The organism is Peteryoungia algae, from assembly GCF_030369675.1.
Classification (GTDB): Bacteria; Pseudomonadota; Alphaproteobacteria; order Rhizobiales; family Rhizobiaceae; genus Allorhizobium; species Allorhizobium algae.
On the sequence record NZ_CP128477.1, the window covers coordinates 3,810,178 to 3,867,848 of the forward strand.

The following is a 57,671-nucleotide window of genomic DNA, read 5'->3' on the forward strand; positions in this document are numbered from 1 at the left end:
GTCCGCGCGAAATCCTGGACGGCAGCTCGCTTTCGACCCTTGTCCAGATGGTTGGCGCCGGCATCGGTGTCACGCTGATCCCCGAGATTGCCATGAAGGTGGAGACGCGTTCCGCCGATGTCTCCATCGCCCGCTTCGAGCACCCGCAACCGTCGCGCAGGATCGGCATGATCTGGCGCAAGACGAGCCCGATCGCAAAACAGTTGATCGAAGTGGCGGAGGTGGTGCGGGGAACGGCGGAGGCCCTGCAACTGCAACTGCGCATCATGGAGACATCTTCATGATTCATGCGAAACTTTCGCTCTCCGGCAACGTTCGCCCCAGATAGGGAGCGGATCATGTGGACCTGGCTGGAAGAAAATCACGGCGTTTTATCGGCTCTTTCGAGCCTGGCCATGCTGGGTGTGTGGGTTCTTTATCTGCAGCTCTTTTATTCGAGCTACAGGCACCAGATCAGGCCAAAGATCCTGATCACCAGGGGAGGCGGCCATACGGCGGCCGCCCGTTGCATCCTGACGAATATGAGCCCCGAGATTATCTTCGTTCAGGCGGTTCTTTCGCGATTGTCCTTCCCGGACGGAGAGGAAACCTATTCCTTGAGCGAGCTTGATCGCACGGGCTTTGCTCCGTCGGACAGGCGCAGCGAACTCGTCCAGGGGCCGTTGCGCAGCGGCGACTTTCTCGACCTCGGCTCCTTCGATGAACTGCTCTCGGCGCTGCTCGGAAAAGACGATGCCCGGCACAAACTCGCCGCAGCCAGCTCTCTCACCATCCTGGTGGTCGGAAGCTACACCTGGCACGACCGGCTTGCGGCCGCCGAAAGAACGTTCAACCTGGACCGCAACGAAGCCGATGAAATCGTCCTTCTGCCTGCCCGAATGACTTCCCGGCAGATCCGGACCAGGGCCGAGAGGCGGGCGGTTGCCCGTATGGTCGAGAAACAGGCGGGACTCGACTGACCGTACTGCACAGACGATCCGGTCGGTCCGAGGCTAAGGGCGACAGCCGTACAAATAAGTCGACTGGAGATAAGCGGGATGGAATGGTGCTGCTAGAGAGATTTGAACTCTCGGCCTCTCCCTTACCAAGGGAGTGCTCTACCCCTGAGCTATAGCAGCATCTGGCGGGCGACGCGTTTGGTCGGCCCGGAACGAGGCGCCTATTGCCATAGAGTTTCGGGCAGCGCAAGCCGTAAAGCGCTCGGGGTGCCAAGTTTTGTGACAGGGTTGGAAGGGACTTTGCGATTTTGCTCCGATCGTTTATCACCCGCTCATGACGAATGAGCCGGAAAACAAGGGTGAATCGGATGATGGCCCGATCGAGGGCGCGCCGCTCGCTGATCGGGGAAAACCTGCGCGCTCCGATGCTGAAACACGGCGGCGCGAGCGGGCGGCGGCGAAGCTGCGTGAGAATCTTGCCCGTCGCAAGCAGCAATCGCGAGCGCGACGCGCCGGCGAAGCCGAGGACGGGGTGGGGCTTCCGGCCGCGCGTCCGGCGTCGGTGAATGTGATTGCGGAAGGTCAGGGCGGTGAAGGGTTGCCCGACAATTCCACGCCTGCCGCAAATTCGTCCAAACCCGGTGATTAACCGAGCGTTGCAGCTTTAATTGAACCGCTCATGGTTTTCGTCTAAAGAGCCAGCCTCGCCGGATTGGCTACCTCTCACACGTTCTCAAGGAAAGGCGGGCACCTCTCGCCCGTATCGCAGGCTCTTATGGATCGCATCAGGATTGTTGGTGGCAATGCGTTGAACGGGATCATCCCGATCTCGGGCGCCAAGAACGCAGCGCTGCCCCTGATGATCGCCTCGCTTTTGACGTCCGACACGCTGACGCTGGAAAACGTGCCGCATCTCGCCGATGTCGAAGGCCTGATCCGGATACTCGGCAATCACGGCGTCGATATCGCCGTGAATGGTCGCCGCGAACACCAGGACGGTTCCTATTCGCGCACCGTGCATTTCACCTGCCGCACCGTGGCTGACACCACGGCACCTTACGAACTGGTCTCCAAGATGCGCGCCAGCTTCTGGGTCATCGGTCCGTTGCTTGCCCGCGAAGGCCAGGCTCGCGTCTCGCTGCCGGGCGGTTGCGCCATCGGCACGCGCCCGGTCGATCTCTTCATCGAAGGCCTGACCGCGCTCGGCGCCGAAATGGAAATCGACGGCGGCTACATCAATGCCAAGGCGCCGAAGGGTGGCCTGATCGGCGCCCGCTATACCTTCCCCAAGGTTTCGGTCGGCGCGACCCATGTCATGCTGATGGCGGCCTCACTTGCCCGTGGCACGACCGTGATCGGCAATGCCGCGCGCGAGCCCGAGGTCGTCGATCTGGCCAATTGCTTGAACGCGATGGGCGCGAAGATTTCAGGCGCCGGCACGTCCACCATCACCATCGAAGGTGTGACGAGCCTCTCCGGCGCGCGTCATCGGGTCCTGCCCGATCGCATCGAGACCGGCACCTATGCCATGGCGGTTGCCATGACCGGCGGTGACGTGACGTTGTCGGGCACCGACATCTCGCTCCTCGATACCGCGATCGAGGCAATCCGTCGCGCCGGTGCCGAAGTGTCGGCCGTTGAAGGCGGCATCCGCGTCATTGGTCATGGCGATGCAATTCGCCCGGTCGATATCGTCACGGAACCCTTCCCCGGTTTCCCCACAGACCTCCAGGCCCAGTTCATGGGGCTCATGACCCGTGCAAACGGCATCTCGCATGTCACCGAAACGATCTTCGAGAACCGCTTCATGCATGTGCAGGAGCTGGCCCGCCTCGGCGCCAAGATCACGCTCTCGGGTCAGACGGCCCGAATCGAAGGCGTGACCCGGCTGCGCGGCGCTCCGGTCATGGCGACCGATCTGCGCGCCTCGGTTTCTCTCGTCATCGGTGGTCTGGCTGCCGAAGGCGAGACTATGGTCAGCCGTGTCTACCATCTCGACCGCGGCTTCGAGCGCCTGGAAGAAAAGCTCACCCGCTGCGGCGCCATCGTCGAGCGGATCAGCGACTGACCGGCTTCACGCGACCTCTCTTTCGTAGCGATACGGGGTGAAAAGTCTTTTTGCCCCGTTGCCACTGGACAAGCCGCAACCTATGTCGAAAGCATGAAATTCGACGGGCACCGCCGAAGGGCGATACTGTGAGGTGACATGACGGACTTGAAGCTCCTGGCGCTCGATGCCGATGATCTAGCGATCATCTCGGCCCATATGCAGGACGCCGTGTTCAAGGTCGGCGACCTGAACTTCTCGGCCCGCTCGGGCCTGTTCTCGCTCGCGGCCAATCGCTTTGTCTGGGAAAAGGCGGCGCGTGCCACGAAGAGCTTCGAGCGTCGCCGCGCGGGTCTCAGTTTCAAGCGTGTCGAGGCCGTGCGCTCGATCGGCTTTGATCGGAGCAAGTCCGACGAGGTCATGAGCCTCCTCGCGATCCGATATGCGCCGAAGGGCGAGGGGCCTGATGGCGTGGTTGAACTCCTGCTTGCCGGGGGCGGCACGATCGCGCTTGAAGTGGAATGCATCGAGGCCCAGCTCGCAGATACCGGTGGCGCGTGGGAAACGACGGCGCGTCCGGAGCACGAGGCGGGCTGAAGAGGCTTGCGACGCGTGGACGTCACGGCGTCGTCGAAATGGAAATGCTGAGAGGGAATTACGGGGCGTGGCAATCTGGCTGGATCAGGCATCGGGGGATTTCGAGGCGCGCTTTGCGGCCTTCCTGACGACCAAGCGCGAAGTCTCCGACGACGTCAATGACGCCGTGCGCAAGATCATCGCCGACGTGCGCGTGCGCGGAGACGCGGCGCTGGCCGAATACTCGAAGCGGTTCGACGGCGTGGATTTCGGAACGGTCCCGATGCAGGTGACCGCGGACGAGATTGCGGAGGCCCTGGCCGCCACCGCGCCCGAACTGATAGACGCCTTGAAGCTTGCAGCCGAGCGTATCGAGCGCCACCACGCCCGACAGATGCCAAAGGACGATCTCTACGAGGATTCAATTGGCGTCGGCCTCGGCTCGCGCTGGACAGCGATCGATGCCGTCGGCCTTTACGTGCCGGGCGGCACGGCGAGCTATCCGAGCTCGGTGCTGATGAATGCGCTGCCGGCAAAGGTCGCAGGCGTCCCGCGTGTCGTCATGGTCGTGCCCGCAACCGGCGGCGCCATCAATCCGACGGTGCTGGCGGCAGCCAGCATTGCCGGCGTCACCGAGATTTACCGCATCGGCGGCGCCCAGGCGATCGCAGCCCTTGCCTATGGCACGGAAACGATCGCCCCTGTCGGCAAGATTGTCGGCCCGGGCAATGCCTATGTCGCGGCTGCCAAGCGTCAGGTCTTCGGCACCGTCGGTATCGACATGATCGCCGGTCCGTCGGAGGTCCTCATCATTGCCGACAAGGACAATGACCCGGACTGGCTGGCGGCCGACCTTCTCGCCCAAGCCGAACACGATCCGGGCGCGCAGTCCATCGTGATCACCGATGACCGCGCGCTTGGCGAGGCTGTCGAGGCCGCAGTCGAGCGGCAGCTGAAATCGCTGCCCCGGGCCGAAACGGCCTCGGCCAGCTGGCGCGATTTCGGCGCGATCATCAAGGTGGCGAAGCTGGACGACTCCATCCCGCTCGCCAATCGCATTGCAGCAGAACATCTCGAACTCGCAGTCGATGATCCCGAACCCCTGATTTCGGGCATCCGCAATGCCGGCGCCATCTTCGTCGGCCGCCATACGCCCGAAGTGATCGGCGATTATGTCGGCGGTTCGAACCACGTTCTGCCCACTGCGCGCTCGGCCCGCTTTTCCTCGGGCCTGTCGGTGCTGGATTATGTCAAGCGCACGTCGATCCTGCGCCTCGGCCCGGATCAGCTGCGACAGCTGGCACCGGCAGCGATTGCGCTGGCGAAGTCAGAAGGGCTCGAAGCCCATGCCCGCTCTGTCGCCATCCGACTCAATCTCGGGGACTAGAAAAATGGCGGCGGGCGACTTCCGGCTCTCAGATGTCGTGCTGGACGAGACCATCGGGCGCTCGACCCCCGATGTCGAGCACGAACGGGCCGTCGCCATCTTCGACCTGATCGAGGAGAACACCTTCGAGCCGGTCGGCCATGCCGGCGGGCCCTACAGGCTTTTCCTCTCTTTGGTCGACCGAAAGCTCGTCTTCTCGATCAAGACGGAAGCCGGTGAAGATGTCGCCGTCCACATCCTGTCGCTGACCCCCCTGCAGCGGATCATCAAGGACTACTTCATGATCTGCGAGAGCTATTATGAGGCGATCCGCTCCTCGACGCCTTCGCAAATCGAGGCGATCGACATGGGGCGCCGCGGCATTCACAACGACGGCTCGCAGACGCTGATGGACAGGCTCTCGGGCAAGATCAAGATCGACTTCGACACCGCCCGCCGTCTCTTTACCCTGGTCTGCGTGCTCTATTGGCGGGGATAGGCGGAATGGATGAGGATATGTTTCGGGGCCGCCGTCCGTCGCGGCCGGGGGCGATCCTCTTCATGTGCGGCCAGAATGTCATCCGGAGTCCCATGGCCGAGGCCATCGCCAGACATCTGCTGCCGTCCGGAACATGGGTGGCGTCTGCCGGGGTGAAAAAGGGCGAACGGGATCCCTTCGTCGATGTCGTTCTCGAAGAGATTGGCCTCTCGCTCGGTCGTCGCCAGCCCCAGACACTGGAAGACATGGCGGACGATTACTTCGATCTCGTCGTTACACTGACGCCGGAAGCGCATCACGCGGCGCTCGAACTCACGCGCTCTTCCGCCGTTGAGGTGGAGTACTGGCCGATGCCGGATCCAACGGTCGAGACCGGCACTCGCGAGCAGCGTCTGACCGCCTACCGCGACGTGCGCGATCGCCTGACGAAGCTGATCCGCGACAGGCTGGTTCTGGTCCCGGATTAGCGGCGGTTTCGGCCCCCTTGAAACAAATTCCAAAAGCCGAATCTACAAGGTTCACAAATGCCGGGCGATTGTGTAGTTTCCGCCCACATTTTCGGGACCCATCGTGCGTCCCGCTTTAACACCCCAGGAAAGACAACCACTCTATGGCTAAAGAAGAAGTCCTCGAATTCCCCGGCGTCGTCACGGAACTGCTGCCGAACGCCACCTTTCGCGTGAAGCTCGAAAATGAACATGAAATCATCGCCCATACCGCTGGGCGCATGCGCAAGAACCGTATCCGCGTTCTCGCAGGCGACAAGGTCCTGGTGGAGATGACGCCTTACGACCTGACCAAGGGCCGTATCACCTACCGCTTCAAATAAGCCCTGGCCTTTGACGTGAGGCTTTAGGAGCGCGTTCGGATGGAATTGACACAGAAGCTGATTTTGGCCTCCGGGTCGCCGCGCCGCGTTGACCTGCTCAAACAGGCAGGAATCGAGCCCGCGCGCCTGATGCCGATGGATCTCGACGAGGCGCCGAAGAAGTCGGAGCATCCGCGCTCGCTCGCCCGGCGCCTGTCGGCGGACAAGGCAAGGGCAGCCCATCAGCAGGTGCGCAAGGACCTGACCTGGGGCGACAGCTACATTCTCGCCGCCGACACAGTGGTGGCGGTGGGGCGCCGTATCCTGCCGAAGGCGGAATTGATGCAGGAAGCCTCTTCGGCGCTGCATCTTCTCTCCGGCCGCAGCCATTGGGTCTTTACCGGCGTCTGCCTGATCGCCCCCGATGGCAAGCTGCGCCAGAAGATCGTCGAGACCAAGGTGCGCTTCAAGCGCCTTTCGGGCTACGACATCGAATGTTACCTCGCCTCGGGCGAATGGCGTGGCAAGGCCGGCGCCTATGCCATCCAGGGGATCGCTGGCAGTTTCGTTCAGAAGATTGTCGGCTCCTACACCAATGTTGTCGGCCTGCCGCTCTTCGAGACGCTGCAGATGCTCTCGGGCGAGGGCTATGACGTGCATACGGGCTGGACGGAGGGCTGACGATGGCGCGAGGAGACCAGCAGCAGACCGCCAAGGTCGAGCCGCTGCGCAAGGCGCTGCCTTGCCCCGAATGCCGCCGTCCGTCCACACGGGAAAACTATCCCTTCTGCTCGGACCGCTGCCGCAATCTCGACCTCTCTCGCTGGCTGAAAGGCTCCTATGCCATTCCGGTGGCAGACGACGAGTCCAAAGCCGAGGAAGACGGCCACTTCTGACCGCGACGAGAGCCTTCGGGCTTCTCGCGATCCTCTTGTTCTCGTTCGCTTTTCAGCCATTTTCACATCTTCTTCAAAAAAGTGCCGCAAGGCGCTGGACATGGCCGAACAAGATGTTATAACCCCGCTCGCTCCCGGGGATATACCCCGGCGGTCTTCGAGAAAGACCGGCAGGCTTTGCAAACAAGCCGAGATGCCCGGATAGCTCAGTTGGTAGAGCAGCGGATTGAAAATCCGCGTGTCGGTGGTTCAAATCCGCCTCCGGGCACCATTTTCTCCAGAAAATCGATCGTCTGAATTGCCTTCTTGGCATGCTGCCAGAGGTCTTCCATCGGACCTCATCCGTTTTGGCCGGCAGCCCGTGGCGGCTCGGTAGGCTGTTCAATTGTCTGCTTGGTTGCGTGAATTGTCCGCGACAACTTGAGCCCAGCAGTCGTGCCTTCTCGGGTGCGAGCCAGTTGCCAGACTTCCCCAAATCGGAGCCTGCCCGCTTTCCCGCACATTGACTGATGGCGATTTGCGAGTTACGAATGACGAAAGTTGAAAAACGTCAGTCGTAAATCATGATGAACCAAAACGCTCCGCAATCGACCGATACTGCCGATACGGCCACGCGCATTCTTGAAGCCGCGGAGGCGCAGTTTCGCCATTACGGCTACAGCAAGACGACCGTCGCCGATGTGGCGAAGGACCTTGGCATGTCGCCGGCAAATATCTACCGGTTCTTTGCCTCCAAGAGCGAGTTGCTCGAGGGCGTGTGCGCACGTCTGCTCGCACAGAGTCTGAAGATCGCGGAAGATTTTGCCGCCATGCCCCTGAGCGCCGAAGAGCGTCTGCGGCGCTATGCGATGGCACAGTTCCAGTTCACGGTCACGACGATGATGGACGAAAAGAAGGTCCATGAAATGGCGGTCGTGGCCATCGAGCAGAGCTGGGGCGTCATCGACAAGCATATCGACGAAATCCAGGCTATTCTCGCCCGGATCATCGAAGACGGCATGGAAAAGGGCGAATTCGCGAAAGGCGATGCTGTCCATATCGCACGCTGTTTTGGAGCGGCGATTTCGCCGCTTCACCATCCCCAGTTGGTCGCGCAATGTATCGGCAAGGACAATCGCGCCAAGCCGGAAGAACTGACCGAATTCGCCATCCGCGCCCTAAAGGCCTGACACCCCGTCGGGGGAGGAACCACAATGTCCGCCAATTTCCGCGTATCCATGCTTTCGTTGCCCCTCCTGCTCACCCTCGGCCTTGCAGGCTGCTCGGAAGGGGGCGCAGAGGTTGCCAAGGAACCGACGCTGCGTCCTGTCAAGGTGATCGAGGTCTCCGCCCCATCCTCGAACCGCGAGCTGAAATACTCGGGAACGGTCAAGGCCCGCAGCGAAGCCGCTGCCGGCTTCCGCGTCGCCGGCAAGATCATCGAGCGTCTCGTCGACATCGGTGATCGCGTCGTGCCCGGCGACGTGCTGGCGCGCCTCGACGTCACCGACTACCAGCTCCAGATGCGCAGCGCCGAAGCGAGCCTCGCGGCCGCCGAACGCCAGCTGGAAACGGCGGAATTCGCCCTGAAGCGTGCCGATGCCCTCTACCGTCAGCAGGTGACGACCAAGGCGCAGCTCGAACAGGCTCAACTGACCTACAATCAGGCACTGGCCACGAGGGATAGCCAGCGCTCCTCGCTGGAGCAGGCCCGAAACCAGGTTGGTTATGGCGAGCTGAAGGCCGACAAGACAGGCATCGTCACCGCGATCAGCGCGGATGCGGGTCAGGTTGTTGCCGCCGGCAGTCCCGTGGTGACGGTGGCTGCAGATGGCGAAAAGGAAGTCCTCATGGCTGTGCCAGAGAACGAGATTTTCGCCTTTGCGCCCGGCAAGGAGGTTGATGTCGGCTTCTGGTCGAAGGATGGTCTTGCCTCGAAGGGGGTCGTCCGGGAAGTGGCTGGGAGTGCCGATGCCACCTCGCGCACCTTTGCGGTCCGGATTTCGCTGCCGGACAATCCGCAGATCCTGCTGGGCATGACGGCGCGGGTCACGGCGCTGGCTCCGTCCGGCAAGGACTTCTTCGAACTGCCGCTTTCCGCGCTGACCCAGGACGCGGCCAAGCAGCCCACGGTCTGGACCGTTGACCGGACTGACGCCACCGTCCACGCGCGGCCTGTCACGGTCGATACTTTCTCCGATACCGGTGTTCAGGTGTCGGCAGGTCTGAGGTCTGGCGATCTCGTTGTGGTCGCCGGCACGCAGTTCATGGCGGAAGACATGAAGGTGCGGCTTGCCGACAAGGACCTGTCTCGTGCGGCCGCAGCGGAGCCTGGCAGGGTGACGCCCGACTCCGCGACCCGTTGAGCCCAGCGACCTTTACCCTCGGGATCCAGATATCATGAACCATTCTCCTGTCGAACCGGGCTCGTTCAACCTGTCCCGTTGGGCGATAAGCCATCCCAGCATTGCCCGCTTCCTCTTCGGTCTGATCATTCTGACCGGCCTCTTCGGCCTCATGCGCATGGGCCAGAAGGAAGACCCCGACTTCACCTTCCGCGTCATGGTTGTCCAGGCCTTCTGGCCCGGCGCGTCCCTGACCGACATGCAGGATCAGGTCGTCAACAAGATCGAGCGCAAGCTGCAGGAAACGCCATATCTCGATTGGGTGAAGTCCTATACCCGACCGGGCTCGGCCATCATCACCCTGCAGGTCAAGGGCAATACCGATGCCAATGACGTGGCCGATGCTTTCTATCAGGTTCGCAAGAAGGTCGGCGACATCGAAAACGAGCTGCCCGAGGGCTTGCTCGGCCCCTATTTCAATGACGAGTTCGGCGACACCTATGTCACGCTTTATGCACTGACCGGCGATGGCTACAGCTATCCGGAGCTCAAGCAGCATGCGATCCAGGCCCGCGACGTCCTGCTCTCGACCGAGGGTGTCGAAAAGGCGGTGATCCTGGGAGATCAACCGCAGAAGATCTTCATCGAGGTCTCTTCCAAGGCGCTCGCCGAACGAGGCCTAACCTTCACCGATCTGCAGAACGCGCTTGCCGGACAAAACGCGATCGATGCGACCGGGTCGATCGATACCGGGTCCCGTTCGGTACGCATATCGGTGGATGGCGGCTTTTCGGCCGCGGAAGACATTCGCGAACTTCGATTGAAATCCGGCAACCAGGTGACACGGCTTGGTGATATCGCGACCGTCACCGAGGGGCTCGAAGATCCCTATCAGCGCAAGTTCCGCTTCAACGGTCAGGATTCTGTCCAGGTTGGCGTGGTCATGGCCAAGGGCTTCAAGGTGACCGATGTCGGCGATGCGGTGGAGGAAACGCTGCAGCGGTTCGAGAGCACCCTGCCGATCGGCCTCGAAGTCTCGCAGATCTCCAACCAGCCCGAAGTCGTACGTGAAGCGGTAGCCGAGTTCATGAAGGCGCTCGGCGAAGCTCTGTTGATCGTTCTCGTCGTCTCCTTCGTGTCGATCGGCTGGCGATCGGGCCTTGTGATAGCGATTGCCATTCCGCTCGTTCTCGCCGCCACCTTTGCCGTGATGTACGAGTTCGGCCTTGACCTGCAGCGCATCTCCCTCGGCGCACTCATCATCTCGCTCGGACTGCTGGTCGACGATGCCATGATCGTCGTCGAGATGATGGAGCGAAAGCTGGAAGAGGGGCTCGACAAGCTGGACGCGGCAAGTTTCGCCTATTCGTCGACCGCGTTCCCGATGCTGACCGGTACCCTGATCACCACGGCCGGCTTCATCCCCGTCGGTTTTGCGGAATCAACAGCCGGCGAATATGTCCGCTCGCTCTTTTATGTGGTCGGCATATCTCTGATCATCTCCTGGTTTGTCGCCGTCTATTTCACGCCCTGGCTCGGCTACATGATCCTCAAGCAGAGGAAACATGTCGGCGACCATCACGATGCCTTCGACACGCCCTTCTATCGTCGACTGCGCGCGGTCGTCGCCTGGGCCGTCCAGCATCGGATCATCGTCGTGGGTTCGACGTTGGCCGTCTTTGCGGTCAGCCTCTGGTCCTTCCAGTTCATCCCGAAGAACTTCTTCCCGCAGTCTTCGCGTCCGGAGATCCTTGTTGACATGTGGCTGCCCGAGGGCACCTCGATCAAGGAAGTCGAGGCTGAAGCCAGGCGCCTGGAGACCGCCATCCTGGACGACGAAGATCAGCGCTTTGTCGCGACCTATGTCGGAGAAGGCGCGCCGCGCTTCTTTCTGCCGCTCGACCAGCAGCTTCGCAACCCGAACTATGCCCAGCTTCTGGTCATGGCGAGAGACGAAGAGGCGCGGGAGCGCCTGATCACGAAGCTTCGCCTGACGCTGGCCGAGGAATTTCCCGCAGTGCGTGGCAAGGTCGATCGCCTCTTCCTCGGTCCGCCGACCGGCTGGGCCGTCCAGATGCGCGTCAGTGGTCCTGAGCGCGACGAGGTTCGCCGCATCGCCGATCTGGTTAAGGCGCGCTTCCGTGAGAACCCGTTGCTTCAGGCCGTGCATGACGACTGGCTGGAGCCGGTCCCCGCTATGACGCTGGTCGTCGATCAGGACCGTGCCCGTGCCCTGGGCGTTTCATCGCAGCGTCTGAGGCAGATGCTCCAGGCCACGATGAGCGGCGCCCCGCTTGCCGATGTCAGAGCCGGCGAGGAGACAATCTCGATCGTCGCCCGCGAACCGGAAGAAAGCCGTCGCCTGCTCAGCGCCGTCAATTCGATCTATGTGCCGACGGATCTCGGGGCCTTCATCCCCTTGTCGCAGATCGCCAAGGTCGTGCCGAAGCTGGAGCAGGGCATCGAATGGCGCCGCAATCGCCTGCCGACCGTCACCGTCCGTGCAACCGTGCCGGATGGTGTCCAGTCGAACGACGAGGCTCTGCGCATGTTCAACGACATGCAATCGCTCCGCGACGGCTTGCCCCCCGGTTATTCCGTCGAGATCCAGGGTGGTGCGGAAGACAGCGCCGAGAGCCAGAGCTCGATTGCCGCGAAAGCGCCCATCATGCTCCTCGTCATCGTGGTGCTGCTGATGGTTCAGCTGCAGCATTTCGGCAAGGCGATGCTGGTGCTCGCCACGGGCCCGCTCGGGATCATCGGAGCTGCCGCCGCACTTCTCATCTCCGGCGCACCCTTCGGTTTCGTCGCGATCCTGGGCGTCATCGCCTTGCTTGGCATCATCATCCGCAACTCGATCATCCTGATTGACCAGATCGACCAGGACATTGCGGCAGGCATGGAGCGACGGGAAGCGATTATCGGCTCTGCCGTTCGGCGTTTCCGGCCGATCATGCTGACGGCGATGACGGCAGTGCTCGCGCTCATCCCCATTTCGCGCGGTATCTTCTGGGGGCCGCTCGCCTACGCGATGATGGGCGGCATCCTCGTTGCAACCGTGCTGACCATCCTGGTCCTGCCGGCTGCCTATGCCTTCTTCTTCGGTCGCTCTCCCCACAAAGCGTGACCGAAAAGGAGGGGGAGGGGTTCCCCAAGCCCCTCCTCCTTTCGCTCCATCAGGCAGACCGCTAAGGCGGCACGGGCTGCGATGACGCCAGGCTCTGGATCGTACTAATTTTTTGACTGGTTGATAAATTTCCAACGGCTTGTTAGACAGCGCCCGCCCCTATGATCGGCCTTGCCATTTTGCGACGCAGCATCTTGTGATGCATTGATTCTCCTGCATTCTCTAGAATCGCTAATGTTCGATGATTGATCAGTCTGTTTCCTTGTTTTGGAAAATATGAACTGACGGTAGCCGATTGCGGCGAAAAGCAGACCAATTCGATGTCAGAATTGAGCCGAATCTCTCTTTACAACGCATACCAAGCCGATATGACACTGCAGCAGTGATCCGACGGACGATCCTTGCCGCTAGTCAGAATACGACGTGAGGCATGGCGGCCGTCGATTGCGGGAGGGTTGGGTTGATAACGCGACCTTCACAGAAAACGGGCGCGATCCACGCGCCGCGGGACCAAAAGAACCGGCGAGGACGCTCGTCCTTAGCCTTTGGGAGACTGCTCATGAAAACCAAGTTCGCTCTTGCCGCTGCAGCGCTTGCTGCCGCCACATTCCTGTCGGGTGCCGCCAGCGCCAAGACCTTCGTATACTGCTCGGAAGGATCGCCGGAAGGCTTCGATCCCGGCATGTACACCGCTGGCACGACCTTCGACGCGTCCGCGCATCCGATCTACAGCCGTCTGATGGAATTCAAGCCTGGCACGACCGAGGCTGAAGCCGGCCTGGCTGAAAGCTATGAAGTCAACGCGGAAGGCACCGAATACACCTTCAAGCTGCGTTCGGGCGTCAAGTTCCACACGACCGAATTCTTCACGCCGTCGCGCGAATTCAACGCCGACGACGTCATCTTCTCGCTGGATCGCCAGCTGAAGGCCGATCATCCGTGGAACCAGTATGTTGCCGGCACGTCCTGGGAATATGCCGCGGGCATGGGCTTCCCGGAACTGATCAAGTCGATCGAGAAGGTCGATGACATGACCGTCAAGATCACGCTGAACAAGCCGGAAGCGCCGTTCCTTGCCAACCTCGCAATGCCTTTCGCTTCGATCGTTTCGAAGGAATATGCCGACAAGCTCGAAGCTGAAGGCAAGAAGGAGCAGCTGAACCAGATGCCGGTCGGCACCGGTCCGTTCTCCTTCGTCGGCTATCAGCAGGATGCCGTCATCCGCTACAAGAAGAACGCCGACTACTGGGGTGGCGCACCGAAGATCGACGATCTGGTCTTCGCAATCACCACCGATGCCGCCGTTCGCTACCAGAAGCTCAAGGCTGGCGAATGCCACCTGATGCCGTTCCCGAATGCAGCCGACGTCGAGACCATGAAGTCCGATCCGGCCCTGACCGTGATGGAGCAGGAAGGCCTGAACGTGGCTTACCTCGCCTACAACACGACGCAGGCTCCGTTCGACAAGCCGGAAGTCCGCAAGGCGCTGAACAAGGCGATCAACAAGGAAGCCATCGTTGACGCCGTCTTCCAGGGCATGGCAACACCGGCCAAGAACCCGATCCCGCCGACCATGTGGTCCTACAACGAGGCCACCCAGGACGACGCTTACGATCTGGACGCCGCCAAGAAGGAACTCGAAGCCGCTGGCGTCTCCGGCCTTTCGATGAAGGTCTGGGCAATGCCGGTTTCGCGCCCCTACATGCTGAACGCACGTCGCGCCGCTGAAATCATCCAGGATGACTTCTCCAAGATCGGTGTCACCGTCGAGATCGTCTCCTACGAGTGGGCCGAGTATCTCGATCGCTCGAAGGCCAAGGATCGTGACGGTGCCGTCATGCTCGGCTGGACCGGCGACAACGGCGATCCGGACAACTTCCTCGACACGTTGCTCGGCTGCTCTGCCGTCGGCGGCAACAACCGCGCTCAGTGGTGCAACGAGGAGTTTGACGCACTGGTGAAGAAGGCAAAGGTCACGTCTGACCAGGCCGAGCGCACCAAGCTCTACGAAGAGGCACAGCTCGTCTTCAAGCGCGAAGCACCCTGGGCCACGATCGACCATTCGCTCTCGGTCGTTCCGATGCGCAAGGAAGTCTCCGGCTTCGTCCAGAGCCCGCTTGGCGACTTCACCTTCGAAGACGTCGACATCGCCGAGTAATCGAAACGCGCAATTCTTTCGCCGCGGGCCTTGGCCCGCGGCGTTTGTCGTTGATGCGAGAGCAATCTCGCGTCATGCTCGAAAGCCCGGATGGGGCGTATCGGGCAAACCGCAGACGGCCTTGTGGCCGTGGTGGTTCGACCTCCCTTAAAACAACAGGTCTCGCACATGTTTGGCTTTCTCCTGCGACGGCTCGCCGTCTTGATCCCGACCTTCATCGGCGTCTCGATCATTGCCTTCGCCTTCATCCGGCTTCTGCCGGGCGATCCGGTTGCGCTTCTCTCCGGCGAACGTGTCATGTCGCCCGAGCGCCACGCCCAGATCAGCGCGCAACTCGGTCTCGATCGCCCCATGGTGGTCCAGTATTTTGATTATCTCGGCGGCGTCGTGACAGGTGACTTCGGCACCTCGATCGTCTCGAAGAGCCCGATCATCGACCAGTTCCTGGCGCTCTTCCCGGCAACCGTCGAATTGTCGCTCTGCGCGATCCTGCTGGCCGTCGCAATCGGCGTTCCCGCCGGCATCATCGCGGCGATCAAGCGCGGCTCCTTCTTCGACCAGACGATGATGGGCATCGCGCTTGTCGGCTATTCCATGCCAATCTTCTGGTGGGGCCTTTTGCTGATGATCCTGTTCTCCGGCATCCTTCAATGGACACCGGTGTCTGGGCGCATCTCGCTGATGTTCTACTTCCCGCCGGTCACTGGCTTCATGCTGATCGACTCGCTGATCTCCGGCCAGAAAGGCGCCTTCACCTCGGCCGTCAGCCATCTGATCCTGCCGACGATCGTGCTCGCCACCATTCCGCTCGCCGTCATTGCGCGGCAGACGCGCTCGGCCATGCTCGAAGTCCTGTCGGAAGATTATATCCGGACCGCCCGCGCCAAGGGCCTCTCGCCCTTCCGCGTCGTCAGCCTGCATGCGCTGCGCAATGCCATGATTCCGGTCATCACCACGATCGGCTTGCAGATCGGTGTTCTCTTGGCCGGTGCGATCCTGACCGAGACGATCTTCTCCTGGCCCGGCATCGGCAAGTGGATGGTCGACAGTGTGTTCCGCCGTGACTACCCGGTAATCCAGGGAGGCCTCCTCCTGATCGCCGGCATCATCATGGTCGTGAATCTCATCGTCGATCTGCTCTACGGCCTGATCAACCCGCGCATCCGCCACTAGAAGGATAAACTCCCATGGCAGAGACATCAATCAGCCAGCCGGTTTCGAGCGCTCAGATGCGCCGCCAGATGCTGGCCGAATTCTGGTTCTACTTTTCCGAAAACCGCGGCGCCGTCATTGGCCTCGTCGTCTTCGTCGCGCTCGTTCTGGTCGCCGTCTTCGCCGGCGTCATCGCACCCCATTCGCCTTTCGAGCAGTATCGGGAAGCCGTGCTTATGCCGCCCGCCTGGCTCGAAGGCGGCAGCTGGAGCTTTCCACTCGGCACCGATCCGGTCGGCCGCGACATTCTCTCGCGCCTGATCTACGGCTCGCAATATTCATTGTTCATCGGCGTGTTCGTCACCACGCTCTCGCTGACGACCGGCATCGCAATCGGCGTCATCGCCGGTTATTACGGTGGCTGGCTCGATACCGCGATCATGCGCCTGATGGATATCATTCTGGCCTTTCCTTCACTCCTGCTGGCGTTGGTGCTGGTCGCAATTCTCGGTCCGGGCCTTACCAATGGCATGATTGCGATTGCGCTCGTGCTGCAGCCGCATTTCGTACGTCTGACCCGCGCAGCGGTCATGTCGGAAAAAACGCGCGACTATGTGACGGCCGCACGGCTCGCCGGGGCAAGCCCTTTCCGTCTGATGTTCAAGACAATCCTGCCGAACTGCATGGCGCCCCTGATCGTTCAGGCAACGCTCTCGTTTTCGAACGCCATCCTCGATGCAGCTGCTCTCGGCTTCCTCGGCATGGGCGCCCAGCCGCCGGCTCCCGAATGGGGCACGATGCTCGCCGAAGCGCGTGAATTCATTCTGCGCGCCTGGTGGGTGGTCACCTTCCCGGGTCTTGCCATCCTGATCACCGTTCTCGCCATCAACCTCATGGGTGATGGCCTGCGCGATGCGCTCGATCCCAAGCTGAAGAGGTCCTGATCATGGCACTTCTCGATATCCAGAACCTCACCGTCCAGTTCGAGACGGCCAGCGGCTGGTTCAAGGCGGTCGACGGCGTCTCGCTGTCGGTCGAGCCGGGCGAAGTCTTGGCCATCGTCGGCGAAAGCGGCTCCGGCAAATCGGTCGCCATGCTCGCCGTCATGGGGCTTCTGCCATGGACAGCGAAAATCACCGCCGACAAGATGGAATTCCAGGGTCGCGACATCCAGAAGATCTCGGCCGCCGAACGGCGCAAGCTGATTGGCAAGGACGTGGCCATGATCTTTCAGGAGCCGGTCGCGAGCCTCAATCCATGTTTCACCGTCGGTTTCCAGATCGAGGAAGTCCTGCGTCTGCACATGGGCCTCGGCAAGAAGGAGCGCCACGAGCGCGCCGTCGAACTCTTCGAGCTGGTCGGCCTGCCTGATCCGGCCGAGCGGCTCAACCACTTCCCGCATCAGATGTCGGGTGGCCAGTGCCAGCGCGTGATGATCGCGATTGCGATTGCCTGCAATCCGAAGCTCCTGATCGCAGACGAGCCGACGACCGCGCTCGATGTGACAATCCAGAAGCAGATCCTCGACCTCCTGATGCAGATCCAGGCCGAGACTGGCATGGGGCTCATCATGATCACCCATGACATGGCCGTGGTGGCGGAGACCGCAGACCGCGTCATCGTCCAGTACAAGGGCAAGAAGATGGAAGAGGCCGACGTGCTCTCACTCTTCGAAAGTCCGAAGAACCCCTATACCCGTGCGCTGCTTTCGGCCCTGCCGGAAAATGCCACGGGCGACCGCCTGACCACGGTCTCCGACTTCCTGGCCGCCGCTGAAACAGGAGGTGCCGCATGACCATGGAAACACAAACCCCGATGCTCGAAATCCGTGACGTCAAGCGCGACTACCGCGTGCCGCAGGGTCTCTTCAAGGAAGACAAGATCGTCCACGCGGTGAAGGGCGTCTCCTTCAAGCTCGACAAGGGCAAGACGCTTGCCATCGTTGGCGAGAGCGGTTGCGGCAAGTCGACGCTTGCCCGCATCCTGACCTTCATCGATGAGCCGACGGCCGGTGAACTGCTGATCGACGGCCAGAAGGTCGACCTGCGTCCGGGGCATCTGACCGCCGAGATGCGCCAGAAGGTGCAGATCGTCTTCCAGAACCCCTATGGCTCGCTCAATCCGCGCCAGAAGATTGGCGACGTGCTCGGCGAACCCTTGCTGATCAACACCAGGATGAGCTCGGCCGAGCGGCGCGAGCGCGCAACCGAAATGCTGGTCAAGGTCGGCCTGGGGCCGGAACACTACAACCGCTACCCGCACATGTTCTCCGGTGGCCAGCGCCAGCGTATCGCGATCGCTCGTGCTCTGATGCTCAATCCGAAACTGCTGGTCCTCGACGAGCCGGTTTCGGCGCTTGACCTTTCGGTCCAGGCACAGGTGCTGAACCTGCTCGCTGACCTGCAGGAAGAGTTCGGCCTGACCTATGTCTTCATCAGCCACGACCTCTCCGTCGTGCGTTACATCGCCGACGAGGTGATGGTGATGTATTACGGTGAGGCGGTCGAATACGGCACGCGTGACGCGGTCTTCTCGGATCCGCAGCATGAATACACCCGCACACTTTTCGCCGCGACGCCCCGCGCCGACGTCGAATCGATCCGCGCCCGCATGGCGAAGCGCAAGCTGGTCGCAGGTGGCTGACTGTTTGACAACGCGGGAGGGGGCGTTCTGGCACTCCCTCTCGCGATCACCCCCGTTTGGTGGATTGCTCGGCTGCCTCGGCCAGGATTCCGATGACATGCTCCCGGACAGAGGGCGGGCTGAGGGTATGATCGGCGTTTTCCAGCAGGATATGCCTCAGGCCCGGAAATGCGCGTTGTCCGGATAATCTCTTGCCGAAATAGAGCTTCTGCTGGTCGAGGCTGCCATCGGTGCGGCAGGAAATGAAAGTGACCGGCACCTTCCGCTCTTCCAGTCGTCGCAAAAGGCCGAACAATTCGCCACGCATCCGGCCGAGTTTGGTAAACCTGCCAAGATAGGGCGAGATGCGGCCCAGGATTCTGTGTCGCGCATGGCTGGCAATGTTCGCCGCCGCCTTTGGAATGTTGACCTCGCCACTGACGACACGCTTGTAGGTGCTCAGGCTGAAGGCGCGGCGCTTGTAATCGCTGAGGGGGCGAGCCCCCGCCAGCAGAAGCGTATCGACATCCTCGTCCGGGTCGAGCACAAGTCTCAGTTGGTTGATCGAAACGATGCCAGCCACATCGGGATTAAGAGCCCCTGCGTAAAGGGCCGAGTGTGCGCCGCTGCAGATACCGGCCAGCAGGATTGGCGCTTCCGTGACGCTGCGCGCGTGGCGGACGACGGCATGCACGTCTGCGAGCTGGTTTGGGGAATAGACGACTTGCTCCGCCCCTTGCGGATCCGCAGGGCTTTCGCCGATATTGGAAAGATCGACACGCAGCGTCGCGATGCCCCGTTGCGCGAGCGTGCGTGCGGTATCGACCCAGATGCGACCCCAGCCCGTATGCGGCGCATAGGCCATGTTGAGCAGAACGATCACGGCCGTCTCTCTGCCCGACAGGGGCGCGCAGGAGACGCCGAACAGACGGGACTCGACAATCTCTGGCCGTTCGCGAAATCTGTCAGTTTGAAGGACGGGCGGCGCGTTGTCGGTGGCTTGCCCTGCATGTGAACCGGTGCCTCGGGGGAAACTGCGGCTGACCCAGTCGCCGATCGCATCAATGAGCGCCATTGGCATAGGCGACGTCACCACCCCGTCGAGCATCGCACCGTAACCCTTGAAGTCGATGGACTCGACTGCAGCGCCAGAGCCGGTCAGCTTTTCGGCGAGTTCAAGATCGGCTGTGTTTTCGGGGCGTGCCAGAACGAGGGCCGGCAATCCGGCGGGCAGGCCGTCGATACCCACGGTGAGAGCCTTCAGATCTGTTGCAAGCCGCGGGTCCATGATGAAGGAGGCGAGCGCGGTCGAGCCCTCCGGATAGCCGAAATCGATGGCGAGCCCGTCCTCGATGACCTTCTCGCGCAATGCCGTTTCGCGCAGATAGCGCCGGCCGCTCAGGGCAGATGCCGCGAGCACACAGCCGGCCAGTGTATCATCCTGCTGTCCGGCACGAAGTGCGACCGCCGCACCGATACCCATGCCGTAGTAGAGTATCCGGTGACAGCCTGTCCGGGCACGCAATTCCTGAGCCGCGCGCAACGCGCCGGCGACCCAGGTTTCGAAGGTTGCGCCCTTGTCGACCGGCAAGGAATCGCCCTCGCCGGGATAGTCGAAGCGGATCGCGGGAAATCCCCGTCGTGCAAGGTCAGCGGCAATGAGACGGTGAAATTTGGCCGTGCAGAGGGCGTCGAAACCCCAGGGCGCGCAGAACACGACGCCAGTCTGCCCGGATGCCGGATGCAGATGACCGAGCATACCATCCATCGCCACCGGAACGGCAACGGATGCCGGAGCATCGTTGGCTATGCCTGAATTTGCGCGCGCGCGCTCGGATTGCGTCACTGAAGTTACCATGGCTGAACCGTCTGTGGACGAGTGGGATCGTCCCCAATTCTCACCATTGGACAAAATCTCTTAACACACCGGCAAAACGGGACGGAAAATGCCACCCGCCGCCCTGTGTCGCTCGGCAGCTTCGGACCTAGTCAGGGAAGATAACCATAGGAGGTCTTTGGACTGTCGAACACCATGGTCGACCGGATGGTCTTGATCTCGGCAAGGCGATCGAATTCCTGCCAGATCAGCCGCTTGTAGTCCGCCATGTCGCGCACGGAAATCTTCAGGAGAAAGTCGAAATCACCTGCCACAGCGTGGATCTCCACGACCTGGGCGAGCTTGCCCACATGCTCGATGAAGCGTTCGCCAACCTGCGGCGTCGTGCGATCCAGCGTTATCTCGACAAAGGCCTGCAGACCAAGCCCGACTTTCGGCGGGTCAATGACGATTGTCTGGCGGATGATGCCGCTCGCATAGAGCCGCGCCAGCCGCCGGGACAGGGGCGCCGCCGTCAGACCGACTTTCTCGGACAGCTCCGCATTGTTCAGGCTCGCATCTTCGATCAGACAGGCGATGATCCGGCGATCGATCTTGTCGAGAGGGACTGGGCTGGCTTCCATTAAACCGCTCGTTTTCACGCTGTTGCGCAATATTCTATCGTATTCTTTCCATGGTCGGCAATGGATCATTCTTTGTGGACGGCTGATCATCGAAATCCGCTGAGACTTTGCGTCCGAAACTTGGTATCTCTTCTGCAACTCAACCGCTCATCGACGAAGGTCCCTGATGTTCGACAAGCTTGCCTCCCAGCCCAACGACCCTCTGCTTGCCTTGATCGGGCTCTACAACGCCGATCAGCGAGCGGACAAGATCGACCTCGGAGTCGGGGTCTATCGTGACGATATGGGCCGAACGCCGATCCTCCGCTCGGTCAAGGCGGCGGAAAGGGAGCTGCTGGAGAAGCAGGAGAGCAAGTCCTATGTTGCGCCGGAAGGCGACCGCGTGTTTCTGGAGCTGCTTTGGGATCTCGTCGGTGGCAAGGGTCATGGCAGGTTCGCAGCCGGCGTCCAGACGCCCGGCGGTTCGGGAGCGCTTCGCCTCGCATCGGAACTCATTGCCCGCGCTGGCAGCGGCCGTATCCATCTCGGTCTTCCGAGCTGGCCCAACCATGCCGGAATCTTCGGCGCGACCGGCCTGAACGTGGAAACCTATCCCTATTTCGACGTGCCGACCCAGGATGTACGCTTTGCCAGCATGATGAAGGCTCTGAGCAGCGCGCCGCGCGGTGATGCCGTCCTCATCCATGCCAGCTGCCACAACCCGACCGGCGCGGGACTCACGCCTGCGCAGTGGGAAGAACTGGCCGCCGTGATTGCAGAGCGACGTCTCGTGCCCCTGATCGATTCCGCCTATCAGGGATTTGGCGCGGGCATCGAGGAAGACGTGGCCGGACTGCGCACCATCATCGCGGCGGCGCCGGAAGCGCTGGTTGCCGTCTCCTGCTCGAAGTCCTTCGGCATCTACCGCGAGCGCACCGGCGCCATATTTGCAGTCTCCGAGACACAGGAGTCTGCGGACATCGCCCGCTCGAACCTGGTCACCATGGCCCGCACCAGCTATTCGATGCCGCCCGATCACGGCGCTGCGGTCGTCCGCACGATTCTCGCGACCGAGAGCCTCCGACAGGACTGGATGGCCGAACTCAACGCGATGCGAGACCGTCTGAACGGCCTGCGCCGTGAGCTCGCGGCGGCACTTGGTGACGGTTGGCAACTGGCGCCGCAGATCGCCGAACAACAGGGTATGTTCTCGCTCCTGCCGCTCAAGGAAGCCGACGTCATGTCGCTGCGAAAGCATCATGGAATCTACATGCCGACATCCGGTCGCATCAATATCGCGGGCCTGAAGAGTGCCGACATCCCGCGCGTTGCAACCGTGCTGAAACCACTTCTGGGCTGAAATCATGACCACGACAACCGGAATCCAGGCGGGCGCCGAGCGCCATCGCCTCTATGAAGACGTGCTCGCAATGATCTCGGGCACCATGTTCGTCTCGCTGGGAACTCTGATCTATACCGAAACCATGCTGACGGTCGGCTCGAGTGCGGGCCTAGCCCTGTTGCTGTCCTATGTCAGCGGCTGGGGCTTCGGCCTCATCTTCTTCGTCGTCAACCTGCCCTTCTACATCCTCGCTGTGAAACGCATGGGCTGGGCCTTCACGCTCCGCACCTTCACGGCCGTGGCACTGGTCTCCATCCTGTCGAAGCTGAACAGTCAGTGGATTGATTTCTCCCATCTCGATCCCCTCTATGCGACCGTGATTGGTGGCGGCTTGATCGGAACGGGCTTGCTGATGCTGTTCCGGCATCGAACCGGCCTTGGCGGCATCAACATCCTGGCCATGTATCTCCAGGAGAGGACAGGCCTGCGCGCCGGATATTTCCAGCTCGGCGTGGATCTGACGATCCTCGCCGCAGCCTTCTTCGTTCTGCCGGCGGACCGGCTCGCCTTGTCCGTTCTGGGCGCTGCCATTGCCAATCTGATCCTGGCGATCAACCACAAGCCCGGTCGCTACGCGGGGCTGAGCTGAGGTGGAGACCTCTGGTCTATGCCAGAGCCGCGTCCACGATGACGAGAGGTCGGCCTTGCGTGCAGGCCTCGATGCGCGCATCGACCCGATACACATCCCGAAGCAGGGAAGGGGTGATCACATCTGAAGTCGCACCGCTCGCGATCAATCGCCCATCTGCGACCACGAGCGCGTGTTCGCAGTAGCGCATGGCATGATTGAGATCATGCAGGGCGATCAGGACCGCGATCCCGCTCCGGCGTGCCAGATCGCGCGTAAACTGCAAGACTTCGACCTGCCGGAAAAGGTCGAGCGCCGACGTCGGTTCGTCCATCAGCAGAACCTCCGGCTTGCGCACGAGCGCCTGGGCGATGGCAACCAGCTGTCGCTGGCCACCGGAGAGCTCGCCGAGGTCGCGGAAGGCGAGGTCTGAAATCCTGAGCGAAGCCAGGATGCGGTCGATCTCCTCAAGCTCGCCATCGGCGACCTTCCAGCCAGATCCCTGCTTGGAGGCGAGCAGCACGCTTTCATAGACGGTAAGCACCGCATTGGCGCCGGTATCCTGCGGCATGTAACAGATCGGCCGAAGGCTTTCCTCGCCGGAGAGATGGACCACGCCGTCTCCGTTGAGCAGGCCCGCAATCCGCTTGAACAGCGTCGACTTGCCCGCAGCATTGGGGCCGATGACGGCTGTCAGCACGCCGCCTGCAATGTCTCCGGTGGTAATGTCGCTGAAGACGCGGTGGCGGCCATACTGTGCACCCACCGCTTCGAGCCTGAGGGCTACCATGCGCGTCTCCTGTTGGTGAAAATCAGGGAGAAGAAGAAGGGCACCCCGACGAGTGCTGTGATCACGCCGATCGGCATGATCGCCCCGGGGATCAGCACCTTCGAGACCACGGACGTCACGGAAAGCAGCAGCGCGCCACAGAGAATGGAGCCGGGCAGGAAAAACCGCTGGTCTTCGCCGAGCAGCATGCGCGCGATATGCGGACCGACAAGTCCGATGAAGCCGATCGTGCCGACGAAGGAGACCGGGATGGCCGCCAGCAGGCTGACGAGCAGCATCGTCTGGAGCCTGAGCGAGCGGACGTTGACACCGAAGGAGGCGGCCTTGTCGTCACCAAGCCTCAGCGCCGTCAGGGCCCAGGCGCGGCGCGCAAACAGCGGAACGCTGAAGACGAGGACTGCGAATGTCACGGCCACCTTGCCCCAGGTCGCCTTGGTCAGTGAGCCCATGGTCCAGAAAACCACGGCCGCAAGGGCCTGTTCCGAGGCGAGATATTCGAGCAGTGACAGCAGCGCGTTGAAGGTGAAGACGAGCGCTATGCCGAGCAGCACGATGGTTTCCACGGTGACGCCCCGCATGGTCGACACACCATAGATGAAGAGAGAAGCGAGCATCGCCATCAGGAAGGCGTTGATCGGCACCATGTATTGCACGGCCGCCGGAAAGACGGCGACACCGGCGACCAGCCCGAGCGCCGCGCCAAAGCCGGCAGCTGCCGAAATGCCGAGCGTGAAGGGGGAGGCGAGCGGATTGGCAAGGATCGTCTGCATCTGCGCGCCAGCCAACGACAGGCATGCTCCGACGGTGACCGCCATCAGCGCGATCGGCATGCGGATGTCCCAGATCACCACACGCAACTGGTTCCCGGCTGAGGCAGGATCCCAGATCGTCGAGATGACCTCGGACAGCGTATAGCGTGCGGGTCCAAAGGCCATGTCGACCGCAACCGACAGCACCAGGCAGAGTGAAAGCCCGGCGAGGATCGCCAGGCGTTTTGCCGTGAGGCTGCGATAGGTGTCGCTTGAGGCCGGGTGGGCCGTTTCGACGGTGGTAGCCATGAATTCTTCCTGTCTCTCACGCCCTTGAGCGCAGGCGGCCGGCGGTTGTCCGCCGGCCGGATCGGTATCAGGAACCGGTCTTCACCGAGGCGAAGTAGCCGGGGTGATAATCGACCGGCAGGAAGCGCTCATGCATTTCCTTGAAAGTCGCGTCCGCGTCGAGGTCCTGAAACAGGTCCGGATGCAGCCACTTGGCAATCTGCTGCACGGCCACGAACTGGTAGGGGCTGTTGTAGAACTGGTGCCAGATGGCGTGCACATTGCCATCCGTCACCGCCTTGATGTCCGTGAAGCCGGGGCGTTTCATCAGTTCGGCGAGCTTGCGGGCGGCTTCCGCCTCATCGGCACCCGGGCCGACGCCGACCCACTTGCCGCTGGGTACATAGAGCTCCCAATTGGAGCCGGTCACGATGACCTGATCCGGGTTCGAGGCGATGATCTGCTCCGGATTGACGGTCCCGAAGGTGCCCGGAATGAAGTCCTTCGCCATGTTCACGCCACCAGCGAGTTCGACCATCTTGCCGAAATTCTCGTTGCCGAAGGACATGCAGCAATCGTCCGAATAGCCGCCGGCTCTTTCGATGAAAACGACCGGCTTCTTGAGGTCGGCCTGGTCGGCGAGGACGTCGGTGACGCGGGCGATCTGCGCGTCGTGAAACTTCACGAACTCCTCGGCGCGCTCTTCCTTGCCGAAGAGCTTGCCGATGATGCGCATGGAATCATCGGTGTGTTCCATCGGCTTTTCGCGGAAGTCGATATAGACGAGCGGAATACCGACGGCAGCAAGCTTCTCGATGTAGCCGCTCTCTTCCGTCGCGGATTTGGCTTCCGTGTTCATGATGATGACATCGGGTTTCAGCGCGACCGCCTGCTCGATATCGAAAGTGCCGTCCTTCATGCCGCCGAAGGTCGGGATCTTTTCCATCTCCGGATATTTCTTCAGGTAGATATTGTAGCCGTCGAGATCGGCCTTCTTGAAGTCGTCACGCCAGCCGATGACGCGGCCGAAGGGATTGTCGGTGTCGAGGGCCGCGGTGAAGTAGATTTGACGACCTTCGCCCAGAATGACGCGCTCCACGGGAACGCTGACTTCCACCTCACGGCCGGCGATGTCCTTGATCTTGACCGTCTCGCCAGCCAGCGCGACGCCTGAAAAAAGGACGAGCGAAATCGCGGCGGCAGACGCCACCTTCTCCATCTTGAACACGATCAGTTCTCCTGCTTGTGATTGTGGGGTGAACTATGATTTTATGACTTTAACAGTCAAGAAATATCTTTTAGAAGTGTTCCAGCCTCATCGACCCGTTGCGAAAGATCCAGCCTATGCAAGCCGTTAGCACCATTTCAAACCGTGACCTGCGCGATGAGATCAAGGCCTACTGGTCCCTCAGGGCCGAAACCTTCGACAGCCAGCCCGGTCACGAGATCTTCTCCGAAGACGAGAGGGCAGCCTGGCACGCGCTGTTGCGCAAGCACCTCGGTCCGGGAGAGGGGCGCGCTGCACTCGATCTCGCCTGTGGCACGGCTGTGATCTCCCATCTTCTGGATGATGTTGGTTTCAAGGTCACCGGACTGGATTGGGCCGAGCCCATGCTCGAACGGGCGCGCGCGAAGGCCAAGGCTCGTGGCCGCCAGATCCGTTTCCTGATGGGGGACGCCGAGAGGACCATGGAATCCGACGACACCTATGACGTGATCACAAACCGTCATCTCGTCTGGACCCTCGTCGATCCGCTTGCCTGCTTTCGCGAGTGGCACCGGGTGCTCAAAGCAGGCGGCAAGGTGCTGATCGTCGACGGCGACTTCGTCAACACGTCGATTCTGACCAGGCTCGTGAAGCGATTAACGGCCTTGGCCGGCCGTCTCGGTCTCGCCGGGGATGCGATGCATGGCGCACCGAATTCCGAGATGGCGGCGACGCATAGCAGCATTCTCTCTCGCGTGCATTTCTCCAACGGCGCGCATGCCGACGCTGTAGCGGCCCTGCTGAAGGAGGCCGGGTTCTCCAAGGTCACGATCGACCGGGACATGTCGGCGATCCACCGGGCGCAGCGCGAGAATTTCTCCTTCTTCAAGGGGCTCGAGCGGGCGACGCAGCACCGTTACGCCATTTGTGCCGAGAAGTGACGGGGGCTTCTCCGTCCTCTAGGTCTGCGCAATCGTGGAGTTTTCTCCTCGCACCATCATCCTGACCGGCGCGCAATCGCCTCTCCCGGGTGCGCTGCAGTGTTTCGAGCCGCGGGATCCAGTCCCTCGTCGATAGTTCATGAAACTGACCGGGCCCTTCACAAGATTTTGCGGGTACCCCGTCGACTGCGGCTGCCTGGCGCGCTAAGCGGAATATGGACAACGGAGAGGGCAAGGCATGGCACGGATCGCGTCGATAGGCGAATGCATGGGGGAGCTTTCGGAAACCGGTGCGCCCGGCACACTCGGCATGGGGTTTGCGGGCGACACGCTGAACACCGCCTACTACCTGCGCCGGAGCCTGGGACCGGACTGGCAGATCGATTACGTCTCTGCGGTCGGTACGGACGGGCTTTCCGACCGGATGGTGGAATTCATCAATGCTGAAGGCATTGGGACGGACCACATTCGCCGACTCGCCGACAAGACCATCGGGCTTTACTATATCACGCTCAAGGATGGGGAGCGCAGCTTCACCTATTGGCGCAACGACAGTGCAGCCAGACAGCTGGCCAGCGATCCCGCGGCCCTGATCCGCGCGCTTGATGGTGCCGATGTCGCCTATTGGTCTGGCATCACGCTGGGGATCCTGGCGAACCAGGATCGTATTGCGCTGATCGAGGCATTGCGCCAGTTCGCCGGGCGCGGCGGCACCGTCGTCTTCGATCCCAACCTCAGGCCCCGTCTCTGGGAGAATGCCGAAATCATGCGCGGATGGATCCACCGCGCAGCAGCCATCAGCGACCTCTGCCTGCCGTCCTTCGATGACGAAGCGACCTGGTTCGGCGACAGCGATCCCGCAGCCACAGTCAAACGCTATGTCGCTGAAGGCGCGCGGCGCGTGATCGTCAAGAATGGCGCAGGAGACGTGACCTATCAGGGCGGTGATGGCGTGATAGGCACTCTGTCCATTCCAAAGGCCGAGCGGGTGGTGGACACGACGTCTGCCGGAGACAGCTTCAATGCGGGTTACCTCGCTGCCGAACTGCGCGGTGCGTCCACTCCGGATGCGATCACGGCGGGAGCACTGCTTGCGTCGAGGGTGATCGGCGCTCGCGGCGCACTGGTGGCGGATGCGGCCACAGGCGGATGACGGCGGTGTAAGGAGGTTGAGACCGCTCAGGCGGGCGTGGCACCTGCGCCGAAGAAGGTGAAATAGCCCCAGGCAAGAAGGAATGCGGCAGCAATGCCGGCCCAGATCAGAATCCTGCGCGCCGTCAGGGAAAGTGCCTTCTTCGGCTTCGGCGGCTTGTTCTCCGGCGGACGCTCGAACTTGATGACGTTCGACATTCTGGGTTCTCTCATTCTGTCTGTCAGGCCTTCGTCTGGCTTCCTGCCATGATCGCGCAACGACCACAAGCGCCGCGTCTCCCTCATCCAACGAATGCCGCAATCAATCGCCCCCCGATCGCTCGGTGTTGGGCGCGGACGTCGTCTCCGGTGGTTTCTCGTCCGGCTCGGCTGCCACTTTCGCGCCGGGACTTGCAGCTTCGCGCTGGCGACGGATACGGCCCAGTCTGACCGCCTGCCGGAGCACCCGCGTCATCGCCAGAAGGCGTGCCTATACCGCGTCGAGGACGTAAGACTGCAGTTGGTGCCGGGCGAAGCGCAGCCGCCAATGCGAGATCCGATTTAAGGCACCTGCGCCCCCCGCGTCGTGGTGTAGATCGCATAAAGCGAGGTCGTCGCGGTGATGAACAGGCGGTTCTTGCGCGGCCCGCCGAAGGTCAGGTTGGCAACCGTCTGCGGCACCAGGATCTTGCCGAGCAGCGTGCCGTCGGGATGGAAGCAATGCACGCCGTCAGCAGCACTCGACCATAGGTTTCCTTCCACATCCGTCCGCATGCCGTCAGGAATGCCCTTGTCGATATGGGCAAAGACCCGCCCATGCGTCAGCCGTTTCCCATCCGTGACATCGAACACACGGATTTGGCGCGGCGCATCTGGCTTGTGGCTGGCGCCGGAATCGGCGACGTAGAGCAGGCGCTCATCCGGCGAGAAGCAGAGACCATTCGGTTGCAGAAAATCGTCAACCATGACGGTGAGTTCGCCGGTGGCGGGATCAAGCCTGTAGACGTTGCGGCTCGCCTGCTCCTCATCGGCCTTGTAGCCCTCATAATCCGAGAGAATGCCGTAGGACGGGTCGCTGAACCAAATGCTGCCGTCCGATTTCACCACCACGTCGTTGGGAGAATTCAACCGCTTGCCGGCATGGCGGTCGGCGAGCGTCGTGATCGTGCCGTCGATCTCGGTGCGGATGACGCGGCGTCCGCCGTGTTCGCACGAGACGAGCCGTCCTTCCAGGTCGCGGGTGTTCCCGTTGATGAAATGTGACGGCGCGCGATAGACCGAGGTTCCACCGCCTTCGATCCAGCGTAGAACCCGCTTGTTCGGAATGTCGCTGAACAGCAGATAGCCGCCATCGGCGAACCAGACCGGCCCCTCGGCCCATCGGCAGCCCGTATAGAGCTCATCGAGGGCGGCGCTGGAAACAAGCAAATCGCAAAAGCGGGGGTCTCGGATTTCGTAAATCGGGTTTTCCATGGGGGCAGTCCTGACATAGCTTCAGGTTTTTCCGGTGCTGCGCGTGGTCGGCAGCGTGATGACGGCGATGATGATGAGACCGGTGAGAATGAGGCGGATGCCTGCTCCGAAGCCATAGGTATTCAGCATCGAAACGACCAGGAACATGAAAAGGGAGGCGCCCCATATCCCCGGAACATTCGAGTTTCCACCGGCAACCGCCGTGCCGCCGATGACGACGACGGCGATCGACATCAGGAGATATTCCGTGCCCATGTTGAGGGCGGCCCCGCCGGAGAAACTGGCCAGCAGGTAGCCGCACAGGGCGGCAAGCACGGCGCAGAGCAGGTAGGTGACAAGCCGCGTGCCGTCGATCGGTATGCCGGCCATGCGGGCGGCGCGAATGCTCTGGCCAACCGCAGCGATCGAGCGGCCATAGACCGTGCGGTTGATCACGTACCAGACGATGACCGAGAGGGCGAAGGCGACGAGCGCGACATTCGGTACGCCAATAGTCGATGAGGTGGTGAAGTCCGCGAGCCAGCCTGGCGGCTTGATGCGAAGCCCCCGATTCGTCCAGATCGCTGTCGACTGCACGATGAAGCTCATCGACAGTGTTGCGATGATCGGCGGTATCCGCAGAAGCTTGATCAGTGTGTAATTACCCAGACCAATCGCCAGTCCGACGCCGATCGCGACCAGCAGGCCCGTCAGGATCATGCTGTTCTCGACATTCATCACCTTCAGCGAAACCGTCGCGGCGAGCGTCATGTTCGCGGGAACCGAAAGGTCAATATTGCCGGGGCCAAGCGTGATCACCAGCATCTGTCCGAGACCGACCAGCACGGAAAAGGCGCCGAAGGTCAGCGCGGCCTGGGCAAGTCCCACGGTGCTCGCCCCGCCCGTGAAGAGAATGGTCACCAGGAAGACGCAGGCCGTTGCAATAAAGGACCAGATCCAGGTTCGGGCAAAAAGGGTGGAAATGAACTTGGTCATGATTTCCCCTTCCTGCCTTCTGCGCGGTTAAGCGCAAGACGCAGCGTCAGGACAAGGATCAGGATCGCACCTTGCGCGCCGATCTGCCAGTCTGGCGAGATCCGCAGGAATGAAAGGAAAGACCCCGCGAGCGTCAGCGTCAGCGCGCCGATAACGGCACCGATCGGCGAGACACGCCCGCCGACGAATTCGCCGCCGCCGAGGATGACGCCGGCAATGGAGAGCAGTGTGTAGCGGAGTGCGATATTGGCGTCGGCGGACGTTGTCAGCCCCACCAGCGCCATGCCGGCCAGAACGGCAAAGAACGCCGCAAAGCCATAGACCGCCGCGCGGGCACCGATGATCGACCATCCGGCCCGAGCGACTGATCGTGGATTGCCACCGACCCCGCGGAGAACCACGCCGAAGGATGAACGCATGATCAGGTAGTGGCTGACAACAGCGATCAGAACGCTGGCGACGATCGCCATGGGGACAAGCGGCGGCTTGACGGTCATGATCGCCCGGATCCAGCCGGGTGCCGCGCCGCCAGGCGATGGCAGGATCAGCACTGCGAGCCCGCCCCAGACGAAGCTCATGCCGAGGGTGACCACGATGGATGGCAGGTCCCTGAGGTGGATAAGCACGCCGATAAGGGCATAGGCTCCGATCGCCCCCATGAGAATGACGACGCCGAGCAGGGGAGACGATTGCAGAAAGGTCGCCGTCACGCAGGCGACGAAGCTGACAAAGGTGCCCATCGAGAGATCAAGATCGTTGACCGTCATGATCAACATCTGGGCGATCGTCGCCAGTGCGATCGGGACAGCCAGATTGAACAGAAGGTTGAGCCCGGTATAGCTCATCGCCCGCGGCTGGAGATAGAAAATGGCCGCGAGCAAACCGACGAGCGAGAGTGCCGGGATCAGGAGGCGCAGGCCGTCGCCCGAGAGGAACTTCGTCATGCGGCCTCCTGAAATGAAGCCGATAGGATGTTTTCCTCCGTCACATCGTCGCCTGTCAGTTCGGCAACGATCATGCCGATGTTGAACACGTAGACGCGGTCGCAGAGGCAGACCTCGTCCATTTCTGTCGAGTACCAGACGAAGGTTCGCCCGGCATCGGCTTCCCGGCGAAGGATCGCATAGACCTCCTGTTTGGTGCCGAAATCGACGCCACGCATAGGATCGTCCATCAGAACCACGGGTGCGCGGCTGGCCAGGGCCCGTGCGAAAAGAACCTTCTGCTGATTGCCGCCGGAAAGCGAAAGGATCGGATTGTTCATGTCGGGTGTGCGGATCCCGATCCGGTCCTTCCAGGTCTGCCCCAGCGCCTCTTCCCGTGTGAAATCCAGGGTCTGCAGCCGCGACAGGTCCGGCAGGATGCCGATGCTGAGGTTTCTCAGAATGCTCCATAGCGCGAAGGTGCCGTTGACCGCCCGGTCGCCGGCGACGAAGGCAACTTCAGGATTGCCGGCCCGCAGCCAGTTACCGGTCCGGGATTCGAAGAGGCCGACCAGCATATCGGTCTGGCCGTGGCCGCCGAGACCGGCGAAACCGACGATCTCGCCCTTCATTGCCTGGAAGGGGAGGCCGCGTCCGCGCACCGGCGGTGCGGCAAGCACACTAGCGGTGCTCGTCTTCTGCACGTTCGTGCGCGCCTCGCGCGACTTCACCACACTGCCCATCGCCTCGATCAGTCCGTGTTCCGAAAACTCCTCAGCCGGTCTTTGGCTCACGACCCTGCCGTCCTTCATCACCACGATGCGGCTGGAGACCGACAGGATCTCTCCGAGGATGTGCGAGATGAAGAGGATAGAGCCACCGTCTCGGACGAAGCGCTCGACATAGGCGAGCAGTTGCTCGGCAAGGCGCGTGTCCAGCGACGAAGTCGGTTCGTCGAGGATGACGAGACGGACAGGACTGCCGATCTCACAGAACGTGATCGCGATCTCCACCATCTGGCGTTCCGCGATGGTCAGTGAGCCGACCGCGTCGTGGCAGTCGATGGAATGACCTGGAAAGATTTCCTGGAGTTTGCTCTCGATCAGGGCAGCGCCCCGCTTGCGCCAGCCCCAGCCCTTCAGACTGCGATGCATGACCCGGGTATTCTCGACGATCGTCAGGTTTGGGCAGAGCGACAATTCCTGAAAGACGCAGCGAATACCGGCATCGCGAGCCGCATTGATGCTGTGGCCTCCGCTGCCGTGACCATATTGAATGGCGCCTTGATGCGGGGCCAATCCGCCATTGATGACATTGACGATAGTGGATTTCCCTGCACCGTTATGGCCGACCAGGCCGATGCACTCTCCCGCGCCGATCTCCAGCGTGACGCCGTCGAGCGCCTTGACCGCGCCGAAACTCACTCTTGCATCGGTAACGCTGACGACGGGCCGTCCATCGCCCTTATCGAGCATGACACTCATACTGATTCACTCTTTGCTTCGTTCGCCAAGGGATGTCCCCCACACCGCCCGACCCGAAGGCCGGACGGTCTGGGGAGGTTTCCGGTCGATTACATGGCGGAAGCAATCACCTTCTGGGCGTCCTCGAGCGAATACTCGACATTGGCAACGCCGCCGGCCTGGGTATTGGCCAGGTTGGCTTCAAGGTTGTCCTGATCGATGCGCAGGAAGGGTACGACGAGGTCCTTCTTCACGTCCTTGCCGTCGAGGATCTGCTGGGCGACCCAGAAGGCAAGCGTGGAAACGCCGGGCGCAATCGAGACCGACATGGTCTCGTAGCCGTTCGCATCCTTCTGTTCCTTCCACCATTTCAGCTCGTCTTCTCGGTTGCCCATGACGATCACGGGCATCGGGCGGTTGGCAGATGCGATGGCCTGCGCGGCCCCGTAGCCGTCGCCGCCCTGGGTCACAACACCGGCGAGTTCCGGCAGGCTGGGCAGAATGCCGGCGACAGCTTTCTGGGCGACGTCCTGTGCCCAGTCACCATGGACAGAGCCGACGATCTTGAACTGCGGGAACTGCTCGACACCGGCATGGATGCCGGCCGAGATCTCGTCGTCGACAAAGACGCCGGCGAGGCCGCGGATTTCGAGCAGGTTGCCGCCCTGCGGCAGCTTGCCGGAAAGGTATTCGACCTGGCTGCGACCCATTTCCTTGAAGTCCACCGCGATGCGCCAGGCGCACGGTTCGGTCACGATGCCATCGAACGAGACGACGGTGATGCCGGCATCACAGGCTTCCTTGACGGCACCGTTGAGCGCCGTCGGAGAGGCGGCGTTGATGACGATGGCATCATAACCCTGCAGGATCATGTTCTGGATCTGGGCGGCCTGCTCGGTCGCCTGATTTTCGGCGGTGGTGAAGGCGTCGGCTGCTGCGACCTGTCCGGCTTTGACGGCCTCGCCGGTCACCTTTTCCCAGCTGGTCAGCATGGCCTGGCGCCAGGAGTTTCCGGCATAGTTGTTCGACAGGGCAATCTTCTTGCCCGAAGTGTCGGCCATTGCGGGCATGGATGTGGCGAGAAGGCACAGTGCCGCGCTCGCCAGAAGGGTTTTGCTGGTCTTCATGATCTCACTCCCTGTTGTCCGGCGCTCTTGGCCCCGGTTTCCTCCAAACAGCCGGACGTGGCCCGGTCTGAATTCCCCGCCGAGTTCCTCTTCTCGGCAGGATCAGGATGGAGCGAACGGCGACATCTGTACAGATCGAGCGCGGCAGGACGTTTGCGGGATCTACGCAAAGTCTTGCGGGATTCCGCAAGACGACCACCCTATCGAGATGTGTTATGAAGGAGATGTGGCCGTGGGAGTGGCCGCGAGGAGGACATCATGCTCAAGATCGCGCCGTCAGCGCTGCTCGATCACTATCTCGGCATATCCAGGCTCCTGGCCGGCCAGCTCGATTTTCGCTCTGCCATCAAGGCCGTGGGCGTCGAAGTATCGCACATCGTTCCGCATGACCACCTCGATGTCTGCATCACCATGGTCAATGGCCTCTACCACACGGCTTATGAAACAGGCCTCGATACGTTTTGGGGACAAACCACACCAGCGCCAGTGGCAAGCAGTCCGATCAGAGCCCTGCTCTGGGGGGAGATCGACTTCCTCCTGACAGCCGATGCCCAGCAAGAGACGCGCTACCACGTCGACACGCCCTTCACCCGCCCGATCTTCGAACACAATCTGCGCAGCCGCATTCATGTGCCGCTGAAGGTCGGCGGTGAAGTGATTGGCGCGCTGAGTTGCTCGTCGCATGCGGTCGGTTTCTACACCGAGCAAGACGTGGCCAACGCCCAGTCGATCGCCGACCTGCTGGCGCCCTACTTCTTCGCGCTCAGAGCTGCCGAACAGGCCAAGCAATCGGCGATTGTCGAAGCGGAGGCACGGGCGCGGGAGGAAGGCTTGCGGGCCGGTGCCTTGAGCCTTACCGAAGCGCTGGAACGTGAGCGTCAGCGCATCGGCATGGATCTCCACGATCAGACGCTGGCCGATCTCACCCGCCTGTCGCGGCGCATTGACCGGTTGATGCAGGAAGGGGCGGTCAAGGGCGAGGCGCTGGAGCCGGTTGGACGCGGCCTGCAGCACTGCATGCAGGGTCTTCGCGAAATCATCGAGGAGGCCAAGCCCTCGGTGTTGCAGCTCTTTGGTTTCGCCCATGCCATCGAGAACCATCTTGACCGCGCCGTACGCGACCACGGCTCGCGGCTTGCCTGGAGCCTCAGCGACGATACCGACGGTCTGATCGACACAATCGACCAGTCGGTCCGCATCGCCCTGTTCCGCATCACGCAGGAAGCGATCAACAATGCCGTGCGCCATGCTCATGCAAATGTTCTTGAGCTGAAAATGAAGAGCGCGGCAAACGCATTGACCATCGAGGTGGCAGATGACGGGCAGGGCCTCCCGCGGTCGCCCCGTCGTGCCGGTGGCGGCATTGAAAACATGGTGACACGGGCGCGCCTGATTTCGGCCAAGCTGACGCTGGGGGCCACGCGCGACGGGAAAGGGACGGCCATGCGGGTACAGATGCCGCTCTCCCTCGCCAAAGCAGGACTGCTGGAGGGCGTGAAGTGAAGGTTCTCATCGTCGAAGACGATCCGCTGCATCGGTCCTATCTGCTGGAGGCGGTCTGTGCTGCTCTTCCCGAATGCGACAAGGTCATCGAAGCCGGCAACGGCGTGGAAGGCGAGCGCCTGGCGCGCGACCACAAGTCCGCCCATGTCGTCATGGACCTGCAGATGAACGCCCGCAACGGCATCGAGGCTGCGCGCACCATCTGGAAGGAGCGACCGGATACCCGCATCCTCTTCTGGTCGAATTATTCGGACGAGGCCTATGTGCGCGGCGTCTCCCGCATTGTCCCGGACGGTGCGGCCTATGGTTACGTGCTGAAATCAGCCTCCGACGAGCGACTGAGGCTCGCGCTGCGCAGCATCTTCGTTGAGGCGCAGTGCGTCATCGACCGCGAGGTGCGCGGCATGCAGCAGAAGAGCCTCGGTCAGGTCAGAGGCTTCAGCGACAGCGAATACGAGATCCTCGTCGATATCGCCCTCGGCCTGACGGATCGCACGATTGCGCGGCGCCGCGGCCTGTCGATCCGCAGTGTCCAGAACCGCCTGCAGCAGCTTTACGAGAAGCTCGACGTCTACCAGATGTCGGTCGAGGACAGTGATGAGGGGCGGTTCAATCTGCGCGCCCGGGCGGTGACGGTCGCGCTTCTGCGCAAGCTGTTGAACTATAGCGCCCTGGAGCGCGCCGAAGCCGAGCTTGCGGAATGGCTGCGGTCTCACTGAGCTACCCAGAGGGTCCAGATGGCTGTTGACGATCGCCCGCGAAGTTGAAAAACCGGACCCATGGACGAACCGTCGAACGCCACGGAAGATCAGCCCACGCCACGCATGTTGGCCTGGGCAAAGAACTCGGCTGCCTACCGGCTCGCCAAGCGCATGATGACGGAACGCGAACTCGCGGACGCAATCAGGCGGAAGGCGCGCAGTAAGTTCGAGGATATTAGTGAAGCGCAGCTGAATGCGCTGGCGGAGACGGCCCTTTCCTTCGGGCGCAGCATGAAGGCGCTGGACGACCAGAACTATGCCGAGATCCGTGCGAATTCGGCGGCGCGCAGCGGCCGTTCCAAGCGCGCGATTGCCCGAAAGCTGGCCGAGAAGGGGGTTGATCGTAGCATCGTCGAGGCCGTTCTTGTTGACGCGGACGATCTGCGCTCAGCTGTCGTCTATGCCCGCAAAAAGGCTTTTGGCCCCTTCCGCCGGCCAGGTATCGAAGCCGACGACGCCCGCTGGAGCAAGGAGATCGCCTCCTTCGCCCGCCAGGGCTTCGCCTTCGATCTGGCAAAGCGCGTGCTTGCCATGGATGGCGAGGAAGCCGAGGAAATCCTGGTTCGCCCGGCGTGAGCCGGAAGGCCTGCTCTCAGTCCCGGGCTCGCTGGAGCATGCCGAACAGGTCGCGCGGATCATCGGGGTCGGCAATAAGGTCCACGGGCTGGTAGAAGGCCGTGTTGCGGACACGTTCGCGTACATAGCGGAGGGCCGAGAAATCCTCGATTGCGAAGCCGACGCTATCGAACAGGGTGATCTGCTTCTCGTTCCGCCGACCCTCGGCCTCGCCGGTCACGACCTGCCAGAGTTCGGTGACGGGATAGTCGGGATCCATCTGCTGGATCTCGCCTTCGATCCGCGTCTGCGGCGGGTATTCCACGAATGTGTCGGCGCGGGAAAGAATGTCGCGGTGCAGTTCGGTCTTGCCGGGGCAGTCTCCGCCGATCGCGTTGATGTGCACACCGGCCCCCACCATGTTGTCGGTGAGGATTGTCGCATACTGCTTGTCGGCCGTGCAGGTGGTGATGATCTGCGCACCCTCGATCGCGGCTTGTGACGTCGTGCAGGCGGTGACCTGAAGGCCAGCGCCCTCAAGGTTGCGGATGGTCTTGTCCGTCGCCTTCGGGTCGATGTCGAACAGCCTCAGATGGGTAATCCCGAGCACGGCCTTCATGGCCAGCGCCTGAAATTCCGCCTGGGCGCCATTGCCGATCATCGCCATGGTGGTGGCACCCTTGGGTGCCAGATGGCGCGCGGCCATGGCAGACGTCGCTGCCGTTCTGAGCGCGGTCAGCAGGGTCATCTCCGTCAATAGCACAGGATAGCCGGTCGAGACGTCGGCGAGCAGACCGAAGGCGGTGACCGTCTGCAGACCCTCCGCCATGTTCTTCGGGTGGCCGTTCACATATTTGAACGAATAGATCTCGCCGTCAGAGGTCGGCATCAGCTCGATCACGCCTTCCCGCGAATGCGAGGCGACTCGCGGTGTCTTGTCGAAGAGCGCCCAGCGCCGGAAATCCGCTTCGATAACGTCGGTGAGTTCGTTCAGTACCCGCTCGATCCCGATATGGTGCACGAGCCGCATCATGTTCTCGACGCTGACAAAGGGGACGAGGGCTTTTTCCGAAGGGGCTGGCGCTGTCATGATCCACCGATTGAAGAGGAAGCTGAGGCCAGTCTAGCGATGCTCTCAGCAACTCGAAACGGCGATAATCTAACAGTATGCGCAATCTGGCGAGCAAAATGACATCACTGATGGCGCATAGTGTCAGCTATCGCGAAAAAAAAGCAGGGGCGGAAGCCCCTGCAAGGCGTCTTCTTCGGGAGGACGGAAAGTCACTTGAACTGCGCGGGTAGCCACAGGGAGAGTTCCGGGATGAATGTCACCATCAACAGAACCGCGACGCAGGCTCCGAAGAAGGGCCAGACGGTCTCCATCGCTTCCCGGATCGAGATCTTGCCGACGGCACAGCCGACAAACAGCACCGTGCCCACGGGCGGCGTGATCAGCCCGATGCCGGCGTTCAGGATCATGATGACACCGAAATGGACCGGATCGATGCCGAAGGCCTGAACGATCGGCAGGAAGACCGGCGTGGTGATGATGACAAGGGGGGCCATGTCCATGAAAGTGCCGAGCACCAGCAGTGCGATCGTGATCAGGAAGAGTACGACCATCGGATTGTCCGAGATCGACTTGACCAGCTGGATGAGCGTGAGCTGGACCTGCAGGAACGACATCAGCCAGGCAAAGGCGGCAGCCATGCCGATGACGAGAAGAACAAGCGAGGTCGTTTTCACGGCTCCCAGTATGGCCTCCACGAAGCCGCTCCAGTTGAGCTCCCGATAAACGAAGATCGCGACGAGGAAGGCATAGAGGACGGCGATGCAAGAACTTTCAGTGGCGGTGAACACCCCTGAGCGGACGCCGCCGAAGATGATTGCGATCAGCAACAACCCCGGCAAGGCGGCGAAGAAGAAGACCAGCAGCTTGCCGAAGCCCGGGAAGGGCTCTGCGGGATAGCCGCGTTTGCGTGCCACGACATAGGCCGTAACCATCAGGGCGATGGTCAGCAGGATGCCCGGAATGATGCCGGCCGTGAACAGGTCTGCGACCGACACGGTGCCACCCGCGGAGATCGAATAGAGGATCATGTTGTGCGACGGCGGGATCAAAAGGGCGATCAAGGCCGAGCTGATCGTCACGTTGACGGCGTAGCCGCGATCATAGCCGCGCGCGGCCATCTGCGGCACCATCAGGCCACCGATGGCCGAAGCATCGGCCACGGCTGATCCCGAAATGCCGCCGAAAAGCATCGAGGATACGATGTTGACCTGTCCGAGGCCGCCGCGCAAATGGCCAACGAAGCCGGAGGCGAAGCGCACAAGCCGGAAGGCGATCCCGCCGCGCACCATGAGGTCGCCCGCGAAGATGAAGAACGGGATCGCCATCATCGCGAAGATGTTCATGCCGGAATTCAGCTGCTGGAAGATCACGATGGGCGGGATGCCGAGATAGAGCACCGTCGCCAGCGACGCGACGCCGAGGCAGAAAGCAATGGGCATGCCGAGCGCCATCAGGATGGCGAATGTGCCAAAGAGGATAGAATAGGCCATTCAGAGCACCTCGGCGTTTGCCGCATCGTCCGACATGGCGGCGACCGGGGCAATAAACGTGTCGATCAAGCGTTCGAGCGCGAAGATTGAAATCAGCGCGCCACCTGCGATCAGGGGGATGAAGTCGATCCCGCCCGGCCATCCAAGGACCGGGATCCGCGCCGTCCAGGTCCCCGCGGCCAACTGCGTGCCATAGTAGGACATTGCACCGCCAAAGATGCAGATCAGCCCGAGGCTGACCAGATCCATCAGGCGCTGAACGCGAAGCGACATGTTGTAGCGCACGATATCCAGCCCCAGATGCACGCTTTCACGCACACCGACGGCAGCACCCAGCAGGATGAACCAGGACATCAGTTGCAGCGAAAGCGGTTCAGACCAGCTCGGCGTATCGTTGAGGACGTAGCGGCCGAATACCTGCCAGCCGATGATCAGGGTCATCAGCACCAGGCCCGTCCCGGCAAGGTAGAGGCAGGCGAGGCTCAGCCACCGGAGCCCGGGTCGAATGGCCTGCATGAAACGCGACATGGATTCCTCCGAAATCCGCAAAAACGAAAACCGGCCGCATCTGGGATGCGGCCGGTATGGCATGTCACTTGACGGCGCGGACGCGCTCGACGAGGTCCTTCATCTTGGGATCCGTGATGAACTTGTCATAGACGGGCTGCATTGCGGCCGCGAACTCATCCTTGTTTGGCGTGATGATGTTGGCACCGGATGCGCGGATTTTTTCTTCCGATGCCTTCTCGCGTGCCTGCCACAGTTCACGCATCTTGCCGACCGATTCCTTGGCAGCTTCCCGGATGACCTTCTGGTCTTCCGGAGTGAGCTTGTCCCAGGTGACCTTCGAAATGGCCAGAATTTCCGGCGTCAGCGAATGGTCGGTGAGCGTATAGTTCTTGGCAACTTCGAAGTGGCGCGAGGATTCATACGACGGCCAGTTGTTCTCGGCCGCGTCAACCACGCCGGTTTCGAGCGACGAATAGACCTCGCCGAACGGCATCGGCGTCGGGTTGGCGCCGAAGGCTTCCATCATCGCGATCCAGAGATCGGACTGTTGGACGCGAACCTTCATGCCTTTGAGGTCGGCCAGGCTCTGGATCGGCTTTTTCGTCGAATAGAAGGATCGCGCGCCGGAATCGTAGAAGGCAAGCCCGATCAGACCATGCGGCTCAAAGGCAGCCAGCACTTCGTCGCCGATCTCGCCGTCCACCACTTTGTGCATGTGGTCGGCGTCACGGAACAGGAAGGGCAGGCCGAAGACAACCGTTTCCGGTACCAGATTGTTGAACGGCGCGCTGTTGACGCGGTTCATGTCGATCACGCCGAAGCGGGTCTGCTCGATCGTGTCCTTTTCCGAACCCAGGGCTGCATTGTTCATCACCTGGATGACGATGCGGCCGTTCGTGCGCTCTTTCACCAGGTCGCCCATGAACTTCACGGCATCGACCGTCGGGTAGCCGTCGGGATGGATGTCGGCGGAGCGCAGGGTGATTTCCTGGGCGAAGGCGGCGCCAGCGCCGAGGGTAAGCCCCATGGCGAGGCTGAGCATTGCGGCAGTTTTCATTGGTCTTCCTCCTCTTTGATTAAGCCGCCGAAACCTCCCGTTTCGACGGAATGCAATTCGGCTACCTGTCTCCTGCAGGTGGAATGCCGAAAAGTTCTTCAGGGTTGTCGACGAGCGCGCGCTTGCGTGCGGCATCATCGGGCAGCCAGCCGAGCACGGTGTCGGTGAGCGCGACGTCATCAGGATAGTCTGCCTGGGCGCGCGCCATATTGTGGGGCCAGTTGGACCCCCAGACGATGCGCTCCGGCGCATACGCCGCGATAGCGCGGGCCACAGCCGCGACATCAGCAAATTCGGGGGCGCCGGATTTTGACGATTCATAGACGCCGGCAAACTTGAACCAGCAGCGCCCGCCGTCGATCAACCGCTTGGTGGCCTGAACCTGTGGGCTTTCGGGCGTCACGCCACAAAAGAACTTGCCGTGATGGTCGAGCACCCAGCGGGATTTCAGTTTCGCAAGTCGTTCCTCATGGTCGAGTATGTCGCTGCCGTCGAACTGGACGGCGATCATCCAGTCGCGGCTGGCGGCGATCGCATCCACCTCTTCGAGTTTGGTCAGATCGGTGGCGCCGCCCGGCAGGTTCATGATGCGCGCGCCCCGGACGCGCGCCGCCGATAGCCGGTCGAGTTCGGCTTCGCTGGTGCCGGCATCAAGGTTTGCGACGCCCCAGGCGATGTCGCCGAACCGTTCGAGGCTGGCGATGAGATTGGCGTTGTCCCGTTGGTGCGCCATGCCCTGGGTGACGATCACGCGATCGATCCCGATCCAGTCCATGAACTGTCGATACTGCTCAGGGGTCGGCAGATCGCCGACCGGCAGGTTCGGGCCGCCTGGCACGGCGGGGTAGCCTGGCATGTAGGCGTGCATCTGGGTGTCGATCGCGCCCTTGGGAAGCGTGATTGCGGGTTTGCGACCGGAGAGGGGGCGGATTAGGCTCATCATTCGTCCCTCATCTTGAACTCGGCCAGCGCATCCCGGTTGATCTCGATGCCGAGGCCGGGTGCGTTTGGAATGGCGACCACCCCGTTCACGTGTTCGATCGGCTCCTTGACGACGGCCTGGCGGAACGGATTGTCGGTGCGATCGAATTCCAGGATCGGCTCGATCGGGTTGACCCGAACGGGGTCTGGCACCATGGCCGCGAGGAACTGCAGGGCGGCTGCGATGTGCACGGCCGTGCCCCAGACATGCGGGACGACACGCACGCCGTGAAGGGCGGCGAGATCAGCCACGCGTTTGGCCTCGGTGAAGCCGCCCACACCGGCGAGATCCGGCTGAATGATATCGATCGCGCGGGTCTCGATCGGCTCACGCATGCCCCAGCGGCTCTGCCAGGTTTCGCCACCGGCCACCGGGATCGGTTGCTTGGCACGCACTTCGCGGTAGGCGGCGAGCTGTTCCGGCACCACGGGCTCTTCCAGCCAGTCGAGACCATAGTCTGCCGCACGGCAACCGAATTCGATGGCTTCAAGAACGCCATAACCATGATTGGCATCTGCCATCAGACGCATGTCCGAACCCGCGGCGTCCCGGGCGGCGCGGATGACGCGCAGATCTTCCTCGATGCCGAAGCCAACCTTGATCTTCGACGCGTGGAAGCCCTGAGATCTGTAAGAGGCGATGTCACGTGCATTGTCTTCGACACGGTCGACGCCGTCGCGCTTGAAGCTTCCGGTCGCATAGGCCTTGACGCTTTCGCGAAACCGGCCCCCGAGTAACATTGAAACGGAGGTCCCGAAATGCTTGCCCTTGATGTCCCAGAGCGCAATGTCGATGCCGGAAAGGGCGGTCAGTGTCAGGCCACGCTGCCCCTGATCACGCAGTGCATTGTAGAGAACGGCCCAGATCTTCTCGGTCTCCAGCGGGTTCATGCCGATCAGCCAGTTGCGATAGGCCGCGACCACCGCCGCATTCGGTCGCGCCGGACCAAGGCATTCGCCCCAGCCTGTGAGCCCGTTGTCGCAGACGATCTCGACGAGCACATGAGCACGCCGATCGAAGCGCATGGACGCGCTCTGGAACGGGACCGAGAGCCTGTGCTCGAGAAGATGGGTGCTAACCTCGACGATTTTCATCTGGTGCGTCCTCGCTCAGCGCTTCCAGGGGGCGATAAGCTGGGCCATCATGTCTTCTTCTTCCGCCGTCAGGTCGTCGAGGGGCGGGCGTACCTTGCCAGCAGCAAAACCCTGCAGGCGAACCCCGGCCTTCACGGCCGAAACCGCATAACCCTTGCGGCGGCTGCGGATCGCCATGAAGGGATAGAAGAAATCTCTGAGAATTGTCTCGCAGCGTTCACGTTCGCCAGCGCGCAGCGCCTTGTAGAATTCCACGGCGAGACCGGGCACGAAGTTGAAGACGGCAGATGAATAGGTGGTGAAGCCGGCACCCAGATAGGCTTCCGCAAAGAGTTCCGCGGTCGGCATGCCGCCGAGATAGGTGAGCCTGTCGCCCATGGTCGCCGTAATCTGGCGTACGAGGCCGATATCGCCTGTGCCATCCTTGAAACCGACCAGATTGGGGCACTCGTCGCACAGCCGCTGCAGCGTTTCCACGCCCAGGATTGAATTGTCGCGATTGTAGACCATGACGCCGATGCCGACGGACTGACAGATCCGTTTGACGTGATGGTACATGCCCTCCTGCGGCGCATCGATCAGGTAATGCGGCAGGAGCAGGATGCCATCCGCGCCGACCTTCTCGACGGAGCGGGCAATCTCGATCGCGATTTCGGTGCCATAGCCGCAGCCCGACACGATCGCCGTCTTGCCGGCTGCTTCCTTGGCGGCGGCAACAATGCGGGGAACTTCCGATGGCGTCAGCGAAAAGAACTCTCCCGTGCCGCCAGCCGCAAACAGCACCGGCGCATCGAAACCAGACAGCCATTCCACATGCTGCGCATAGCTGTCGGACTTGAAATTCCCGTCATCATCGAAATGCGTGACAGGGAAGGAGAGCAGGCCGGCGCCGAGCGCGACCTTTATTTCTTGCGGCGTCATGGTCGAATGTCCTCTCTTGGCCTCCTCAGGCCAAGTTGTCGTACATATTCCACGCGCTCATGTCAAATGTTATCGTACAGGTTGGCGTTGTTCTCGCAGGAGAGCCCGGTAGCGGCCCTGACTGCCGCGCAGATGCCGGCGCATGGCATCGCGCGCGGCCTCCTCGTCGCCAGACGAAATGGCCTCGACAATATCGGCATGTTCGGCATCGATCAGACGCAGATAGCCGGATTGATCGTCCTCGCTGTCCTCGTCTCGCAAGGCGGCGCGCGGGATGGCACTCTTGCCGATCAGGGCCAGAAACTCCCGGAAGCGGGGGTTGTTGGTCGCTTCTGCGATGGCGATATGCAGGGCGAAGTCGGCCTCCGTCGTCGATTGCCCTGCCTCGAGACAGGCGCGAACGGCGTAGTGCTTCTCCAGGATGACCTCTTCCTGCGCCGGAGAACGGCGAAGCGCTGCAAGGCCTGCCGCCTCCACCTCCACAGCCGTGCGCAGTTCCAGAAGCTCTATCATTGAGGAAACGCGGGCCGGATCCACATTCCCGACCAGAAGCGGGGCAGGTGGGGGCTCGGTCGGGGCGAGGACGAAGACGCCAGCGCCCTGGCGCGCCTCGACCAGTCGGTCGGCGCGGAGCGAAGCGATTGCTTCGCGCACGACGGTGCGGGACACGCCATGCGCCTCGGACAGCTGGGCCTCACTCGGCAGCTTGCTGCCTGGTGGGAACTGCCCTCCGACGATGGCCTTCCGCAGATTGTCCCCCAGTCGCTGCACCAGCGTTCCAGCGCCTGCCTCGTTTCTCGCCTGCATTGCCATTCCGTGCCCCCGCCGATTCCATGCCGACTGCAAACCCTCGCGCGAGGGCCAGCATTCCTACTCTGTCTACGAAAGGTTTACGATATTGACCGGGTCAGGGCAACCTGTATGATAAGTTGATAAGTCATACCAGGGAGGAAGACGCGGTGAAGAGACTATTGCTGACGGGTGCTGCCGGCGGACTGGGTAGCGCGATGCGCGGGCGGTTGAAGGGGCTCGCGGAAATCGTCAGGATTTCGGACATCGTCGAACTGGGAAATCTGGCCGGTCATGAAGAGGCCATGCTCTGCGATCTGGGCGATCGGGCATCCGTGGACAGGCTGGTGAAGGACTGCGACGCCATTATTCATCTTGGCGGCATCTCGGTGGAGGACAAGTTCTCCAAGATCATGAATGCCAATCTGCTGGGCCTCTACAATCTCTATGAGGCGGCCCGCGAAAACGGTATGCCGAGAATTCTCTTTGCCAGCTCCAACCACACGATCGGTTATTACCGCCAAGACGAATACCTCGATCAGGACGTGCCGTTGAAGCCCGATGGTCTCTATGGCGTGTCGAAATGCTTCGGCGAGGCGCTGGCCCGCATGTATTTCGAGAAGTTCGGTCAGGAGACCGCCCTGGTCAGGATCGGGAGTTGCATGGAGAAGCCGAAAAACCACCGCATGCTCGCCACCTGGATGAGCCACGACGACTTTCTCGCGATGATCGAGTGCATCTTCCGCGTTCCCCGCCTCGGCTGCCCGGTCATCTGGGGATGTTCGAACAATGACACCCGCTGGTGGGACAATTCCCACGTCTCCTATCTCGGATGGCACCCGAAGGACAATGCCGAGCGTTTCCGTGCAGAGATCGATGCGGCGGTCCCAAGGCCGAAGCCGGATGAAGTGGTGGCGATCTACCAGGGCGGCCCCTTTGTAAGCGATCCGATCTTCGCAGAAGACTAAAACCTGAAGTCTGGTTTTGAGTGCGCCGGGTTCTCAGTAGAGCCCGGCTTTTTGCTGTCTGTCAGGGGAGCACATCGGTCGGACGAGCGATATTTCACTCGAAGTCAGATCCGGCAGCGACATCGCCGGCAACACATGAGTAATCACTAAAATTTTAGTAAAATGCAGAAATAAAAGCGTTTTTCGGCCCGAAATTAACTTCTTTTTCAATAATGGTCGCTCGAAGCATAACCAGTTATGTCATTAGAGTTAAGAAAGCGTTGCACTCACCCCCCGGTCTGGATTTAACTGCGGTCAACAAGTTAAGGGGTGAGTAACCATGTCTATTGAAGATCCGCGTCTGTCCAGCATCGACAATACTTCCGCAGTTGACGAATTTGACTCTGCGGTCGAGCAGCATCTGGGTTTCGTTCGTGAGACCGTAGACGGCATCGAGGTTGCCCAGGCCGAAACGCCTGACACCGGACGCACCGATCGCCTTCCCGCCCAGGCTCCGGTCGAAACGGCCGCTGCCGTCATTCCGGGCGAGATTTCGCCCGATGCCGAAAACGTCGTAACGCTGCCGGCCGGCATCGAACTCGACAACCTCGAATTCGCGGTCGAAGGCGACAATCTGGTTCTGGTCCTCGCGGACGGCACGGAGATCGTCGTTCTCGGCGGCGCTGCCAACATCCCGACATTCGTGATCGGCGATGTCGAATTGCCACAGGTCGCGCTCTTCGCGGCCCTCGAGGGCTCCAACATCAACGTTGCGGCTGGTCCTGATGGCACCTTCAGCGCACAGGGCAGCCCGTCCAGCAGCCGGAATTTCACCGACAATCCGATCGACGCCGGCCCGGAAGATCTGGCGCTGGCCGATCTACTCGGCGACACCGATTTCGGTGATGACGTGCAGGGCAATGCAATCTTCGGCGGCTCTGGTACGCCGTCTATCCCGCTCGAAATCGCATTGACCGAGCCCTTTATCTACGACGAAGCGGTCATTGCTGACGACGATACCGGCAACCAGATCATCACCGGCATTCTTCCGTTCAATCCAGGTCCGGATTTCGGCACCATCTCGCGCGTCAACTTTGCCGGCGCAATCAATGTCGACGAGGAAGGTCTTGGCCCGCAGATCCTCACAGGCTTCACCTCCGGTGGTCGTCCGATCACGGTCACAAGCTTCGCTGCTCCAGCCGACGGAGCCGATCTCGACTTCGTTGCACTCGAAGGCCGCGATTCTGAAGGCACTCTCGTCTTTACGCTCACGATCACCAATCGCGAGACAGGGGCGTTCGAATTTGAGCTCATCGGCAAGCTGGACCATCCGGATGCCGGCGCCGATGGCACCCAGGATGATCTCGACGACCTGCTGCGCCTCAGCTTCACCTACACGGTGACCGACCTCGACGGCGACAGCGTCACGGGCTCCTTCAGCATCGATGTCATGGATGATGCGCCGACCTTCGGTGAAGCCGATGCGGGTGCCGTGGATGAGGATTATCTCTACAACGGCAACATTGACGGCGAAGGCGATAGCGATGGCCTCCCGCCGAAGGGAGACGTGGCCCGGCTGTTCGAAGTGTCCGAGCCGTCTTCCGGTGGCGCCTATGCGGCTGGTTCGCTGGGCATCAACTGGGGTGCAGACAATGGCAATACAGGCGGCAATGCCGGCCTGACCGGTGCGACGGGCGATCGCGGTGTGGCCTTCACGCAATCGACGCTTGATGCGCTGATTTTGAAGGGTCTGAAGTCGGATGGTGTGACCCTCCAGTATGCCATCTCTGCGGATGGCACGACCATCGTCGCCTACAAGCCGTACATCGGCGAGCCGCAATACGCGAAGGTCGCGGCTTTCGAGGGGGAGGGTTCGGAAACGGAACTCGCCGGCAATATGCCGGAATACTCCGGCGAACCCGTCTTCATCGTCTCGGTCTCGGACATTGCCACCAATGGCACATACGAGTTCAATCTGGTCGGCAACATCGATCATCCGGATACGTCCACCGAGGATGATGTCGCGATTGATTTTGCGTTCACCGTGCAGGACAGCGATGGCGACACCGCCTCCTCCAGCTTCACGGTCACCGTCAACGACGACAGCCCGATCGCTGAGGTGTCCGCAGTTGCTCTGACGGTTGCGGAGAACGACATCAAGAACCGTCTTTCGATTGGTTCGGATCCGTTCAACCAGGAAAACGGCGAGGACAGCCGGAGCCTTCCGGCGCTCCTGGGCGTTGGCTTTGCCTCGACCGTCTCAGGCGAGTTGGCCTCAAGCGTCTCGTTCGGTGCGGATGGCGCAGCGGCAGGCGGCGGTTTCAGCTTCACGTCGGATGCAATCTCGAAACTGAACGATATGGGCCTTCTTTCGAAGGGCTCTTCAGTTGTCTTCACCACCATCAACGGCGTGATCGTCGGTTATGTGAACAATGCATTTGGCGGCTTCCAGCCCCTCATTGATCGGCCGGTAATGTCGATTCAGCTCGACAAGCAGACGGGTGAATTCGTCTTCCGCCTTTACGACCAGCTCGACCACGTCAAGGATAGTGACGTCGCCGAGAACACGGTTCTTGCGACCAAGGCCGGCGGGACACTCGAAAATCTCGACTTCGGCAAGATCATCCAGGCGACTGACGGCGACGGCGACCGCATTCCGCTGGACGGCAAGCTCGTCATCACGATCAAGGACGATATCCCGGAACTGAGCGGCAAGACGGAAGCCCGCACTGTTGACGAAGACGACATCCGCACCAGCCAGTCTCTGGGTACGAGCCCTGCCGATGGCCAGGGCGATGGTTCCTGGACCGGTGGTCCGGGCCAGAACGGCAATGGCGGTGCCTTCATCGATGGTTCGCTGGCTTACCTCGTGAAGGGTGGGGCAGATGACACGGTGAAGTTCTCGTTTATCGACGAAGATGCAGCCCGTGACGCCCTGGAGGCGCTCGGCCTGAAGTCCAAGGGGCAGGAACTCAGCTACGATATCCGCGACGGTGTCCTCTACGCCTTCGACAATGCCGGCCCGCATCAGGGTGTCAGCTATGACAATGGCGACCGCCTCGTCTTCAAGCTCACGCTGGGCGAAAATGGTTCCTACACATTCGAGCTTGTCGACCAGCTCGACCACGATAAAGGCAAGGGGCAAAACACCGACCTGCAGGACGGTCTGCCCCGCGGTGATGTCGAGGCGATCGACTTCGGCTCGATCATCAAGTTCACCGACTTCGACGGCGACAGCGTGGTTCTGAAGGGCGCCTTCTCGGTCACCATCAGGGACGATGTTCCGGAATTGAGCGGTGCCAAGATCTCCCGCACTGTTGACGAAGACGATATCCGCACCAGCCAGTCTCTGGGCACGAGCCCTGCCGATGGCCAGGGCGATGGTTCCTGGACCGGTGGTCCGGGCCAGAACGGCTATGGCGGTGCCTTCATCGATGGTTCGCTCGCCGGCCTCGTCAAGGGCGGCGCTGACGATACGGTCAAGTTCTCGTTTGTCGACGAAGACGCAGCCCGTGACGCTCTGGAGGCGCTCGGCCTGAAGTCCAAGGGGCAGGAACTCAGCTACGATATCCGCGACGGTGTCCTCTACGCCTTCGACAATGCCGGCCCGCATCAGGGTGTCAGCTATGACAATGGCGACCGCCTCGTCTTCAAGCTCACGCTGGGCGAGAATGGTTCCTACACATTCGAGCTTGTCGATCAGCTCGACCACGATACAGGCAAGGGGCAAAACACCGACCTGCAGGACGGTCTGCCCCGCGGCGACGTCGAGGCGATCGACTTTGGCTCGATCATCAAGGTCACCGACTTCGACGGCGACAGCGTGGTGCTGAAGGGCGCCTTCTCGGTCACCATCAGGGACGATGTTCCGGAGGCTGTTGCTCGCAACACTAGTGCAACGCTGGTGGTCGATGAGACCTCCGGCCAGCAGAACGACGATCTCGGCTACTCGCTTTCGTTGTTCAACACTGTCGCCAACAAGGGCACCGACCCGAACATGGCGGCGCAATATGCCCGGCAGACGAACTTCGTCGCTGCTGACATCGACGGCGGTGCAGATGACGACGTCAAGGTCGACTGGTCTCTGAAGTTGAACGGCTCCAACGGACTTGCCTCCGGTCTCATGACCACCGAAGGTCGCTCCATCATGCTGTTCCTCGAAGGCGATCTGATCGTGGGTCGCTACGATAGCCCGTCGGACGGCAACACTTCGGTCAACTCCTCCGACCCGGCCGCCTTCGCGCTGCACCTTTCGGACAACGGCACGCTTTCCCTGGTTCAGTATGTCTCGATCAGGCATGACGATCCGGCAGACCATGACGAACACAACGACGCCGCCGATGGCAACCTGTCCACAGTCCTTCAGACTCTAGCCGGCAAGATCAACGCCGTCCTGACCGTCACCGACTTTGATGGCGACAAGGCCGTGAGCGAGATTGCCATCGGTGATCGGATCCAGTTCGAAGACGATGGTCCGGTGGCATCCGGTGCAGCGGTCACCAAGACCGCCGACGAAGATGACCTCTACAATGCACAGTCCCAGGGCACGAGCCCGGATGGTGACAGCGAACTGGCTCTGCTCGGCCTCGGCTTTGCGGCAACGGTCCGCGGTTCCATCGGCTCTGTCGTGAACTTCGGTGCCGATGGCGCAGCTGCCGGTGGTGGCTACTTGCTGGCGGCCAATGCGGCAGCGACCATGATGACGCTCGGCCTGGAATCGAAGGGTGGAGACCTGTCCTACCAGGTCTTCGGCAATGCGATCCTGGCCTATGTCAATGGCGGCAACAGCGCTGCCTTCGACAGCATCTTCGACCGTCCGGTCTTCTCGCTCGAACTCGATCCGCAGACCGGCGACTTCGTCTACCGCCAGTATGACCAGCTCGACCATGTCGCCGGCGGTGCCGAAAACACGGCCTTGCACAGCGCCTCTGGTTCGCTCACGGGCATCGACTTCGGTGCGATCATCGACGCCAAGGATGGCGATGGCGATACCGTCAACCTGACGGGCAAGCTGACGATCAATGTCGTCGATGACGTCCCGGAAGTGGCGATCTGGACGGACCGCACAGTCACGATCGACGAGACGGACTACAGGCAGAACGACGACACGACGAGCCAGACTGTTGCGGCTCAGTTCGCGGGTGTCCTGCGTGTCGGCTCCGATATCGACATGCTGCAGTCTCCGATTTTTGCCAAGGATGACGTTGTCGACCTCTCCTACGTCACGGGTGCGGACGAAAATGTCACGAAGTCGCTGACCCTGCAGATCGACAATGCCGCGTCTGGCGTGCAGACGACATCTGGCCAGGATATCGTGCTGTTCCTGGAGGGCGGCCTGGTTGTCGGCCGCGTCGGCGGCGCACAGGGCGTGGCAGCCTTCGCGATCGCCATCGACTCCGATGGTGGTGTCTCGGTTGCCCAGTACATGTCGCTGAAGCACCCGAACACCGGGAATGCTGACGAAGGCATCGACCTTACCGGCAAGATCTCTGCGGTCTTCTCCGTCAAGGACTTCGACGGTGACACCGTCACCAAGTCCGTCTCCATCGGCAACAAGATCGTCTTTGAGGACGATGGTCCGACCGTTGGCAGCAACGCTCTCATCCAGCTCGATGACGATGCCTTGGCCGGTGGCAATCCGGGCGGTCCGTCTGACGATGTCGAGACGGCTGTACTGAGCGGAACCCTGTCGCATGAGGGCGGTGCTGATGGTGTCGCCTCCATCCTGTGGGCACCGAACGGCATCAATGTTCCCTATGGTTTCTGGTTCGAATTGTCTGCTGATAGCAAGACGATGACCATCACGCAGAACCAGGGCGGCAGTTACGTGCCTGTGTTCAAGGCCGTGATCACGGACACGCTGACGGGCGCCTATGAAGTGACGCAGCTTGCGCCTGTGATGCATTCTCAGGGCACGATGCCCGGCACGGAAGACAACGTTCAGATCGGCTTCCAATATCGCGTGACCGATGGTGACGGCGATGTGGCCACCGGCACGTTAAACTTCAACGTTGATGACGACACTCCGAAGGCGGGCGCCAACGCGACAATCCAGCTGGATGATGACGCCCTGGCATACGGCAATGCTGGTGGCACCGGCGATGATGTCGAAACCTCGGTCCTGACCGGAATCCTGGCCCATAGCGGCGGTGCAGATGGGACGGCATCCGTGCTGTGGGCGCCGAACGGACTCACTATCCCCTACGGTTTCTGGTTCGAGCTGTCTGCAGACAGCAAGACGATGACGATTACCCAGGATCAGAACGGGACTTACGTACCGGTCTTCAAGGCGGTCATCATCGATGCATCCACTGGGGCCTATCAGCTGACGCAGCTGGCACCGGTCGATCACAAGGTTTCCGGCACTGAGGACAATCTTGAAGTTTCCTTCCAGTATCGGGTGACCGACAAGGATGGAGACGTCGATACAGGCACTCTCACCGTAAACATCGATGACGACACGCCGACTGGTGGCGCCGGCACGACCGCCTGGCTCAACGATGACGCTCTCACAGGTGGCAATCCCGGTGGTACTGGCGACAATGGGCTTGCCAATACGAGCAACGTTCTCAAGCACAGCTTTGGTGCTGATGGTGCCGGCAGCATCGCCTGGACGGGCATCTCCGTGGTTGGCGGCGGCAATGCGGCCGACTTCACCTCCAGTGTCAGCCCAGACGGCAAGACCCTTCAGGTCTTCCAGGCTGGCAACCTGGTCATCACCGGAGTGCTCAATCCTCTGACGGGCCAGTACACGCTGACCCAGAATGCGCCGATCGATCACCTGCCGGGCGGTGACGAAAACGAGGTAAAGTTCCAGTTCAAGTATGATGTCACGGATGGTGACGGCGATGTCGCCCCCGGCTACATCTGGGTCAACGTCGACGACGACACGCCGACTGGTGGCGCCGGCACGACCGCCTGGCTCAACGATGACGCTCTCACAGGTGGCAATCCCGGTGGTACTGGCGACAATGGGCTTGCCAATACGAGCAACGTTCTCAAGCACAGCTTTGGTGCGGATGGTGCCGGCAGCATCGCCTGGACGGGCATCTCCGTGGTTGGCGGCGGCAATGCGGCCGACTTCACCTCCAGTGTCAGCCCAGATGGCAAGACCCTTCAGGTCTTCCAGGCTGGCAACCTGGTCGTCACCGGAGTGCTCAATCCGCTGACTGGCCAGTACACGCTGACCCAGAACGCTCCGATCGATCACCTGCCGGGCGGTGACGAAAACGAGGTAAAGTTCCAGTTCAAGTATGATGTCACGGATGGTGACGGCGATGTCGCCCCCGGCTACATCTGGGTCAATGTCGATGACGACACGCCGACTGGTGGCGCCGGCACGACAGCCTGGCTCAACGACGACACGCTTTCTGGCGGCAACCCCGGCGGCGCGGGCGACCACGGTCTTGCCAACACGACCAATGTGCTGAAGCACAGCTTCGGTGCTGACGGTCCGGGAGGCATTGCCTGGACGGGGATTTCCGTCACTGGCGGCGGCAATCAGGCTGACTTTGCCTCGACTGTTTCCGCAGATGGCAAGACCATGCAGGTCTATCAGGGTAACACGCTCGTCATCACCGCAGTGCTCAATCCGCTGACTGGCCAGTACACGCTGACCCAGAACGCTCCGATCGATCACGTCAAGGGTGGCGATGAAAACGAGGTGCAGTTCCAGTTCAAGTACGACGTTACGGATGGCGATGGCGATGTCGCTCCTGGCTACATCTGGGTCAATGTCGACGACGACACGCCAATGGCGAAAGGCCTTGCTGAAGTAGGGTCTCTCTCTGAAACCGGTCTGCCGACCGTGAGCTTCGATTTCGGAGACCTCAATGTCAGCGTTGGTGCTGACAAGAAGGGCACTCATGTTGAAATCGGTACCCTGAATGGCCAGCCGATCATCAATTCGAACCTGACATCGGATGGTGTTCCGCTCGAGTATATCGTTCGCACGACCAACGGTGTCGACCAGGAGCTGGTGGCATTTAAAGCTGGCAGCACGGCTGATAATCCAGTCTTCATCGTTGCCGTACTTCATCCCGGCAGCTTCGCAACCACGCTGTTCCAGAATCTGGATCACCTTGGTTCGAACGATGACGTGCTGGCGCTCAATCTGGTGGCACGCGTGTTCGATGGCGATGGTGACTATGTCGACCAGCCGTTCACGATCAATGTCAATGATAGCGAGCCGACTGCGATCGACCTGACATCCGTCATGGACGAAAACCAGAGCATCGAGATCGCGCTTACGGAGGGAACACACTTCTCCTTCGGAGCGGACACGACCGGTACGGCACTTTCCATCGGTGCTGTGACCCTGAGCGACGGGCCATCCGGTGTCACACTCGGCACGCCGTCTGTCACCTTCGACCCGAGCACCAACAAGATCTCGATCGTGCCGGGCGCCGCCTTCGATGCACTTGCCGCAGGTCAGACGGTAGTCCTGCATATCCCGTATACGGTGAAGGACGGCGACAACGACACGATCACCAAGGACATCGCAGTTACCGTTACGGGTACGAATGATGCTCCGGTCATCACGGTGGCATCCGGAGATAGCGCCGCATCCGAATTGCGTGAAACCGATGCCGGCTTGGCGGCGACGGGAGCTTTGACAGTTACCGATGTTGACGTGACAGATGTCGTTACGGCAGCAGTTACTTTCCTTGAGGTTTCGGGCCCGGATTACGGGACCAATCTCACACACCAAGAACTGAACAGTTATTTCAAGGTGACCCCAGGCACAGTTCTTGACGGCAGCCAGACAAGCGGCAGCCTGACCTGGAAATTTGACAGCGAGAATCAGGCATTTGATTTCCTTGCCGCGAACACACGGTTGGTTCTCAAATACACGATCACGGTCACCGACAGTTCGGGTGCTACGGACACGCAGATCGTCGAAATCGGGATCAACGGCACGAATGATCTTCCCACTATCTCGGCGTCGGTGCCCGTTCACCTTGTGGAAGAAGGTTACCAGCAGGCCGGCGTTGCGTCCTCTTCGGCAACGCTTACGATCGATGATGTGGATGGGACCGCTTCGTATGATGCAAATGCCTTGTCCACGGGCGGCTGGACCGCTGGCAACGACGGTACTTGGACAAAGACTGGGGCTTATGGTGTCGCGACCCTTAGTGCAGGGACAAACACGATCACCTATGTGCTGAATAACAGCCTTGCTAACAGCCTTGGCGTAAACGACCATCCGCAGGAAACCTTCACTGTCCCAGTTCAAGACAGCAAAGGCGCGGTTGCATCGATAAACGTATCCTTCATCATCGATGGTACGAATGACGCTCCAGTCGTGAGTGGAGCCGTCACAGGAGCGGTGACTGAAGGAGGGGTGTCATCTACCCTGAACGCGCTCGCGAATGCAACGGATCCGGAAGGCTCCCCATTGTCGGTCATCAATATCGCCGCCTTGCCTGCCGGCGTGACCTATGATGTGGCGACCAAGAGTTTCACCCTTGATCCGACGCACTCGGCCTATGCTTCCCTCGCGGCGGGAGCACAGACAACCGTGACCGTATCGTACCAGGTGTCAGATGGCGCAGCGGCTACTCCGGCTGAGGTTTCCTGGGTTGTTACAGGTATCGCCAACAATGCTGCGCCCACTGTCGTCGGTGAGGCGATTTACATAAACTCGTACGATACGAAGATCCCGGATTGGGTGCTCTTGTTGAACGACAGCGATCCTAACGCCGGAGATGTACTTTCTGTTTCCGCTGTTCCGGGTTCGGCGGCACTATTTGACAGTGTCAACGACACTGGCACGACGACCACCTATACTGATAGTTCAACTCTCTTCGGCGCCGATCCAGGTGGCTCGTTCCAGTACACGGTATCCGATGGCAACGGGGGGACATCCTCACCTGCTACGGCGTCGCTGACGCGTGTCTTCGGCTCAACTATTGAGACGGGGAACGGTGATTCCATCGCCGTCGGAGGTGACTGGGATGACACGATCAAGGGCGGCAATGGCAAAGATGTTCTCGTTGGAGGTGCTGGTAACGATACGCTCAACGGTGGAAATGCATCCGACATCCTGTACGGCGGTCTCGGCGCCGACCGACTAACCGGCGGCAATGGACCCGACACCTTCAAGTTTGATGCGGGCGACTCGGGTGCTACCTCACTATCCCTCGGTACGATCTTCAGTGCGGGTTCCGTTTCAGGTTATGATACGGTTGTCGACTTCAAGAACATAGACAAACTGGATCTGCCAGTGACACCGATAGTGGCCGCCAATACTGTCGGTCGGGTGAATGGCGCAGATGCAGTCGGTTCAACAGGTTTCTTGTCAAGTCCGGTCACTGTATCGTATCATTCAATAACCAACGGGGTTATCACCTTCTATAGCGCTTCCAGCGGGGGGGTGATCTCAATAAACTCAAACGCAACACTGGCAGCGGTGGCCAAGTATCTGCAGAGCAATGATCTCGGTGAAGCGGGAACAACGGTAGCGTTCAAGACCGACTTCCTGGAAGGCAATGCGGACGATACCTTCATTTATCAGCAGGTCGGAGACACCCCCGATCCGCAGCGAGATATGTTGATCGGACTTGCGGATGTGACGATCAGCGACCTGAATACATTGGTCGCCAATGGCCAGGTCGACCCCATCATCCTCGACCTCGACAAGAACGGCTTCGCCTTTTCCTCGATCGACAATGGTGTCACCTTCGACATCAATGCCGATGGCAAGGCGGACCAGATTGCCTGGACCAGCGACGATGGCATCCTCGCCTATGATGTCGATGGCAATGGCCTGATCGACAACGGTTCGGAAATCTTCACGCCGAACTTCAATGGCGGCGCCTATGCCAGCGGCGTGGCGGCTCTCGCTTCGCTCGACTTGAATGGTGACGGCAAGATCGACGCAAATGATGCCGCCTTCGAGAAGCTCTCGATATGGGTTGATGCCAACAACAACGGTGTCAGTGACGAAGGCGAGCTTTCCAGCCTCACCGATCATGGTGTCACCAGCATCTCGCTGACGACCGATCAGACCGGCGGCACGGAGGATGACCAGACGATCTTCGCCGCGGGTGAATTCACCTTTGCCGATGGCTCGACCGGCAATTTCGTCGAAGTCGGCTTCGAGACGATCTTCGGCTCGGACATGTCCGACGCCCTGACCGTGATTGGCACCGATGGTGACGACATTCTGCATGGCGGCATGGGGCAGGTGCTCATGACCGGCGGGGCCGGCGCCGATACCTTCGTCTTCGACGAGACCGCGCTCAGCGAACTCGACGTGGCCGACGTCATCACCGATTTCAGCACTGAGGAAGGTGATGTGCTCGACGTCACGGCGCTGCTCGACAGCCTGCTCGGTGAGCAGGCGACGGCTGAAACCGCCGCCTCGCATCTGCGCACAACGGTCGAGGACGGCAATACCACCGTCAGCGTCCAGACCGGCGTCGATACCTGGAAGGATGTGGTCGTGCTTCACAACCATGACACCGCCGTGAAGATCCTGTTCGATGACAAGCACGCGTCGACCATCGTGCACGACTGAAACACATAGTGTTTTCAAGAGGGAAAGGGCGCCGCTTCGGCGCCCTTTCTGTTTTACCTCGATTGCCTGATCAGTTTTACTTCGCGGATTTGCGGAAAGACTCACTCTGGGACAGTCCAGAGGTGGCGTGAGGGTGATTTAGTCGCGTTTTCCTTGTTGCGTCTGGGAGACAGTGCTCCGGAACTTTAACGTTTCAGCAAGGGGATCAGGGAACCTGCTTTCAGGGTTAATCCGGGCCCATGGCGAATGAAATCGCGCGATTCAGCATTAAATCGTGGAAATGGGGGGATTTCCTACTCCGTTTTGAGTATATCATTCCCCCAAATGAGCACGCGCATGCATTTGTTTCCCACAGATCAAATTTGGGTGCATCTTTTAGACAGGACGATTGGACTTCCCACTGATGGCCGTGCCGGTTATATGTTTGCCCAAGGAAGATTTGGGTAGGGGCACTCAGTTGTTGACCAAAAAGACTTTATT

The 57,671-nt window shown here is 61.1% G+C and carries 47 protein-coding genes and 2 tRNA genes (1 of these 49 running past the window's edge); 29 read left to right on the top strand and 20 right to left on the bottom strand.

What is annotated here, in order from left to right:
* Both QTL56_RS18040 and QTL56_RS18045 read left to right on the top strand, forming a co-directional pair.
* Window positions 1–284: the 3' portion of a hydrogen peroxide-inducible genes activator gene (locus tag QTL56_RS18040; RefSeq protein WP_245134590.1), read on the top strand. Its footprint begins 643 nt before the window's first position; 284 of the gene's 927 nt are visible here — the last part of the coding sequence; its start codon lies off the left edge, out of view; it ends in the stop codon at window positions 282–284.
* A 54-nt stretch (window positions 285–338) separates the two neighbouring features.
* Entirely contained in the window at window positions 339–959 is a 621-nt protein-coding gene (locus tag QTL56_RS18045) for a hypothetical protein (RefSeq protein ID WP_245134593.1), read from the top strand.
* Between the two features lie 84 nt (window positions 960–1,043).
* Here QTL56_RS18045 and QTL56_RS18050 read toward each other — a convergent pair.
* Window positions 1,044–1,118, bottom strand: a tRNA-Thr gene (locus QTL56_RS18050).
* Between the two features lie 154 nt (window positions 1,119–1,272).
* Here QTL56_RS18050 and QTL56_RS18055 point away from each other — a divergent pair.
* From QTL56_RS18055 to QTL56_RS18140, 18 genes are all read left to right on the top strand, one after another.
* Entirely contained in the window at window positions 1,273–1,587 is a 315-nt protein-coding gene (locus tag QTL56_RS18055) for a hypothetical protein (protein ID WP_245134595.1), read from the top strand.
* Window positions 1,588–1,713: 126 nt separating this feature from the next.
* Window positions 1,714–3,006 carry a UDP-N-acetylglucosamine 1-carboxyvinyltransferase gene (gene murA / locus QTL56_RS18060; RefSeq protein ID WP_245134596.1) on the top strand — a complete coding sequence of 431 codons (1,293 nt, stop codon included), beginning with the start codon at window positions 1,714–1,716 and terminating at the stop codon, window positions 3,004–3,006.
* A gap of 138 nt (window positions 3,007–3,144) precedes the next feature.
* Window positions 3,145–3,582 carry a DUF2948 family protein gene (locus tag QTL56_RS18065; RefSeq protein ID WP_229573250.1) on the top strand — a complete coding sequence of 146 codons (438 nt, stop codon included), beginning with the start codon at window positions 3,145–3,147 and terminating at the stop codon, window positions 3,580–3,582.
* Window positions 3,583–3,649: 67 nt separating this feature from the next.
* Window positions 3,650–4,948, top strand: a complete 1,299-nt coding sequence (gene hisD, locus QTL56_RS18070) for a histidinol dehydrogenase (protein WP_245134598.1) — start codon at window positions 3,650–3,652, stop codon at window positions 4,946–4,948.
* Window positions 4,949–4,952: 4 nt separating this feature from the next.
* Window positions 4,953–5,426: a UPF0262 family protein gene (locus QTL56_RS18075; protein ID WP_245134600.1), complete on the top strand. Its 474-nt coding sequence runs from the start codon at window positions 4,953–4,955 to the stop codon at window positions 5,424–5,426.
* A 5-nt stretch (window positions 5,427–5,431) separates the two neighbouring features.
* The gene (locus QTL56_RS18080) at window positions 5,432–5,893 is read left to right on the top strand and encodes an arsenate-mycothiol transferase ArsC (protein ID WP_370660306.1); all 462 of its coding nucleotides are present in this window, start codon (window positions 5,432–5,434) and stop codon (window positions 5,891–5,893) included.
* 143 nt (window positions 5,894–6,036) lie between these two features.
* The gene (gene infA / locus QTL56_RS18085; RefSeq protein ID WP_004435948.1) at window positions 6,037–6,255 is read left to right on the top strand and encodes a translation initiation factor IF-1; all 219 of its coding nucleotides are present in this window, start codon (window positions 6,037–6,039) and stop codon (window positions 6,253–6,255) included.
* A gap of 39 nt (window positions 6,256–6,294) precedes the next feature.
* On the top strand, window positions 6,295–6,915 hold the full coding sequence (locus QTL56_RS18090) for a Maf-like protein (protein ID WP_245134602.1): 621 nt from the start codon (window positions 6,295–6,297) through the stop codon (window positions 6,913–6,915).
* Window positions 6,916–6,917: 2 nt separating this feature from the next.
* Window positions 6,918–7,130: a DNA gyrase inhibitor YacG gene (gene yacG / locus QTL56_RS18095; RefSeq protein ID WP_245134604.1), complete on the top strand. Its 213-nt coding sequence runs from the start codon at window positions 6,918–6,920 to the stop codon at window positions 7,128–7,130.
* Between the two features lie 195 nt (window positions 7,131–7,325).
* Window positions 7,326–7,401, top strand: a tRNA-Phe gene (locus QTL56_RS18100).
* Window positions 7,402–7,696: 295 nt separating this feature from the next.
* Window positions 7,697–8,299, top strand: a complete 603-nt coding sequence (locus tag QTL56_RS18105) for a TetR/AcrR family transcriptional regulator (RefSeq protein ID WP_229573888.1) — start codon at window positions 7,697–7,699, stop codon at window positions 8,297–8,299.
* A 24-nt stretch (window positions 8,300–8,323) separates the two neighbouring features.
* A complete protein-coding gene (locus QTL56_RS18110; RefSeq protein WP_245134606.1) occupies window positions 8,324–9,475 on the top strand; it encodes an efflux RND transporter periplasmic adaptor subunit in 1,152 nt (383 codons plus the stop codon).
* Window positions 9,476–9,509: 34 nt separating this feature from the next.
* Window positions 9,510–12,581 (top strand): efflux RND transporter permease subunit, encoded by a 3,072-nt coding sequence (locus QTL56_RS18115; protein ID WP_245134607.1) that lies wholly within the window; start codon window positions 9,510–9,512, stop codon window positions 12,579–12,581.
* Window positions 12,582–13,140: 559 nt separating this feature from the next.
* A complete protein-coding gene (locus QTL56_RS18120) occupies window positions 13,141–14,739 on the top strand; it encodes an ABC transporter substrate-binding protein (RefSeq protein WP_245134609.1) in 1,599 nt (532 codons plus the stop codon).
* A gap of 168 nt (window positions 14,740–14,907) precedes the next feature.
* A complete protein-coding gene (locus QTL56_RS18125; RefSeq protein WP_245134611.1) occupies window positions 14,908–15,912 on the top strand; it encodes an ABC transporter permease subunit in 1,005 nt (334 codons plus the stop codon).
* Between the two features lie 14 nt (window positions 15,913–15,926).
* Window positions 15,927–16,835 carry an ABC transporter permease subunit gene (locus tag QTL56_RS18130; protein WP_245134613.1) on the top strand — a complete coding sequence of 303 codons (909 nt, stop codon included), beginning with the start codon at window positions 15,927–15,929 and terminating at the stop codon, window positions 16,833–16,835.
* A gap of 2 nt (window positions 16,836–16,837) precedes the next feature.
* Window positions 16,838–17,686 (top strand): ABC transporter ATP-binding protein, encoded by an 849-nt coding sequence (locus tag QTL56_RS18135; RefSeq protein ID WP_229573213.1) that lies wholly within the window; start codon window positions 16,838–16,840, stop codon window positions 17,684–17,686.
* Window positions 17,683–18,534 carry a dipeptide ABC transporter ATP-binding protein gene (locus QTL56_RS18140; protein WP_245134616.1) on the top strand — a complete coding sequence of 284 codons (852 nt, stop codon included), beginning with the start codon at window positions 17,683–17,685 and terminating at the stop codon, window positions 18,532–18,534. Before QTL56_RS18135 ends, QTL56_RS18140 begins: the two co-directional genes overlap by 4 nt.
* Before the next feature lie 46 nt (window positions 18,535–18,580).
* Here the strand turns inward: QTL56_RS18140 and QTL56_RS18145 are convergent, their stop codons facing one another.
* Entirely contained in the window at window positions 18,581–20,371 is a 1,791-nt protein-coding gene (locus tag QTL56_RS18145; protein WP_245134618.1) for an alpha/beta fold hydrolase, read from the bottom strand.
* Between the two features lie 131 nt (window positions 20,372–20,502).
* Window positions 20,503–20,973 carry an Lrp/AsnC family transcriptional regulator gene (locus QTL56_RS18150; protein ID WP_245134620.1) on the bottom strand — a complete coding sequence of 157 codons (471 nt, stop codon included), beginning with the start codon at window positions 20,971–20,973 and terminating at the stop codon, window positions 20,503–20,505.
* Between the two features lie 166 nt (window positions 20,974–21,139).
* On the opposite strand from QTL56_RS18150, the gene QTL56_RS18155 reads away from it, so the two are divergent.
* Window positions 21,140–22,312: an amino acid aminotransferase gene (locus tag QTL56_RS18155; RefSeq protein ID WP_245134622.1), complete on the top strand. Its 1,173-nt coding sequence runs from the start codon at window positions 21,140–21,142 to the stop codon at window positions 22,310–22,312.
* A gap of 4 nt (window positions 22,313–22,316) precedes the next feature.
* Complete coding sequence (locus QTL56_RS18160) at window positions 22,317–22,943, top strand: DUF6198 family protein (RefSeq protein WP_245134624.1); 627 nt, start codon at window positions 22,317–22,319, stop codon at window positions 22,941–22,943.
* A gap of 16 nt (window positions 22,944–22,959) precedes the next feature.
* Here QTL56_RS18160 and QTL56_RS18165 read toward each other — a convergent pair whose 3' ends face one another.
* The 3 genes from QTL56_RS18165 to QTL56_RS18175 all read right to left on the bottom strand — a co-directional run bounded on the left by QTL56_RS18165 (window position 22,960) and on the right by QTL56_RS18175 (window position 25,968).
* Window positions 22,960–23,712 (bottom strand): ABC transporter ATP-binding protein, encoded by a 753-nt coding sequence (locus QTL56_RS18165; RefSeq protein WP_229573203.1) that lies wholly within the window; start codon window positions 23,710–23,712, stop codon window positions 22,960–22,962.
* Window positions 23,706–24,770 (bottom strand): FecCD family ABC transporter permease, encoded by a 1,065-nt coding sequence (locus QTL56_RS18170; protein ID WP_245134626.1) that lies wholly within the window; start codon window positions 24,768–24,770, stop codon window positions 23,706–23,708. The genes QTL56_RS18165 and QTL56_RS18170 overlap by 7 nt, the downstream gene beginning before the upstream one ends.
* Window positions 24,771–24,837: 67 nt before the next feature.
* Window positions 24,838–25,968 (bottom strand): ABC transporter substrate-binding protein, encoded by a 1,131-nt coding sequence (locus QTL56_RS18175; RefSeq protein WP_229573886.1) that lies wholly within the window; start codon window positions 25,966–25,968, stop codon window positions 24,838–24,840.
* A 125-nt stretch (window positions 25,969–26,093) separates the two neighbouring features.
* Here QTL56_RS18175 and QTL56_RS18180 point away from each other — a divergent pair, with 125 nt between their 5' ends.
* The gene (locus tag QTL56_RS18180; protein WP_245134628.1) at window positions 26,094–26,897 is read left to right on the top strand and encodes a class I SAM-dependent methyltransferase; all 804 of its coding nucleotides are present in this window, start codon (window positions 26,094–26,096) and stop codon (window positions 26,895–26,897) included.
* 238 nt (window positions 26,898–27,135) lie between these two features.
* Window positions 27,136–28,050, top strand: coding sequence for a sugar kinase (locus tag QTL56_RS18185; protein WP_229573194.1), 915 nt, complete (start codon window positions 27,136–27,138; stop codon window positions 28,048–28,050).
* A gap of 26 nt (window positions 28,051–28,076) precedes the next feature.
* On the opposite strand, the gene QTL56_RS18190 is transcribed toward QTL56_RS18185, so the two are convergent.
* The 6 genes from QTL56_RS18190 to QTL56_RS18215 all read right to left on the bottom strand — a co-directional run bounded on the left by QTL56_RS18190 (window position 28,077) and on the right by QTL56_RS18215 (window position 33,989).
* Window positions 28,077–28,247 carry a hypothetical protein gene (locus QTL56_RS18190; RefSeq protein WP_229573193.1) on the bottom strand — a complete coding sequence of 57 codons (171 nt, stop codon included), beginning with the start codon at window positions 28,245–28,247 and terminating at the stop codon, window positions 28,077–28,079.
* A 342-nt stretch (window positions 28,248–28,589) separates the two neighbouring features.
* Window positions 28,590–29,501, bottom strand: coding sequence for an SMP-30/gluconolactonase/LRE family protein (locus QTL56_RS18195; RefSeq protein WP_245134630.1), 912 nt, complete (start codon window positions 29,499–29,501; stop codon window positions 28,590–28,592).
* A gap of 21 nt (window positions 29,502–29,522) precedes the next feature.
* Complete coding sequence (locus QTL56_RS18200; protein ID WP_245134632.1) at window positions 29,523–30,476, bottom strand: ABC transporter permease; 954 nt, start codon at window positions 30,474–30,476, stop codon at window positions 29,523–29,525.
* Window positions 30,473–31,420, bottom strand: coding sequence for an ABC transporter permease (locus QTL56_RS18205; protein WP_245134634.1), 948 nt, complete (start codon window positions 31,418–31,420; stop codon window positions 30,473–30,475). The genes QTL56_RS18200 and QTL56_RS18205 overlap by 4 nt, the downstream gene beginning before the upstream one ends.
* Window positions 31,417–32,883, bottom strand: a complete 1,467-nt coding sequence (locus QTL56_RS18210; RefSeq protein ID WP_245134636.1) for an ATP-binding cassette domain-containing protein — start codon at window positions 32,881–32,883, stop codon at window positions 31,417–31,419. The genes QTL56_RS18205 and QTL56_RS18210 overlap by 4 nt, the downstream gene beginning before the upstream one ends.
* A gap of 89 nt (window positions 32,884–32,972) precedes the next feature.
* Complete coding sequence (locus QTL56_RS18215) at window positions 32,973–33,989, bottom strand: ABC transporter substrate-binding protein (protein WP_245134638.1); 1,017 nt, start codon at window positions 33,987–33,989, stop codon at window positions 32,973–32,975.
* Window positions 33,990–34,247: 258 nt separating this feature from the next.
* Here QTL56_RS18215 and QTL56_RS18220 point away from each other — a divergent pair, with 258 nt between their 5' ends.
* Genes QTL56_RS18220 through QTL56_RS18230 form a run of 3 tightly spaced genes read left to right on the top strand, consistent with a single transcriptional unit; the run spans window position 34,248 to window position 36,829 of the window.
* Window positions 34,248–35,492: a GAF domain-containing sensor histidine kinase gene (locus QTL56_RS18220; RefSeq protein WP_245134640.1), complete on the top strand. Its 1,245-nt coding sequence runs from the start codon at window positions 34,248–34,250 to the stop codon at window positions 35,490–35,492.
* The gene (locus tag QTL56_RS18225) at window positions 35,489–36,211 is read left to right on the top strand and encodes a response regulator transcription factor (protein ID WP_245134641.1); all 723 of its coding nucleotides are present in this window, start codon (window positions 35,489–35,491) and stop codon (window positions 36,209–36,211) included. The genes QTL56_RS18220 and QTL56_RS18225 overlap by 4 nt, the downstream gene beginning before the upstream one ends.
* A 60-nt stretch (window positions 36,212–36,271) precedes the next feature.
* Window positions 36,272–36,829 carry a regulatory protein RecX gene (locus QTL56_RS18230; protein ID WP_245134643.1) on the top strand — a complete coding sequence of 186 codons (558 nt, stop codon included), beginning with the start codon at window positions 36,272–36,274 and terminating at the stop codon, window positions 36,827–36,829.
* A 16-nt stretch (window positions 36,830–36,845) separates the two neighbouring features.
* Here QTL56_RS18230 and ocd read toward each other — a convergent pair whose 3' ends face one another.
* The 8 genes from ocd to QTL56_RS18270 all read right to left on the bottom strand — a co-directional run bounded on the left by ocd (window position 36,846) and on the right by QTL56_RS18270 (window position 44,747).
* Window positions 36,846–37,898, bottom strand: coding sequence for an ornithine cyclodeaminase (gene ocd, locus QTL56_RS18235; RefSeq protein WP_245134645.1), 1,053 nt, complete (start codon window positions 37,896–37,898; stop codon window positions 36,846–36,848).
* Between the two features lie 191 nt (window positions 37,899–38,089).
* On the bottom strand, window positions 38,090–39,370 hold the full coding sequence (locus QTL56_RS18240; RefSeq protein ID WP_245134646.1) for a TRAP transporter large permease: 1,281 nt from the start codon (window positions 39,368–39,370) through the stop codon (window positions 38,090–38,092).
* Entirely contained in the window at window positions 39,371–39,898 is a 528-nt protein-coding gene (locus QTL56_RS18245) for a TRAP transporter small permease (protein ID WP_229573174.1), read from the bottom strand. It lies immediately after the preceding gene.
* A 64-nt stretch (window positions 39,899–39,962) separates the two neighbouring features.
* Window positions 39,963–40,937 (bottom strand): TRAP transporter substrate-binding protein, encoded by a 975-nt coding sequence (locus QTL56_RS18250; RefSeq protein ID WP_245134648.1) that lies wholly within the window; start codon window positions 40,935–40,937, stop codon window positions 39,963–39,965.
* Window positions 40,938–40,998: 61 nt separating this feature from the next.
* Window positions 40,999–41,877, bottom strand: a complete 879-nt coding sequence (locus QTL56_RS18255; protein ID WP_280640714.1) for an amidohydrolase family protein — start codon at window positions 41,875–41,877, stop codon at window positions 40,999–41,001.
* Complete coding sequence (locus tag QTL56_RS18260; protein ID WP_245134653.1) at window positions 41,877–43,013, bottom strand: mandelate racemase/muconate lactonizing enzyme family protein; 1,137 nt, start codon at window positions 43,011–43,013, stop codon at window positions 41,877–41,879. Before QTL56_RS18260 ends, QTL56_RS18255 begins: the two co-directional genes overlap by 1 nt.
* Window positions 43,014–43,028: 15 nt before the next feature.
* Complete coding sequence (kdgD, locus tag QTL56_RS18265) at window positions 43,029–43,934, bottom strand: 5-dehydro-4-deoxyglucarate dehydratase (RefSeq protein ID WP_245134654.1); 906 nt, start codon at window positions 43,932–43,934, stop codon at window positions 43,029–43,031.
* 69 nt (window positions 43,935–44,003) lie between these two features.
* A complete protein-coding gene (locus QTL56_RS18270) occupies window positions 44,004–44,747 on the bottom strand; it encodes a FadR/GntR family transcriptional regulator (RefSeq protein WP_245134656.1) in 744 nt (247 codons plus the stop codon).
* Between the two features lie 146 nt (window positions 44,748–44,893).
* Between QTL56_RS18270 and QTL56_RS18275 the strand changes: the two genes are divergently transcribed.
* Window positions 44,894–45,691, top strand: a complete 798-nt coding sequence (locus QTL56_RS18275; RefSeq protein ID WP_245134658.1) for an NAD-dependent epimerase/dehydratase family protein — start codon at window positions 44,894–44,896, stop codon at window positions 45,689–45,691.
* Window positions 45,692–46,010: 319 nt separating this feature from the next.
* The gene (locus QTL56_RS18280; RefSeq protein WP_289393309.1) at window positions 46,011–57,191 is read left to right on the top strand and encodes a DUF5801 repeats-in-toxin domain-containing protein; all 11,181 of its coding nucleotides are present in this window, start codon (window positions 46,011–46,013) and stop codon (window positions 57,189–57,191) included.
* The last annotated feature ends 480 nt before the right edge of the window (window positions 57,192–57,671 follow it).

Excerpts from the sequence above, each read along its gene's own strand:
- QTL56_RS18055 (WP_245134595.1), top strand. The coding sequence starts at position 1,273 with ATGACGAATGAGCCGGAAAACAAGGGTGAATCGGATGATGGCCCGATC.
- QTL56_RS18230 (WP_245134643.1), top strand. The coding sequence starts at position 36,272 with ATGGACGAACCGTCGAACGCCACGGAAGATCAGCCCACGCCACGCATG.
- QTL56_RS18220 (WP_245134640.1), top strand. The coding sequence starts at position 34,248 with ATGCTCAAGATCGCGCCGTCAGCGCTGCTCGATCACTATCTCGGCATA.
- QTL56_RS18075 (WP_245134600.1), top strand. The coding sequence starts at position 4,953 with ATGGCGGCGGGCGACTTCCGGCTCTCAGATGTCGTGCTGGACGAGACC.
- QTL56_RS18080 (WP_370660306.1), top strand. The coding sequence starts at position 5,432 with ATGGATGAGGATATGTTTCGGGGCCGCCGTCCGTCGCGGCCGGGGGCG.
- QTL56_RS18255 (WP_280640714.1), bottom strand. The coding sequence starts at position 41,877 with ATGAGCCTAATCCGCCCCCTCTCCGGTCGCAAACCCGCAATCACGCTT.
- QTL56_RS18200 (WP_245134632.1), bottom strand. The coding sequence starts at position 30,476 with ATGACCAAGTTCATTTCCACCCTTTTTGCCCGAACCTGGATCTGGTCC.
- QTL56_RS18110 (WP_245134606.1), top strand. The coding sequence starts at position 8,324 with ATGTCCGCCAATTTCCGCGTATCCATGCTTTCGTTGCCCCTCCTGCTC.
- QTL56_RS18120 (WP_245134609.1), top strand. The coding sequence starts at position 13,141 with ATGAAAACCAAGTTCGCTCTTGCCGCTGCAGCGCTTGCTGCCGCCACA.
- QTL56_RS18145 (WP_245134618.1), bottom strand. The coding sequence starts at position 20,371 with ATGGTAACTTCAGTGACGCAATCCGAGCGCGCGCGCGCAAATTCAGGC.
- QTL56_RS18250 (WP_245134648.1), bottom strand. The coding sequence starts at position 40,937 with ATGAAAACTGCCGCAATGCTCAGCCTCGCCATGGGGCTTACCCTCGGC.
- QTL56_RS18140 (WP_245134616.1), top strand. The coding sequence starts at position 17,683 with ATGACCATGGAAACACAAACCCCGATGCTCGAAATCCGTGACGTCAAG.
- QTL56_RS18240 (WP_245134646.1), bottom strand. The coding sequence starts at position 39,370 with ATGGCCTATTCTATCCTCTTTGGCACATTCGCCATCCTGATGGCGCTC.
- QTL56_RS18150 (WP_245134620.1), bottom strand. The coding sequence starts at position 20,973 with ATGGAAGCCAGCCCAGTCCCTCTCGACAAGATCGATCGCCGGATCATC.
- ocd (WP_245134645.1), bottom strand. The coding sequence starts at position 37,898 with ATGACAGCGCCAGCCCCTTCGGAAAAAGCCCTCGTCCCCTTTGTCAGC.
- QTL56_RS18155 (WP_245134622.1), top strand. The coding sequence starts at position 21,140 with ATGTTCGACAAGCTTGCCTCCCAGCCCAACGACCCTCTGCTTGCCTTG.
- QTL56_RS18210 (WP_245134636.1), bottom strand. The coding sequence starts at position 32,883 with ATGAGTGTCATGCTCGATAAGGGCGATGGACGGCCCGTCGTCAGCGTT.
- QTL56_RS18165 (WP_229573203.1), bottom strand. The coding sequence starts at position 23,712 with ATGGTAGCCCTCAGGCTCGAAGCGGTGGGTGCACAGTATGGCCGCCAC.
- QTL56_RS18180 (WP_245134628.1), top strand. The coding sequence starts at position 26,094 with ATGCAAGCCGTTAGCACCATTTCAAACCGTGACCTGCGCGATGAGATC.
- murA (WP_245134596.1), top strand. The coding sequence starts at position 1,714 with ATGGATCGCATCAGGATTGTTGGTGGCAATGCGTTGAACGGGATCATC.
- QTL56_RS18170 (WP_245134626.1), bottom strand. The coding sequence starts at position 24,770 with ATGGCTACCACCGTCGAAACGGCCCACCCGGCCTCAAGCGACACCTAT.
- QTL56_RS18105 (WP_229573888.1), top strand. The coding sequence starts at position 7,697 with ATGAACCAAAACGCTCCGCAATCGACCGATACTGCCGATACGGCCACG.
- infA (WP_004435948.1), top strand. The coding sequence starts at position 6,037 with ATGGCTAAAGAAGAAGTCCTCGAATTCCCCGGCGTCGTCACGGAACTG.
- QTL56_RS18125 (WP_245134611.1), top strand. The coding sequence starts at position 14,908 with ATGTTTGGCTTTCTCCTGCGACGGCTCGCCGTCTTGATCCCGACCTTC.
- QTL56_RS18245 (WP_229573174.1), bottom strand. The coding sequence starts at position 39,898 with ATGTCGCGTTTCATGCAGGCCATTCGACCCGGGCTCCGGTGGCTGAGC.
- QTL56_RS18160 (WP_245134624.1), top strand. The coding sequence starts at position 22,317 with ATGACCACGACAACCGGAATCCAGGCGGGCGCCGAGCGCCATCGCCTC.
- QTL56_RS18280 (WP_289393309.1), top strand. The coding sequence starts at position 46,011 with ATGTCTATTGAAGATCCGCGTCTGTCCAGCATCGACAATACTTCCGCA.
- kdgD (WP_245134654.1), bottom strand. The coding sequence starts at position 43,934 with ATGACGCCGCAAGAAATAAAGGTCGCGCTCGGCGCCGGCCTGCTCTCC.
- QTL56_RS18045 (WP_245134593.1), top strand. The coding sequence starts at position 339 with ATGTGGACCTGGCTGGAAGAAAATCACGGCGTTTTATCGGCTCTTTCG.
- QTL56_RS18065 (WP_229573250.1), top strand. The coding sequence starts at position 3,145 with ATGACGGACTTGAAGCTCCTGGCGCTCGATGCCGATGATCTAGCGATC.
- QTL56_RS18185 (WP_229573194.1), top strand. The coding sequence starts at position 27,136 with ATGGCACGGATCGCGTCGATAGGCGAATGCATGGGGGAGCTTTCGGAA.
- QTL56_RS18190 (WP_229573193.1), bottom strand. The coding sequence starts at position 28,247 with ATGTCGAACGTCATCAAGTTCGAGCGTCCGCCGGAGAACAAGCCGCCG.
- QTL56_RS18090 (WP_245134602.1), top strand. The coding sequence starts at position 6,295 with ATGGAATTGACACAGAAGCTGATTTTGGCCTCCGGGTCGCCGCGCCGC.
- QTL56_RS18205 (WP_245134634.1), bottom strand. The coding sequence starts at position 31,420 with ATGACGAAGTTCCTCTCGGGCGACGGCCTGCGCCTCCTGATCCCGGCA.
- yacG (WP_245134604.1), top strand. The coding sequence starts at position 6,918 with ATGGCGCGAGGAGACCAGCAGCAGACCGCCAAGGTCGAGCCGCTGCGC.
- QTL56_RS18195 (WP_245134630.1), bottom strand. The coding sequence starts at position 29,501 with ATGGAAAACCCGATTTACGAAATCCGAGACCCCCGCTTTTGCGATTTG.
- QTL56_RS18115 (WP_245134607.1), top strand. The coding sequence starts at position 9,510 with ATGAACCATTCTCCTGTCGAACCGGGCTCGTTCAACCTGTCCCGTTGG.
- QTL56_RS18130 (WP_245134613.1), top strand. The coding sequence starts at position 15,927 with ATGGCAGAGACATCAATCAGCCAGCCGGTTTCGAGCGCTCAGATGCGC.
- QTL56_RS18175 (WP_229573886.1), bottom strand. The coding sequence starts at position 25,968 with ATGGAGAAGGTGGCGTCTGCCGCCGCGATTTCGCTCGTCCTTTTTTCA.
- QTL56_RS18270 (WP_245134656.1), bottom strand. The coding sequence starts at position 44,747 with ATGGCAATGCAGGCGAGAAACGAGGCAGGCGCTGGAACGCTGGTGCAG.
- QTL56_RS18215 (WP_245134638.1), bottom strand. The coding sequence starts at position 33,989 with ATGAAGACCAGCAAAACCCTTCTGGCGAGCGCGGCACTGTGCCTTCTC.
- QTL56_RS18135 (WP_229573213.1), top strand. The coding sequence starts at position 16,838 with ATGGCACTTCTCGATATCCAGAACCTCACCGTCCAGTTCGAGACGGCC.
- QTL56_RS18260 (WP_245134653.1), bottom strand. The coding sequence starts at position 43,013 with ATGAAAATCGTCGAGGTTAGCACCCATCTTCTCGAGCACAGGCTCTCG.